This is a genomic window from Streptomyces sp. NRRL B-24484 (assembly GCF_000717715.1).
Lineage (GTDB): Bacteria > Actinomycetota > Actinomycetes > Streptomycetales > Streptomycetaceae > Kitasatospora.
The window spans coordinates 52,325-107,799 of record NZ_JOAI01000004.1 but is presented as its reverse complement, the minus strand read 5'-3'; the positions used below and the strand labels follow the sequence as shown (position 1 = coordinate 107,799).

Sequence of the window (55,475 nt, the reverse complement as noted above, 5' to 3'; positions counted from 1 at the left end):
CGTGCCGCCCGGCGCCACCGCGGCGGCGAGGCCCGCGAACACCGCCGGCCGCTCGGCGGCGGGCACGTGCAGGTACTGCGCGCTGACCAGCTCGAACCCGGCGCCGGCGGGCGGCCGTTCGCCGAGGTCGGCGCGGACCCAGGTGATCCGTTCGGCCAGCTGCGGGCTCTCGTCCGCGGCCCGGGCGGCGGCCCGGTCCAGCGCGGTCGAGGCGAGGTCGGCGGCGGTGACCCGCCAGCCCCGGTCGGCGAGCCAGAGCGCGTCGGCGCCCTCGCCGCAGCCGGCGTCCAGCGCCCGTCCGGGGGCCAGCCCGGTGGCCTCGGCCACCAGCTGCGGATTCGGCCGCCCGCTCCACAGCGCGCCCCGGGTGCGGTACCGCTCCTCCCAGGCCGCCCGGTCGAAGCCGGCGCCGGGCCCGGCGGGTCCGCCGGTGTCCCCCGTCCCGGGCAGCGGTGTTCCGGTGTCCTGCAGGGGCTGATCGATGTCGTGCACGGGTTCGTCCATGGGGCCGAGACTGGCCCCGTCGGTGCCGGACCGGCAACGATCGTTGCCGTTTCCGGGACACCCGCGGTGGAATGGGCCCATGGACCACACCCCGGCCGTCGCCGCCGCCCTCGCCGAGGTCGGCCCCCGGCTCAGACTCCTGCGCACCCGGCGCGGCATCTCCCTCGCCGCACTCGCCGAGGCCACCGGCATCTCCAAGAGCACGCTGTCCCGGCTGGAGTCCGGGCAGCGCCGCCCCAGCCTGGAACTGCTGCTGCCGATCGCCCAGGCGCACCGGGTCGCCCTCGACGAGCTCGTCGGCGCCCCGGAGACCGGCGACCCCCGGGTCCGGCTCAGCCCCCGTCAGGTCAACGGACGGACGGTCCTGCCGCTCACCCGGCAGCCCGGCTCGCTGCAGGCCTGGAAGGTGATCGTGCCCGCCGCCCAGAGCGTGCCGGAGCTGCGCGTCCACGAGGGCTACGAGTGGCTGTACGTGCTCTCCGGACGGCTGCGCCTGGTGATCGGGGACCGCGACACCGTCCTCGGCACCGGCGAGGCCGCCGAGTTCGACACCCGGCTGCCGCACTGGTTCGGCAGCACCGGCGACCACCCGGTCGAGATCCTCAGCATCCTCGGACGGCAGGGCGAGCGGATGCACGTCCGTGCGCGGCCCCACCGCGCCGGGGCGGAGGGGGCCGCGCACTGAGCCGCGGCGGGGCCGGTGCGGTCAGAGGTCGATCCGGAACATGCCCCGCCCGTGGGTCACGCAGACCAGGCTCCGGCCCATCCAGAACAGGTCGTCGACCGGGCAGCTGTTCGGGCCCTCGGTGGTCGGCGACCAGCTGGTGCCGCCGTCCTCGCTGGCGAACAGGCCGACCTCGGTGCCGCAGTACAGGAACCGGTCGTGCTGCGGGTGCACGGCGAGCGCGCGCACCGGCGCGGCCGGCAACGCCGTGCCCAGGCCGTGCCAGCGCGCACCGCCGTCCTCGGTGACCCAGAGGTTGCCGGCCTCGTAGCCGCCGAAGCAGGCGTAGACCGTCTGCGGCCGGGCGGGGTGGACGGTGAGGCGGGTGCAGTACCGCTGCGGCTGCAGCCGGTCCGGGCCGGTCGCCCCGACCCGCTGCCAGGCCGGGGTGGCCGCCGTGCCGTTCGCGGTGCGGAACACCGCGCCGTCGACGTGCCCGACCCAGACCGCGTCCGAGTTGCCCGGGGTCACCGCGATCGCGCTGATCTCCGCCCCGGTCCGCGGCTTGACGGCCCGCCAGCGCGGCCCCGAGGTGGGGGTGTTCGGGGTCTTGGCGTCGTCCGTCCGCCAGAGCGACAGACCGCCGCCGAACAGCCGGTCCGGGTCGTTCGGGTCCAGGACGAAGGGGGCGATGAACAGCGTGTCGCCGGTCTTGGCGTCCTCGATCCGGAACGGCGCCGGCTTCCAGTCCCACTCGCCCTGCGGGCCCCGGGCCGGGTTGAAGAACTGGCCGCTGATGTAACGGTCCCCCTCGGTGTCGTCGGTCGTCGCGCCGTCGGTGTTGCGGTGGATGTTGAGGAAGACGTACTCGCCGTAGAAGACGTCCGGATCCGTCGGGTCCGAGGCGCACCAGCCGCCGTCGCCGCCGAAGAACTCCGTCCACGCCTGGGCGCCGGCGGCCGGGCCGAAGCGGAGCGAGCCGTTGTCCTGGGCGCCGCCCACGATCGTGCCGGTGCCGCTGTGACCGGCGCCGCCGTAGAACTGGGTGACCCCGTAGTCGTTCACCAGCTTCTCCCAGCCCTTCTCGAACGGCGGCTCCGGCTCGCTGCCGACCAGTGCGAGGTCGGCGGCCCGGAACACCCCGCCGTCGTTGCCGAAGAGCACGGTGCGGTTGGCGACCCCGTCGTAGCCGGGGTGGGAGACGATCGCGTGGTGGTCGGCGTGCACCGAGTCCGCGGCCCACCAGGTGCTGATCTCGGTGAGGTGGTCGCCGCCGTCGGTGCTGCGCCAGAGGTTGACGCCGCCGGTGACGAGGAGGTTCTCGTCGGTGGGGTCGCCGGCCCAGATCGCGTTGCTGTACCAGCCTTGGTCGCCCAGGTACTCGGCCGGGCGCCCGTCCACGTCGAGGATCCGCCGCGCCAGGTAGGTCGCCCCGCCGTCCGTGGACCGCCAGATCTGGCCGCTGGTCATCTCCACCGAGGCGTAGACGACCGACGGGTCCCGGACGGCGTGGGCGAGTTCGACCCGCCCCGTCCAGGCGCCGGTGGTCGCGGGCGTCCAGCTCAGGCCGCCGTCTCGGCTGAACCACGCCTCGCCGGTGCGCAGCCCGCCCGCGACGGCCCGCTGGCCGTCCGTCGGGTCGAACCGCACGTCACCGACCTGGGCGCTCAGCACGGTCGTCCACTGCGCGCGCGCCGGGTCGGCGCTGCGCAGCAGGCCGGTCGAGCCGGCGACGAGCAGCACCGCGCCGTCGGGCGACACGGCGATCCGGCCCACCGAGCGGAAGTCCGGGGTGCGGGTCGCCGGGAGCGACGCCCAGGTGCTGCCGTCCGTGGTGCGGAACAGGCCGTTGCCCCGGACGGCGTCCACGTTCCTGAACGGCTCGCCGGTGCCGACGTAGAGCGTGTCCGGATCGGTCGGGTCCATCGCGAGGCAGCTGCACGCCAGGTTGTCGAGCCGGTCGTCCACCGGTGCCCAGTTGCCGCCGGCGTCACCGGTGGCCCACACCCCGCCGCCCGCGCTCGCCGCCCACATCCGCTCGGGCGTGCCCGGGTGCACGACGATGCCGCGGGTGCGGCCGCCGACGTTGCCGGGCCCCAGCCACGTCCAGGCCACCGGGGAGAGCCCGGCGGCCGGGCCGCCCGCGGGCCGGGCCGCGCGGCTGCGGCCGGTCGGCACGCCCGCGGTGGTGGCCCGGTCCGGGCCGCCCGCCAGCGCGGAGCGCAGCTGGTCGCCGGCCCGGCCGAGGGCCATCGGCGGGGGCACGGCGCCGTCGTCCCCGCGGGCCTGCCGCAGCCGGAACTCGGCGCGCAGCCGCGGCATGTCGGGGTGGTCGAGTCGGCGCAGCGCACGGCGGACGGCCGCGTCCGGCATCCCGTTCAGGGTGTCGTTGGTGGTGCCGCGGCTGCGCCGCAGCAGGCGGACCTGTTCGAGGCTGAGGTGTTTGGCCTCGGCGAGTTGTCGGTCAGAGACGGGCATGACGGCCTCCTGGGTGCGTGGGTCCGGCCGGTCCGGGCCGGCCCGGTGCGGTCACGGGCGGAGCCGGGGCGGACGGCGGCCGGCCGCCCCGTCGAGTACCACCTCCCAGCTCGGATCGTCGCTGCGGACGTCGACCGCGCGGAGCACCACGGCTCCGGTGGCCCGGGGCACCGCCAGTTCGATGCGGCGGGTGCCGATCCGGCGGGCCTCCACCACCTCCGCCCCGAGTACCTCCGCCCCGAGTACCTCCGGCGCGGCGGCCGGGCGGTCGGCTGCAGGGGCAGGGGCAGGGGCTGCGGCTTCGAGCGGTCCGGCGCCGCCGCTGCCCGGGCCGTCGGGCGACAGCCGCGGGTCGGGTCCGGTGAGGTCGAGGAGGGCCCCGCCGTCGGACTCGCGGCTCCGGCGGGCCAGGGTCGCCGGGTCGGGCGGGGCGCCCCCGCCGTACTGCGTCCGGGCCGACCACCGCAGCAGCACGCGGCCGGGGCCGGCCGGTACGGTGCGCAGTGCGAAGCCGGGGGAGTCGTCGAGTCCGGGCCGGGCCCAGTCGGGCAGCGGCAGCGGCGGCGAGGTCCACCGCTCGGTGCCGTCCGCCGCGTCGAGCACCGCCACCGCGGCGGTGCCGACCCGCAGCGCCACCACCGACCCGCCGACCAGGGCGAGCGGCCGCAGCCCGGATCCGGAGCGCCACAGCACGGTGCCGTCGGCGAGGTCCAGGGCGATCAGCGTGCCGCTGCGGTCGTGCACCACGGCGCGTCGGCCGTCCTCGTCGGCCGCCCCGCGGGGGATGTCCACCGTTCGGCCCCCGTTCGCCCGTGCCGGTCCGGCGGGCGGCCGGTCAGCCGTCGGCCAGGGTCCGGGGTCTGCGCCACTCGGCCCGGGCCAGCAGGGAGAAGCCCACGGTCGCGCAGACCGCGACCGCGACGATCAGCCACTCCAGGGCGCCGCTGTGCTCGTCCGGATCGACGCCGAAGACCGACTCGATCCAGTCGGGCCACGCCAGCGTCACCACCAGGACGATCCCGCTCACCGCGGCGAGCAGGGCCTCGATCCGGCCCCGCAGCCGCACGTTCCGTGTCATGGTCCTTACCCTTCTTGGGAGTTGCCGGCCCTGCCGGCGGCGGCCCGCGTCCGTGGCCGTCAGCCGCCGCCCGAGGAGACCAGGCCGGTGGTGAGGACGCTGTCGTCCGACAGGTCGACGATCGCGAAGGCGGAGGGCAGCCGGCGGTCGGCCTGGACGAACCGCAGGTCGACCAGCCGGTGCCGGTACCGGGGGCTGTGCAGGTCGACCTCGGCCAGCACGTGGCCGGCGCCGGAGTCGATGTCCACACCGAGGGCGGCCAGCAGCCGGCTGCCGCGGACGAGGTCCCGCGCGTGGCGCTGCTCCGCCTCCGCCAGGACCGGCGGGTGCCGGCCGGCCGAGACCTCCAGCACCCGTCCCGCGGCCAGGTCGACGGTGGCCTCCACCGTCACGCCGCTCGCGCGGTCGTGGACGACGACCAGCGGATGCGTGCGGTGCCGGCCGGTCGGCGCGGTGTACACCCCCAGCACCGCGGGGCGTCCGCCCCCGGTGCCGCGGCGCACCTCCGGGTCGGCGAGGGCGAGTTCGGCGGCCCGCCCGCGGTCGCCCGCGGTGAGGCCCGTTCCGGCCGGCTCCGTGCCGAACCGCCGCAGCGGCGCCACCGGTGCCAGCAGTCCCGGGCGGTCGCGGACCTCCCCGGGCGGCGGTGCGGCCGGGAGCGCGGGGCCGACCGGAACCGTCCGGCTCGGTCCGGGTCCGGGCACAACGGATTCCTCGCACATGGCAGCGCCCTCCGCACGTGCGCGTGCCGGCCGATGCCCTCCGGCGACCGGGCGGCAGCGCCCGGTGCGGCCGCCGTCCGGGGCGGCGGGAGGGGAGGGACGACCGGTCCTCCTTCCATCCTGAACTCCTCGGCGGGGCACGGCAACCAGGTCACCGTCAGCGACCCCGGGGCCCGTCGGCGCAGGTCACCGAGCGTCAACCCGGCTGCGGGACGGGCCTCCTGGAACGGCCGACCGGTACGGGCCGGCGCTGCCGGCGGCCGGTGCGGCGCGGCCTGCGGTCACGCGCAGTGGTGCCCGCCGTCCGCGCCGGCGCCCCCGGCGGTCGCCCTCCGTGCACCCCGCAGGGCCGCGGCCGTCACACCGTCCAGGTGCGGGTGCACAGCACGAGGCGGTAGCCGTCCGGATCGGCGACCGTCACCCCGTACTCGTCCCAGTAGGGGTTGTGCGCCGGGACGCGGGTGCCGCCGTGGGCGGTCAGCCGGTCGAGCAGGGCCTCGTCCACCGGGGCGCCGAGGTAGAGGACCAGCAGGTCGTCGGCGGTGGGCGCGGGGGCGACCGGCCGCTCGGGGTCGTGGGTGAGCTCCAGGTGCCAGTCCGCGCCGGGCAGGCCGACCATGAGCAGGTCGTGCTCGCCGGACACGTGCTCGGCGGTGCGCCACAGCACCGCCATGCCGAGCCCGTCGACCCAGAATCGTTCGGCGGCGGCGAGGTCGAGGGAGGGACGGGCGATCCGGATGCGGACGGAGGGCTCGATCACGCCGAATGCTCCAGGGCGGCGCGCCAGACCGGGCTGTCCACGTAGTGGTTGTCGTACTGCTCCGAGGAGGCAGCGATCTCGGCCGGGTCCGCCTCGCCGCGCATCACCCGCCCGAGCAGCCGCAGGTAGTCGAAGCGGCCCATGCCGGGGGTGAACACGAACAGCACGTCGGCCTCCTCGCCCGGCGCCGCCGCGAAGGCGTGCGGGGTGTGCGGCGGCACCGCGAGGAAGTCGCCCGCACCGAGGGTGCTCACCTCCTCGCCGACCAGCACCCGGAGGGACCCGCTGATCACGAAGAACAGCTCCCAGGCCTTGGTGTGGAAGTGCGCGGGCGCGCCCGCCGCCCCCTTCGCGAAGGTCGACCGGTAGCTGGTGAAGCCGCCGTCGGTGTCGGCCGAGTCGGCCAGCAGCGTCATCACGCTGCTCGGGTCCGCGCAGGTCTCGGCCTCGGCGCCCCGGGTGAGCACGGGCCCGGGCCGCAGGTCGTGGGCGGTGCCGCTGTTCTGATCCGTCGTCATGAGGATCACTCTACGGCGGCAAAGGCCCGCCGACACGGGGCATTTGCGCGCCCTGATCTTGGGCCAATGGTCGGGGCGGCGGCCCGGGCCCGGTCCACCCCGGTGCCCGGAACGCCGCCGCGCCTCAGGCCTCCGTGCCTCGGACCCCCGTCTTCGGGGACCAGCCGGGCGGGCCGAAAAGGTGGCCGGCGCGGTCGCGCCAGCGGTCCGCGCCCCTGACGTCCCGCCAGACGGCGGCGAACTCGTGGAAGGCAACCCGCAGCGGGTTGTGGGTGGCGATGTTCTTGGTCAGGCCGTACACCACCCGCTCGCCCTCGGGCCGGAAGCTGCCGAAGAGCCGGTCCCAGACGATCAGGATGCCGCCGTAGTTGCGGTCCAGGTACACCTGGTTGGAGGCGTGGTGCACCCGGTGGTGCGACGGGGTGTTGAAGACCCACTCGACGGGCCGCCAGAGCCGGTCCACCCGCTCGGTGTGCAGGAAGAACTGGTAGACCAGGCTGATCGACTGCTGCAGCAGGATCATCCACGGCTGGATGCCGAGCGCCGCGAGCGGCAGCCAGAACGGCAGCGAGGTCATCGGCGTCCAGCTCTGCCGCAGCGCCGTCGACAGGTTGTACCGGACGCTGGAGTGGTGCACCACGTGGCTCGCCCACAGCACCCGCACCCGGTGGTGCGCCCGGTGGAAGGCGTAGTACGCCAGGTCGTCGGCGAAGAAGAGGAGCAGCCAGGTCCACGCCGAGGAGGCGGACAGGTGCCAGGGCGCGAGGGTGTACAGCCCGGCGTACGCCAGCACCGCGAAGGCCTTCCACGGCAGCCCGATCACCTGGCTGCCGGCGCCCATCGACAGCGAGGTCGCGGTGTCGCGGACCTCGTAGCCGTACTCCTCGTCGTCGGGCAGGAAGCGGTACGACAGCGCCTCGACGACCACCAGCAGCACGAAGGCGGGTATCGCGTAGAACACGGCGGGGATCATGCCGTCGCCTCCCCTCGCGCGGCGGCGGACGGGACCGCGTCCTCAATGGGCGTGGGCGTGGATGCGGGCGTGGGCGCGGGCGCGGGCACGGCGCGCGAGAGCAGCGCCCGGGCCGCCCGCTCGGCGGCCGCGGCGTCACCCGCGGCGATCAGTTCGGCGAGGCGCAGGTGCGCCGTCACGTCCAGCAGCTCGTCGGCGCGGTGCGCCGGGGGGACCTCGCCCACCGGCAGGGCGCCGCCCACCAGGCTGTTGAAGGCCAGCAGGTAGGCGAGGTTGCCGGAGCCGGTGACGACCAGTCGCCACCAGGCGATGTCCGCGGCGCCCAGCGCGGCCAGGTCCGGCCCGATCCGTCCGAACGCGGCCGCCGCGGCGGTGATCTCCGCCGACTGCTCGGCCGAGCAGCGCTCGGCGCACAGCCGGGCGGCGTCCGCGCCGATGCAGGCCCGCATCTCCATGGCGTCGCGCTGCAGCCCGGCGAGTGCGGGCGGTACCTGCGCACCGGCGGACGCCCGGAGCACCAGGTCCAGTCCGGCCGAGGTGCGCCAGTCCAGCACCCGGGTGCGCCCGCCCTGGCTCACCTCCACCAGCCGCGCCTGCTGCAGGCGCTTGACCGCCTCGCGCACCGCGTGCCGATTGACCCCGAACTCCGCCGCGAGCTCGCGCTCGGCCGTCAGTGCGCCGCCGGGTGGCAGCACACCGTTCAGAATCCGCTCCTCCAGCAGCGAGAACAGCTGGTCCGAGACCGCTTCCCGCCGGATGATCCGCTCCGTCATGGCGGTCAGCATGCACCCGCCCCCACCACTGGTCAACTGGTTGGACCAGTCGATTTCCGACAGGGCGCCGGAGTGTGCCGCCGGCGGCCGGGCACGAGCCCCGCCGGGCCGTTGGGCCTGCCCTGCCCGACGGCTCCGGACTGCGGTGCCGGCGGCCGCCCGGGGACGGACCGTCAGCGGCCGGTGGCGAGCGTCGCGCCGCCGGCGCAGTCGAGGACGGTGCCGGTGGTGAAGCCGTTGCCCGCGAGGTAGGCGATGGCCTGGGCGACGTCCTCGGGGGCGCCGACCCGGCCGACCGGGAGGGCGGCGGCGACACCGGAGAAGAACGCGGCCCGGTCGGCCTCCGGCATCCCGGACCACCACGCGGTGTCGACGACGCCGGGGGAGACGGCGTTGACCCGCAGCGGTGCCAGTTCGGCGGCGAGCGGCGGGACGGCGGCCTCCAGTGCGCCGTTGACCGCGGCGAGTCCGGACGATCCGGGCAGCGCGGCCCGGGCCGAGGCGGCGGTGACGAAGGTGACCGAGCCGTCCCGCCGCAGCAGCGGCAGGGCCGCCCGCAGCACGGCGAAGTGTGCGAAGAGCTTGCCGTCGAAGGCCGTCCGCAGGTCGGCCTCGGCGAGTTCGGCGAACGGGCCGAGGCCGACGGCGCCGGAGCTCAGGGCGAGCACCAGGTGGTCGAGGCGGCCGACCGCCTCGAAGCAGGCGGCGATCGAGTCGGCCGAGGTGGCGTCGGCCTCGACGGCGGTGACCGGGTGGCCGATGCGCTCGGCGGCCGCGTCGAGCCGGGCCTTGGACCGGCCGGTGATCACCACGTCGGCCCCGGCGGCGGCGAAGGCTCGGGCGGCAGCCTCGCCGATGCCGCTGCTGCCGCCCATGACGGCGATCCGCTGGCCGGCGAAGGACGGGAACGGGGAGTAGGACACGGGAACTCCTGGGAGGTTGTTGAGACGATCCGTCTCGACAAGTATTTGCCGAGACTGATCGTCTCGTCAATGCCCTTTCCCGTGTACAGTCCCGCCCATGGAAGACCCCCGCCCCGCGGCCGCCCGCCCGCACACCGGCCGCCGCCGCAACGAGGCCGCCCGCGAGGCCGTACTGGCCGCGACCATGCAGCTGCTGCGCGAACCGGGCCAGGAGCTGACGATCGACCGGATCGCCCGGGCGGCCGGGGTCGGCAAGCAGACCGTCTACCGCTGGTGGCCCACCAAGGGCGCCGTGGTGGCCGAGGCGATGGCCGACAGCGCGACCGCCGCCGTCGGCCTGCCCGACACCGGCGATCTCCGGAACGACCTCGCCGCCTTCTTCCGGGCCAGCTTCGAGGCGCTGCAGGACCCGGGCATGGTGCGGCTGCTCGGCGAGGTCGTCTCCGGCGCGCAGCGCGAGCCGGCCGTGGCGGAGGTGCTCCGGGACTTCACCGCCCGCCGCCGCGCCGCCCTCGGCGAACTCTTCGCCCGTGCCGCCGCCCGCGGTGCGCTGCGCCCCGGCGCCGACCCGGAGGTACTGGTCGAACTCGGCTACGGCTTCCTCTGGTACCGGCTGCTGGTCGGCCACGCGCCGCTGGACGACGCCGCGGCCGACACCCTCGCCGCCCACCTGACCGCCGCCGCCACCACCGGCTGAGCCCGCCCCCCGGGCGGGCGCGCGGCGCCCGCCCGGCAGGTCGGGCTACCAGGCGACCGGCAGCTCGTGCACCCCGTACACCACCATGTCGGCGCGGTAGCGGACCGCCTCGTACGGGACGGCCAGCCGCAGGCCGGGCAGGCGGCGGAAGAGCGTCTCCAGGGCGATCTGCAGCTCCGCCCGGGCCAGCGGCTGCCCCAGGCACTGGTGCACGCCGAAGCCGAACGCGAAGTGCCGGCGGGCGTCCCGCTCCAGGTCGAGCCGGTCGCCGTCGGGGAAGACCGCCGCGTCCCGGTTGGCGGTCGAGACCATGCAGAGCACTCCCTCGCCGGCCCGGACGAGCGTGCCGCCCACCTCGACGTCCTCGACCGCCAGCCGGGGGACGCCGAGGTGGACGACGCTCAGCCAGCGCAGCAGTTCCTCGACCGCGCCCTTGACCAGGCCCGGGTCGGCCCGCAGCCGGGCCGCCTGCTCGGGGTGCTGCAGCAGGGCGAGGGTGCCCAGCGCCGTCATGTTCGCCGTGGTCTCGTGGCCGGCGACCAGCAGCAGGAGGCCGGTCGCCGCCGCCTCCTCGGGCGGGACGTCGGGCCGGGCGGCGAGCCGGCCGAGCAGGCTGTCGTCCGGCTCGCGCCGCTTGCGGGCGGTCAGTTCGGTCAGGTAGCCGGTGAGTTCGCGCTGCGCGGTGCCGACCCGCTCGGCGGGCGCGGCGATGTCCAGCAGGACGCCGCTGCGGCTCTGGAAGAAGCCGTGGTCCTCGTACGGCACGCCGAGCAGGTCGCAGATGACGAGCGAGGGCACCGGCAGCGCGAACGCGGTGACCAGGTCGGCGGGGGAGCCCCCGGCGATCATCCGGTCGAGGGTCTCGTCGACGATCCGCTGGATCCGCGGGCGCATCGCCTCGACCCGCTTCACGATGAAGTCGCCGGTGAGCATCCGGCGTTGGCGGGCGTGCTCGGCGCCGTCGAGGCGCAGGAACGACGGGGTGGCCCGGGTCACCAGCTCGCGCCGGCCGGGGGAGAGGAACGGGAAGCCCGGGTGCCGGGCGTCGGCCGAGAAGCGGTGGTCCGACAGCACCGCGCGGACCTCGGCGTGGCCGGTGACCAGCCAGCAGTCGGAGCCGTCCCACAGCCCGGCGCGGGTGACGGGGGCGGTGCGGAGGGCCTCCTCGTAGACGGGCGGCGGGGCGAACGGGCAGCCGCCGCGCGCCGCGGGCAGCGCCGGCCCGGCCGAAGGCGCGGCGGGGGCGGAACGGGCGGATTCGGTGGGGGTGGTGGTCATACCGGTCCTTCCGCGTGGGGGTGGTCGGTCACTCGTCGAGCACGGTGATGGCACTTCCGGGACAGAGCGCGGCGGCGAGCCGGACGGCGGCCCGCTGCTCCTCGGCCGGCCCGGGACCGAGCAGCCGGACGAGTCCGTCCTCGTCGGACTGGTCGAAGACCGCGGGCGCGGTCAGCACGCACTGGCCCGAGCCGCAACAGCGGTCCTGATCGACGGTCACCTGCATCGTGCGCCTCCAAGGGCAGCGGGGACGGTTGCCCCGGTCAACCGATAGCACGCCAACCAATGCCGCGAGTACGTACCCGGAGAACTTCCGCGAACGTGTCCGATTCCGTGCGCACGGTTTCGGCCGCACCCGGAGGCGTCGAAATCCGGCCATGGTTTCCGATCGGGGTTTCGGACGGTGTTTCGTCCCCGGATCGATCGCAACAGCACGGCCGACCAGCACGGATGGACGTCCGGCGTTTCGATCCCGGCCCATTCACCTGCACCGATCGACGAATGTTCGCCCGACGGTCGACGGCGCCGATCGGCCGTCGCCACGATTTTCGTCTCCGAGGGCGGCATGACGAACTTCACCGCCGACAACGGCGCCACCGACGGCCTGGAGCCCGTCCGCGGCAACCTCTGGGTCAAGCGCCTCTTCGGCCTGCTCAACTACAACGGCCCGATCCCCAACCAGTCCGGCAGCCACGACCTCTCCCGGGTCATCACCGCCGTCACCTACGTCGACCTCGACTTCCGCCACGGCTGGGACGCCGTGCCCGACGGCACCCTCGACTTCCCGCCCGACTCCACCTGGTTCGTCGACGGCCGCCTCTCCCGCTACACCGACGCCCGCACCTCCTTCTGCCAGGGCCTCGCCGCCGGCGGCTTCACCACCCGCTGCCGCTGACCGACCCGCCCCGGCGCCCCGGACGACCCCACCGTCCGGGGCGCCGCCCCGTTCGCCGGTGGCCCCGCGCGGCGGCCGTCCCATACTTGAAGGACGGATCCTCGCCCGCCGCCGCGCCCGGCGGCGGGGCCCGAAAGGACGGCACCATGTTCCAGGAACGACGGGAACGCCGGGAGGCCAACCGCGCCTTCGACCACGGCGACGGGGTGACCCGGTACCGCATGCAGCAGAAGATGGTCTCGATCGGCGACGACTACTGGATCGACGACGAGTCCGGTGACCACGTCTACAAGGTCGACGGCAAGGCGCTGCGCGCCCGCCGCACCTTCCACCTGGAGGACGGGCAGGGTCACCGGGTCGCCACCGTCCAGAGCCGGCCGATGCGGATCAAGGACTCGATGGCGATCGACGACGGCGAGGGCCACCGCGTCGCGATCGTCAAGAAGGCCGTGATCAGCCCGGTCCGCGACCGGTGGACCATCAAGCAGGAGGACGGCGACGACCTCACCGTGGACGGCAACGTGGTCGACCACGAGTACACCATCGAGCGCGACGGCTACAAGATCGCCGAAGTGTCGAAGAAGTGGTTCCGCGTCCGGGACACCTACGCGGTGGACATCGGCCCGGACGCCGACCACACCACCGTCCTCGCGGCGGCCGTGGCCATCGACTCGATGGCCCACGACTGAGACCGGGCGGTCACGGCCCGGGGACCTGCCCGGTCGTCACGGCCGCGGGTGGGAGTCCAGCAGGACGGAGAACTCCGCGAACGCGCCGCGGACGGCCGCCGGGTCCTCCACCCACGGGAAGTGGCCGGCGTGCGGGACGGTGCGGTGCAGCACGTGCGGTCCGGCGAAGGCCGGCTCGCGCTGCCACAGCCCCTGGTCGACGATGCGGTCCTCGGCGCCGCCGAGGACCAGCGCGGGCACGGCGCCCGGTGCCCAGCGGGCCCGGTACCCCTCGTCGAAACCGTCGTCCGCCCAGGCCGCGGCCGCACGGCAGTACGGCAGGCCCGCGAGCAGGGAGAGGCCCGCGGGCAGACCGGCCGGGGTGAAGCTCCACGGTGCCGCGGCCAGGGTCAGCGCACGGAGCGAGTCGTCGTCCGGGGCGGCGGCGTACCGACCGGCGGCCTCCGCGAGCCCGGGCAGCGGATGCTCCGCCGCCCACGCCTCGAAGGCGGCCCGCCAGCCGGCGTGCGGCGCACTGCCGACCAGCACCAGCCCGGCCAGGCGCTGCTCCAGCGCGGGAACGGAGAGCAGGAACATCCCGCCGGTGGAGTGGCCGACCATCACGGGCCGCTCCACCGCCTCGGCAGCCTCCACCAGGACGTCCGGCCAGTGCAGGTACGGCTCCGCCGGAACACCCGGCACCCCGCGGTTCGAGCCGTCCCCCGGCAGGTCGACCAGCCAGACCGCCCCGGGCACCCCGGCCGCCCGCGCCAACCCCTCGACCGATTCCGACCCCAGACCGGGCCCGCCGGGCACGAACAGCCAGTTCCGCCGTCCGTCGCCCGCCGACACCCGACGCAGCCGGACACCCGACGGCGTCCACCGCTCCCGCGTTCCCACCAGGGCCTCCCGCACCGCCACGACCTCGCGCGACCCACCCTACGGCGTCCCGCCGAACGGACCGGCACCCCGCGGAGGACCGGGGGAGAGAAGGGGGACGGGAGGGCATCACACGCAGTCAGGGCGCGTGTGGCGGCCGCATCGCCGTGGATCAGAGACCGTGGGCCGTGGGGTGGCGCGGCTGGTAGACCGGGAGTTCCGCGCCGCTCGGGAGGCGGATCGCGGCGAGCCGTCCCCAGCCCTGGTCACTGGGCTCGCGGGCGATCCCGACGCCACGGCTGCGGACTTCGCCGAGCAGGGCGTCGAGGTCCTCGCACATCAGGTACAGCTCGTGCGAGGCCTCGCCGCCGGTGGGGTGGACGGCCAGCTCGGCCGGCGGCAGCTTGAAGATCAGCCAGCCGCCGCCCGCGTCGACCCCGGGGAAGCCGAGGACGTCGCGGACGAAGGCCCGGTCGGCCTCGGCGTCCTGGCTGTAGAGGATGACGTGCGCCCCGCTGATGCCGCCGACCCCGCCGCCGCCCATGCGCCGCCCTCACTTCCGGATCAGGGCGCGGGACCGCACCCACCGGTATCTTCACAGCGCAGCGGGCCGGCCCGGGGCACGGACACGCCGGTCGGCGCGGGCCGAGGCGCCGTCAGACGGCCCTGCCGGACACGGTGGTGGGGCCGGACGCGGATGCGCCGTCCCCACCACCGCCCCCGGGTCCGTCCCCACCCCCGCCGTTGCAGCGCAGCGGGCCGGTCCCGGTCGGTGCCGGGAGCGGGGGTCAGTTCAGGCAGCCGAGGTGGGCCAGTGCCCGCTTGAGCAGGACCCCCTGCCCGCCGGGCATCTCCTGCAGCACGAGGTCCGAGGCCGCCTCCTGCGGGCTGAACCACACCAGGTCGAGCGCGTCCTGACGCGGCCTGCAGTCGCCCGCGACCGGCACCACGTACGCCAGTGAGACGGCGTGCTGCCGCGGGTCGTGGAAGGACGTCACCCCCTGCGTCGGGAAGTACTCGGCGACCGTGAACGGCTGCAGCGAGGCGGGGATCCGGGGGAGGGCCACCGGGCCGAGGTCCTTCTCCAGGTGCCGCAGCAGTGCGTCACGGACGCGCTCGTGGTGCAGGACGCGTCCGGAGACCAGGGTCCGGCTGACCGTGCCGTCCGGTCCGATGCGCAACAGCAGTCCGATCTCGGTGACTTCGCCGGTGTCGTCGACGCGCACGGGCACCGCCTCGACGTACAGGATCGGCAGTCGCGCGCGGGCCGTCTCCAGCTCGTCGGGCGCGAGCCACCCCGGCGTGGTTTCCGTCATGTCAGCCATTGGCCGATCGTACGTTCCGCGGCGGCCCCGCGGGATCATCCTGCCGCCGCGACCCGGAGAACTCTGCGTGTCGGGCCGCGAGGCGGCCCGTCCGACGGGTGATCAGGACGGCCGGCGGCCGCGCCGCCGGGTGCGGGCCGCGACGTAGCCGCTCAGCCCGCCGAGGGCGAGGCAGAGCGGCGAGTAGAGCGCCAGGTCCCAGTGCCGGAACTCGGCCGGCGCGTTGCCGAGGCCCAGCCCGGAGACCACCGCACCGCCGGCACCGCGCAGCGCCAGCACCCCGGAGACCGTCCACACGCCGGAGCGCACCAGCCGGGAGCTGCCGAGCGGGCTCTGCGGCCGGGCGGCGGTGACGACCAGCCAGGCCGCCACGCCCAGCAGGCCCGCGACCGCGGCCGTCGCCGGCCCGGACGGCAGTCGGGATTCGTCCGTCCCCACCACCACGGTCGCGAGCTCGGCCCGCGACCCCAGCGGCCAGGGCGAGAAGGTCCAGACGGCGTGCAGGGCCGCCGCTGCGCCCAGCCCCGCCGCCGCGAGGGCCGCGGCCGTGCGACCCCCCGCGCCGGCCGACGCCCGCTCACCCTCCACCGCACCGAACAGCCATTCCTGCGCCTTCACCGCGTCACCCCCGTACTCGTCGAAGTCAGATCCGTACACCACTGTACGGATGTTCCGTACAGTACTGTACGGAACATGGCCAAGGGGCGTGTCAGCAAGGACGACTGGACGATGGCGGCGCTGCGGGCGCTCGCCGCGGGCGGGGTCGCCGCCGTGGCGGTCGACGGGCTCGCCAAGGAGCTGGGTGTCACCCGCGGCAGCTTCTACTGGCACTTCGACAACCGGGAGGCCCTGCTCGTCGCCGCCCTGGAGACCTGGGAGCAGCGCACCACCACCGACCTGATCGCGGCCGTCCGCGCGGAGTCCGACCCCTGGGTCCGGGCCCGGGCGCTGTTCGCCGAGGCGCTCGGCAGCGAGAGGATCGCCGGACTCGAGCCCGCCCTCGTCGCCCAGACCGCCCACCCGGCGGTCGCCGCCGTGGTCAACCGGGTCACCAGCACCCGGCTCGCCTTCCTCGCCGAGGTCTTCACCGGCCTCGGACACGGCCCGCAGAGCGCCCGGCACCGCGCGCTGGCCGCCTACGCCGCCTACCTCGGCTGGCTGGAACTGCGCCGCACCGCCCCGGAGACCGCCCCCGAGACCCGGCCCGGCCACCCGGACGCCGCGGCCGCGCTCGACCACCTGGTCGCCATGATCCTGGCACCCGCCGCCCCGGCCTGAGGGGTCGCCGGACAGCTCGGCGGCGAGTCGGCGCCGCTGCACCGATGGCCGGATCGGTCCCGCCGGAACCCCGCGGCCCTGACCGCGCGTCAGAGCAGTTGCCCGCGCTGCGCTCGGGTGGGACCGCCCCGCGGGGGTCGTGGGGGCGTGATCGTGAGGGGGACGGCATGGCACCTTGGATCTTCTTCTTCGCACTGCTGCTGGCGCCGGTCGCGTTCGGACTGACGCGGGAGGTCGGCACCCTCCGGCGGGCGAAGGCCGCCGACCGGCTGATGCTGGCCCTCGGCCGCGGCGCCGGCTGGCGGACGACGGATCCCGGCGAGTCCTGGAACGCGTACGCCCCGCACTACCCCTGGCTGGACGTCCGGCGCGGCACCACCGTCACCGGCCCGGGCCCGGACGGGCGCGGGATCACCGTCGCCCGGTTCGTGCGCCTGGAGCGGCGGCGCGGCCTGCACTGGCTGCTCTTCAGCTTCGAACTCCCGGAGCGGGTGCCGATGATCAGGCTCGAACGGGCCTGGAGCGCCGCCGCCCTGGGGCTCCCGATCGTCCAGCCCGGGCTCTACGTTCCGATGTGCGCGACCGGCACGGAGGCGATCGCCGAACTCCTGGTGCGCAGCGACCTGATCGACCGCCTCGCCGCGCTGGGCGCGCCGGCGGTCAGCCTCCAGCGGAACGAGGCCTGCTTCCTGTACCACCCGCTGCCCGGCGGTCCCGGGGTCGAGCGGTACGCCGCCGGCCTCGCCGCGCTGCTCCCCGACCTGTGCCGGCTCGCCCGCGCCACCGAAGAGGTCGCGGCTGCCGAGGACGGGCACGGCCAGGACGGCGCCCGCCACTGACGTGCCCCCGTGACCCCGTGAAGCCGTGACCCCTGCGCCCGGCCGTCCGTGACCTGCGGACGGCCGGGTGCCGAGGGGCGCCCGCGATGGGCTAGGTTAGCCTTACCTAAATTCGTGTGGCGGGAGGGTGTCATGGGGCACGGCTGGGAGGGCATCGTCCTCAGGTTGATGCGGGGCAGGGACTTCGAGTTCACGGTCACCGGAGTCGAGGAGGTCACCGACCACTACCGGCGGGTGGCCTTCACCGACGGCGGGATGCTCGCCGAGACGGGCGCCCACCCGACCATGTGGGTGCGCGTCTGGTTCGACGACGCGGGGCGGCCGCACCAGCGCGCCTACACCCTCGTCGACCCCGACCCCGATGCAGGAACGTTCAGCCTGGAGTTCGCGCTGCACGACGGCTGCGCCAGCGACTGGGCGCGGAAGGCCGCACCCGGCGACACCGTCCAGGCGACCGTCCAGGGCTCCGCCTTCACCGCGCCGGACCCGCTGCCCCGGCAGCTCTTCGTCATCGGCGACTCGGCCTCCGTCCCCGCCGTCAACTCGCTGCTCGGCGCCCTGCCCGAGGTGCCGGCCACGGTCTGGCTGGAGACCCAGCACGACTCCGACGAGCACCTGCCGCTGCGCGCCGACCCCGAGCGGCACAGCGTCCGGCGGCTGCCCCGCCGCGACGCCGGCGCCCACCTCGTCGCCGAGGTCCGGGAGGCGCTGCCGGCGCTGCTCACCGACCCCGCCGGCGCCTACGTGTGGATCGCCTGCGACACCGCGACCACCCGCGCCCTCACCCAGTTCGCCCGCAAGGACCTGGCCCTGCCGAAGCAGCGCGTCAACGCCCTCGGCTACTGGCGTCCCTGACGACCCGTACCCGTTCCGTGCCGCCCCGTCCCGCCCGTCCGAGGAGAGACCATGACCACCACCGTTCCGGCCGCCGCCCGGGAGAACGCCCCCGCCGCCGTCCACGAGCAGACCGTGCCCGGTTTCGGCACCGTCGCCGTCCGCCCGCTCGACCCGTCCGGCGACGCCGCCCTGGTGCACGGCTGGGTGAACGAGGAGAGAGCGCGCTTCTGGGGCATGGTCGGCCACACCCGCGAGACGGTCCGCCGGATCTACGCCCACGTCGACTCGCTCGACACCCACCACGCCTACATCGTGGAGCGGGACGGCACGCCCGTGGCGCTCTTCCAGACCTATCAGCCCGAGCACGACCCGGTCGGCGAGTGCTACCCCGTCCGGCCGGGCGACTTCGGCGTCCACCTGCTCCTCGCGCCCGCCGACGGCGAGCCCGCCCCGGGCTTCACCGCGGGCCTGATCACCGCCCTGCTCGGCTTCGTCCTCGCCGACCCGTCCCGGCTCCGCATCATCGCCGAGCCCGACGCCCTCAACGAGAAGTCGATAGCGCGCACGCTGCGCACCGGATTCGAACTCGGCCCGCAGATCGACCTGCCCCACAAGCGCGCCCAGCTGGTCTTCCTCACCCGCGAGACCGTCGCGCAGGCCCTCGCCGCCCGGTCGTAGCGCGCCTGTGGGCGGCCCATGGAAGAGCCCCGCGGAAAAGGGGGTGCACCGACCGCGGGCCGCGTCCTAGGGTCGGCCGGGTGAGCACCCGTGACTTCCGAATCACCGTCCGCGGCGTCTTCGACGGCCTGGACGAGGCGCAGCGCGCCGAACTCCTCGCGAACGCCGCCGAGCACGACGTGCTGCGCGCGGCCTTCACGCCCGAGGGACACCTGAGCTACGACATCGCCGCCCGCACGGCCTTCACCTTCCGCTTCGCGGACTCCGGCGAGGCCGAGGAGGACATCCTCGACGCCACCGAGCGGGCCGAGACCGCGGCCGCGTCCTGGCTGACCGGGCGCGGCTACGGCTTCAAGAACCTCCGCTCGCAGGCCGAGGACCTCTCGCTGGCCGCCCTCGGCAAGCGCCGCCGCCGCGAGGCCGTCCGCGGGCTCTGACCCGCTGCCCGGAAGGGCCGGGAGCGCCGGGAGGTCCGGGAGGCCGCCGTCCCCGCTCGGGGGATGTGGGGACGGCGGCGGTACCCGGGGCCGCGGCGGCTACTTCTGCCAGCCGACCGAGGTGATGACGGTGTCGGCGAGGCTGCCCGCACCGAAGTTGGCGAGGCCCTTGCGGACGGCGACGATGCTCGGCCGCTGGTACAGCTCGACGGTGTGGCCGAGCTCCCAGATCCGGACGTCCGCCTGGTTGTACAGGTCGGCCGCCTGCGCCGGGTCGAGGGTCGCCGCGGCCCTGCGCAGCAGCGAGTCGATCTCGGGCGTGCTCAGCTTGGAGTAGTTGCCGAACACGTTGTCGCCCTGCGGCGCGCGGTAGATCGGCACCGTCCTGGAGAGCGGGAACGAGTTGGTGTTGCGCCAGCTCGCGAGGTCGAACCGGCCCTGGTCGATGTACTTCGAGAAGTACTCCTTGCTGGGCACCTTGTCGATCGACAGCTTGACCCCGACCTGCTGCAGCATGCTCTGCACCGCGGCCGCCAGGTCCGCCTGGGCCTGGGTGGAGCCGTCGCTCATCACGTAGTGCAGCTCCAGCGGGTGCCCGTCCTTGCCGCGGGTGCCGCCGGCGTCCTTCCAGCCGGCCTCGTCGAGCAGCTTGCCGGCCACCGCCGGGTCGTACGTCACCCAGTCGCCGGCGTTGGCCCGGTAGCCGCTCTGGTTGGTCATGAACAGGTGGCTGTCCAGCGGCTTGAACTCCACCGGCACGCCCTTGTTGGCGATCTTGATCAGTGAGGCGCGGTCCAGCGCCCGGCCGAGCGCCTGGCGGACCTTCTGGTCGGCGAGCGCGCCGTTCCCGCCGAAGGAGATGTGCACCTCGTCCCAGGGCGTGCCGGTGCGGATCGCCGCGTCCTTGGCGTCCTTGAGCTGGCCGTACGCGGTGGCGGTGCCGGCCGAGGCGTAGTCCACCTCGTTGTTGAGGAAGGCCTGGGTGATGGCGGCGGAGTCCATCACCCGGTAGGTGATCCGGTCCAGCTTGGGCTTCGGGCCCCACCACTTCGGGTTGGGCGCCAGGGTGATGGTCTGCGCGGTCTTGTCGGCGTTCTGCAGGACGAACGGGCCGCCGTAGACCGGGACCTTCTCGATCCAGCCCTCGTTGAACGCCTTCGGCGTGGAGATCGCCGCCGCGGGCAGCAGCGGGTTGAACAGGCTCTGCCAGTCGGCGTACGGCTGGGCGAAGGTGACCTTGACCTCGCCGGGCGCGGCGCCCTGCTCGACGGCGGAGATCTGCTCGTAGCCGGAGGAGTCCGCGAGGTTGTAGGCCGGGTCCTTGCCGTTGGAGGCCTGCCAGACGGCCTTGAAGTCCTGGTAGCCGATCGGCTTCCCGTCCGACCAGGCCGCCTTCGGGTTGAGCTCGTAGGTCACCACCTGCGGCGAGGTGGAGGTGACCCGGGCCGACACCAGGTACTCGGGCACCGGCTGGTAGACGCCCTTGGCGTCCGAGCGGAAGAGCTTCGCCTCCAGGTAGCCCATGATCTCGACCGCGTCGCCGTAGGTGCCGTCGACCTGGTACGGGTTCCACTGGGTGATCCACTGCTGGAGCGGCTCGCGCAGCTCGCCGCCGTCCTTGATCCGGTCCAGCGGCTGCGGGTTGTTGTCCTCGGCGCCCACCGTCGGCACCACCGTCTTGGCCGCGTCGTCCGCCGTGCCGTCGGCCGAGCTGCTGCAGGCCGTGGCGGCCAGCGCCACGGCGAGTGCCGCGGCGGCGGCCCGGCCGAGTCTGCGGGTGGCGAGCGATGCGTCCATCGGGAAGTCCTCGGGGGTCTCGAAGAGTCGTGGGCGGCCGCCAGGTGTGGCGGCACTTGAACGTGGGCAGCCAAGTCGGTGCCGGCAGGCAGAACGTAACAGCCCATCAGCTCCGACGACAGGGGGTCATGCGCAGAACTGATCGGAACGAAACGGGGCGCAATCCGGTGGCAACATGCTGTCCGCACCCGTCTGATCGACTGTGACCAGCGCGTTCGCCAACCCGGCCGGACAGCGCCGCGCAACCCACCCTGGACGGACCGTCCGGAGTGCCGTACAACTGCTGCGCGAAACTGCGTCAAAAACCCTCCGAACGAAGGCGAACGACCATGTTCTCCAGGTGTGCGAACCACACCGGCGGTACGCCGTGACCCGCTACCTCGCGAAACGGCTCGGCTACTACGCCGTCCTCCTGGTCGCCGCCGTCTTCCTCGCCTACGCCCTCTCCTGCGCCGCCCTCGGCCCCCGCGCCTACTTCGAGGCCAAGCAGCCCAGACCCTCCGCGGCCGCCGTCGACCGCCAGCTCACCGCGCTCAACATCAACGACCGCACCCCGGTCGTCGAACGCTTCGCCACCTGGGCCGACGGCCTGCTGCTCCACGCCGACCTCGGCCGCACCATCCACAGCACCCCGGTCAACGAGGAGTTCGGCCGCCGGATCTGGGTCTCGCTGCGCCTCCTGCTGCTCGGCAGCCTGCTCGGCATGCTGCTCGGCGTCGCCGGCGGCGCCTGGAGCGCCGTCCGCCAGTACCGGCTCTCCGACCGGGCGCTCACGCTGCTCTCCTTCGTGCTGCTCTCCACCCCCGTCTTCCTCGTCGCGCTGCTCCTCAAGAACGGCGCCATCGCCGCCAAGGACGCCGCCGGCCACGAGGTGGTCCCCTTCACCGGCTACGAGACGCCCAACCTCGCCGGCGGACTCGGCGCCCACCTCGCCGACTGGGGCCTGCACCTGCTGCTGCCCACGCTCTCGCTCGCCCTCGGCGGCCTCGCCGTCTACAGCCGCTACCAGCGCTCCACCATGCTCGACGTGCTCGGCTCCGACTACCTGCGCACCGCCGAGGCCAAGGGGCTCACCCGCAACCGCGCCCTGCTCAAGCACGGTCTGCGCACCGCCGTCATCCCGATGTCGACGATGTTCGCCTACAGCTTCCTCGGCATCTTCACCGGAGCCGCCTTCACCGAGACCATCTTCGGCTGGCACGGCATGGGCGAATGGTTCATCCAGGCCGTCAACGAACAGGACATCAACGCCGTCGTCGCGGTCAACCTGTTCGCCGTCGTCGTCGTGCTCGCCGCCGGCTTCCTCGCCGACGTGCTGCACGCCGCGCTCGACCCCCGGGTGAGGTACTGATGACCGCCACCGCCCTGCCCGAGACCGCCGCCCCCGCCCCGGCCGCCGAGCGCGCCCCCACCGGCCGGCTGCGCCTGGTCGCCGGACGCCTCGCCGCCTCCAGGGGCGTCGTCGGCGGCGGCACCGTCCTGCTGCTGCTCTTCCTGCTCGCCTTCCTCGGCCCGCACCTGACGCCCTGGGACTACGCGACCCCCAACTACGCCCAGATCCGCCGCCCGCCCTCCGCCGAGCACTGGTTCGGCACCAACGGCATCGGCCAGGACGTCTTCGCGCAGACCGTCCGCGGCCTGCAGAAGTCCCTGGTCATCGGCCTGCTCGTGGCCGTGCTCTCCACCGGCCTCGCCTCGCTGGTCGGCGCCTGCGCGGGCTACTTCGGCGGCTGGACCGACCGGCTGCTGATGTTCCTCGTCGACCTGATGCTGATCTTCCCCGGCTTCCTGGTCATCGCCATCGTCTCGCCGCGGCTGCGCGGCACCGGCTGGCTCGCCTTCGTCCTGCTGCTCGCCCTGTTCAACTGGATGATCACCGCCCGGGTGGTCCGCTCCATGACCAGGTCCCTGCGCGAGCGCGAATTCGTCGCCGCCGCGAGGTTCATGGGCGTCGGCGCGTTCCGCATCATCTGGCGGCACATGCTGCCCAACGTCTCCTCCTTCCTGATCATCGACGCCACCATCGCCGTCGGCGGCGCCGTGATGAGCGAGGCCGCACTCTCCTACTTCGGCTTCGGCGTCCGCGCCCCCGACGTCTCGCTCGGCACCCTGCTCGCCGCCGGCACCGCCGACGCCCCCGTCTTCCCCTGGCTGTTCTACTTCGCCGCCGCCCTCCTCGTGCTGTTCGTCCTCGCCGTCAACCTGGTCGGCGACGGCCTGCGCGACGCCCTCGACCCCACCGCCGAGGCCGGCCGCCGATCCGCCCGGCTCGCCCGCGCCGCCCGCACGCCCGCAGCGGACGCACCGGCCGACGCCCCGAGCACCCCCGCCGCCCGAACCCGCCGGAGCACCACGTGACCCCCGCCCTGCTCACCGTCCGGGACCTCACCGTCGACTTCGGCCCGGCCCCCGCCGTCCGCGGCGTCGACCTCGACCTGCACCGCGGCGAAACCCTCGGCATCGTCGGCGAATCCGGCTCCGGCAAGTCCGTCACCGCCCTCGCCGTGCTCGGCCTGCTGCCCGGCACCGCCCGCGTCGGCGGCTCCGTCCGGCTCGACGGACGCGAACTCGTCGGCCTGCCCGCCCGCGAACTCGCCGCCGTCCGCGGCCGCCGGATCGCCATGGTCTTCCAGGACCCGCTCTCCGCCTTCACCCCCGTCTACCGGATCGGCGACCAGATCGCCGAGGCCGTCCGCATCCACCAGGACGTCGACCGCGCCACCGCCCGAAAACGCGCCGCCGACCTGCTCGACCTCGTCGGCATCCCCGCCCCCGGCCGCGCCCTCGACAGCTTCCCGCACGAGTTCTCCGGCGGCATGCGGCAGCGCGCCATGATCGCCATGGCGATCGCCAACGACCCGGACGTGCTGCTCGCCGACGAACCCACCACCGCCCTCGACGTCACCATCCAGGCCCAGGTCCTCGACGTGCTGCGCACCGCCCAGCGGGAGACCGGCGCCGCCCTCGTGCTGGTCAGCCACGACCTCGGCGTCATCGCCGGCAGCGCCGACCGGGTCGCCGTCATGTACGCCGGACGGATCGCCGAGACCGCCCCGGTCGACGAACTCTTCGCCGCACCCCGCCACCCCTACACGCTCGGCCTGATCGGCGCGGTGCCCCGCCTCGACGGCCGCGGCGGCCCCCTGGTGCCGATCCCCGGCCGCCCGCCCGCACCCGGCGAACTCGGCCGCGGCTGCCCGTTCGCCCCCCGCTGCCCGCTCGCCGAGGACCGCTGCCGCACCGCCGAACCCGCCCTCACCGGCCTCACCCACGACGCGGCGACCGGCCACCTCGCGGCCTGCGTCCGCGCCGACGAACTCGCCGCCCGCCGACCCGCACCCGCCGAGGTCTACCCGGTGCCCGCCGTCCCCGCCCCCGCCCGTGCGCTGCCGCCGCGCGCCGAACGGGAGACCGTGCTCTCCGTCCGCGGCCTCACCAAGAGCTTCCCGCTGCTCAAGGGCGCCGTCCTCAAGCGCCGGATCGGCGACGTCCACGCCGTCGACGGCGTCGACCTCGACATCCGCCGCGGCGAGACCCTCGGCCTGGTCGGCGAGTCCGGCTCCGGCAAGTCCACCACCCTCTACGAACTGCTGCGCCTCGCCGCCCCGCAGGGCGGCCGGATCGAGGTCCTCGGCCGGGACACCGCCGCCCTCGACCGGGCCGCCGCCCAGCGGTTGCGCGCCCGGGTGCAGATCGTCTTCCAGGACCCGGCGGCGAGCCTCGACCCCCGGATGCCGATCGGCGACATCGTCGCCGAACCGCTGCAGGCGCAGCGCACCCCGCGCGAGGAGGTCCGCCGCCGGATCCCCGAGCTGCTCCGGCAGGTCGGGCTCGACCCGGAGCACGCCGACCGCTACCCGCACCAGTTCTCCGGCGGCCAGCGGCAGCGGATCTCGATCGCCCGGGCGCTCGCCGTCCGGCCCGACCTGCTCGTCCTCGACGAACCCGTCTCCGCGCTCGACGTCTCCGTCCAGGCCGGGGTGCTCAACCTCCTCCAGCGGCTCAAGGCCGAACTCGGCCTCGCCTACCTGTTCGTGTCGCACGACCTGTCCGTGGTCCGGCACCTCGCCGACCGGGTCGCCGTGATGTACCTCGGCCGCACCGTCGAGACCGGCACCGTCGCCGAGGTCTTCGAACGGCCGCGGCACCCCTACACCCGCGCCCTGCTGTCGGCCGTCCCGCTGCCCGACCCGGCGGCCGAACGCAGCCGCAGCAAACTCCTGCTGGCCGGCGACCCGCCCTCGCCGACCGTCCGGCACGAGGGCTGCCGCTTCCGCTCCCGCTGCCCGGTGTACAGCGCGCTGGACGCCGAGCGGCGCACCCGCTGCGAACGCGACACCCCGTCCGATTCCGAGGCGGCCCCCGGCGTCGACCACGTGGCGGCCTGCCACCATCCGGACGGCGGCTGAGCCCGGTGCCGTGCGGACGGGCCCCGTACGGCCGGTGACGGTCGGTCAGCCGCCGGCGCCGCGGCCGGCACGACCGGTCCGCGGGCGTGTCCGGGCGTCGTGCGCCGCTCGGGCGGGACGGGCGCGAACCGCCCTTCACCTGCGGGCTATGCTGTGGGCCGTACGCTTGGACGATCATGTGAGGTTGGGGCCCGCCGATGCTGCGTCACCCCGGGTGGCTCCCCGCCCTCCGCCGTCCGCCGGGCCGTAGACGCTGGTACGTCGCGGCCGCCGGCGCCGGCGCGCTCGTCGTGCTCATCGGCAGCCTGCCCGCGGGCCACGGCGACGGGCCGCCGCCGCCGCACGCCGCCGCCGTCCCGCCCGCCGGCCCGGTGGTCGCCACCTGGAACATGTGCGACGTGCGGCAGTGGGGCTGCGAGGAGACCGGCACCGGCGAGCAGAAGACGGCCGCGATCGTCCGGCTCGCCGCCGAGGACGGCGCCCGCGTGCTGCTGCTCCAGGAGGTCTGCTCCGAGGACCTGGAGGCGGCCCGCCGCGCGCTCGGCGCCGACAGCTGGCACGCGGCCTTCCAGGAGTACGAGGAGCTCGACGCGGAGGGCCGGCGCAGCAAGGTGCCCTGCGGGACGGAGGACGAGGGCGAGGCCGGGTTCGCGATCCTGTCCGGGTATCCGCTCGCGACCGTCACCCGGGTGCCCTCGGTGCAGCCCGCGGCCGGACTGCAGCGGGGCATCCTGTGCGCCAGCGTGACCGGCCTCGGCGTCAAGGTGTGCAACGCCCACCTCTCGCTGGCGCCGACGGACCGCCGCCGGAAGGACCTGGAGTACCGGGACGACCAGATGGCGGTGCTGGCGCAGGCGGCCGCGGAGGCGCGGACGGTGGTCGGCGGGGACTTCAACTCCGAGCCTCCCGGCACGGACAACCCGGACAGCTGGATCTGGCCCGCGACGTTCTTCACCCGCGACCGCGAGTGCGACCAGTCGGGCGACAGGGGACCGGCGGACGCCCGGCCGACCCACGAGTCCGGCCACAAGCTGGACTTCCTGTTCACCGCACTGCCGCGCGGCGAGTGCCGGGTCCGCGACACCGGGGTCTCGGACCACCGGGCGCTCGCCATGGAGCTCGCGGGAAGCGGCTGACCGGGGGCCGGATCCCCCGGTCCCGGGCTCGGGCCCGGTCTCAGCCGAAGGACGGCACCATCGACTGCGCCGGGATCCGGAACACGGCCTCGGAGCGCTCGGTCTGGTAGCCCCGGGCGTCCGCGGCGAACAGGCGGATGACGTGCCGGCCCTCGCTCCACTGCCGGTCCGGCTGCCAGACCCAGCCGCCGTCCGCGGCCACCGGCACGTTGGCCAGGAACTTGCCGTTCTCCCAGAGGCTCACCCGGACGCCGCCGTGGGCCGTACCGGAGATCCGCACCCCGTTCGCGGGCAGCACCTGCTCCGGCGCCGGCTCGTACACCACCGGTCGCGGGAAGGCGTTGTCGGCCTGGACCTGGGAGGTCGCCGCGAGGAAGCCGTTGATGGGGGAGGTGTCGGCGTCGGGCTGCTCGCCGCCGTTCACGACCGTTCCCAACCGCGGCACGATCCCGTCCACCAGGAGGTTGAGGATCCCCATGATGGTGGGCAGGTTCCGCAGTGTCACCTTGCCGTGGCCGGTGATGAGGGCGGAGTCGTTGTAGACGAGGTTGAAGTTGCCGTAGTCCTCGAAGAGTCCGAGGAACGGCTCGACCTGCCGGGGGTACTGCTCGTCCTGCGGCGAGGTGAGCAGGTAGATGTTGGCGTTCCGGTGCGGGCTGTTGCCCACCAGATGGGGGAGGACGGAGTCCAGGGCGCCCACGTTCCAGTCGGTGACGGTGCCCATCATCATCGTGGCGGCGCCGGGCATGTCCTCCCGCACGTACGTGCCGACGAGGAACTGAGGCACGCTCGCCACGATGTTCCGGTAGCCGTAGCGGAGACCGTAGAACAGCGCGGCGCTGCCGCCCTTGGAGCTGCCGAACACGGTGCATTCGTCGTGGCTCAGGCCGAGCGCCGTCCGGACCCGCTCGATCAGCCCGGCCACCGACCGCTCCAGGGCGAAGTCCATGCCCTTGCAGAGGTAGTAGCTGTTGGCGCCGTCGAACAGGTCGCGGATCCAGAGGATGTTGGCGCGGACCTTGTCGAGGACGCCGTTGGACCAGCCGTACTCGTCGGGTGCGGTGAGGTTCGCGAACACCACGACCAGGTGCCGGTTGCCGTTGCGGGCGTGGGTGAACCGGTACTCGATCGGGACCTCGCCCGAGGCGTCCACGCCGGTGAAGACGCGGCGTCCGCCGGCTGCGGGGTCAGGCATGGGTGGCGTCCAATCGTCGGCGGAGTTCTGCTTGCAGGTCGCGGGGGCGGCGCAGGCCGTCGTCCTCGGCCGGCTGCTGCGGGGCGGCTGCCGTGCCGGGGGCGAAGGGGCTGCGGGGCCGCGCCCACGACGGGCGCACCTGGTTCGGGGCGAGGTCGCCGCCGGCCACCAGCATCCGGTCGGCGAGGCGGACGGAGGCGTAGCCGTCGTCGAGGTCGCAGAACGCGGCCTGGAAGCTGCGGTAGCGGTCGGCGAAGTGGTGCCGGACGCGGTCCACGTCGCGCACGGCGGAGACCAGTTCGGCGGAGTCGAAGAGCAGCGGACCGGGGGCGCTGTTCTCGAAGTCGAAGTAGAAGCCGCGCAGGGTGTCCCGGTAGTGGTCCAGGTCGTAGGTGAAGAAGAGGATCGGGCGGCCGGTGTTGACGAAGTCGAACATCAGCGAGGAGTAGTCGGTGATCATGACGTCGGTGATCAGCGACAGCTCGGCCATGTCGGGGTAGTCGGACACGTCGAAGACGAAGCCGTCGCCGGCGCCGGGCACCGGGTCGACGACGTTCGGGTGACGGCGGACCAGCAGCACGTGGTCGGCGCCGAGCCGGGCCCGGGCGTCGTCGAGGTCGATCCGGAAGTCGAACTTGTACTTGCCGGGGGCGTAGTACTGGTCGTCGCGCCAGGTCGGGGCGTACATGACCACCCGCTTGCCCGGGGGCAGGCCGATCCGCCGGCGGACCTCCTCGGCGCGCCGCTCGGTGCCGGGGCGGCGGAGGATGTCGTTGCGCGGGTAGCCGCACTCCACCATCTCGCCGGGGAAGCGGAAGGCGCGCTGGAGGATGGGGGTGGAGAAGCTGTTCGGGGACACCAGCATGTCCCAGTTCTGCACCTCCGTGGCCACCCGCTCCAGGTAGCGCTTGTCGGCGAAGTGGACGGCCTCGATGTCGTGGCCGATCTTCTTCAGCGGGGTGCCGTGCCAGGTCTGCACGACGATCTGGTCGGACCGCTTGCGGAACCAGTCGGGCAGGTGGTTGTTGGCGACGACGTACCGGGCGGTGGCCAGCGCCTCGTACCACTCGGGCGACCACATGCGGACCGCGCGGGCGGTCGGGGGCACCTCGACCTGGTCGTCCTTGACCACCCAGAGGTGTTCGAGCGGTACCTGGCGGCGGATCAGCTCCTCGTGCAGGGCGCGCGGGCTGTCGGAGTACTGGGTGCCCTTGAAGGCGTCGAACAGCACGGTCGCGGTGACCGGCTTCTGACGGGACGCCGGGTAGTCCTTCGTCCGCAGCAGCTTCTGCCGGTAGGGGCCGCGGGCGTCGTCGGGCATCGCCGAGTGGACGAGCAGGGAGAGGCGGTCGTAGGCCTCCGCCTGGAGTTCGTAGCGGCGGCCGTCCTGCTCCAGCTCCTCGGGGAAGGCGGGCACGAGGTCCTGGGCGAGCTTGAGCATCAGGTCGGGCAGCCGCTCGGCCGGGGCCACCGAGGACGGGTCCTGTCTGCGGAGGAAGAAGTCCCACCGGCCGGCCGCCAGGGGTATCGCGCCGGCCAGCGTCGGCATCGCCGCCGGGGTCAGCAGGCACCGGAAGTAGTCCCCGCGCCACTCCAGCGGCACGGCCCGCTCGGCGCCGTGGGCGCGCGAGCGCACCACGAGGTGCGCGGCGCGGCGCTCGTGGTCGGCGAGCAGCGCGATGCACGGGTACCGGCCGACGAGTTCCACCGCGCCGTCCTCGCTGCCGGCGAACCGGGTGACGAGGGGCAGTGCGGCGCGTTCGAACAGCACCAGGTAACCGGAGCCGTTGCGGTGGACGACCACCTCGCGGTCCCACTCGGCGGTCTGCAGCGTGTCGGGCACCCGGTAGTGCCCGTCGTCGGTCTCCTCGGCCACGACCGGGTAGAGCGGGCCGTTGCGGCCCTCGACGTGCAGGGTGGTCTTCCAGCCGTTGCTGCCCATGTTCCAGGACTGCGGGACGCTGTCGCCGGTGTGCCCGGCGGAGCGGTGCGAGGGGACCAGGGTGTGCAGGGGGACGCGGGTGGAGAAGGTGCACCAGCCGTCGCCGCCGGGCGTGAAGTGCACCCAGGAGTCGTGCCGGCCGGCGCCGGCGAGGCTGGTGATCCGGAACTTGCCCCAGGCGGGGACGGCGGGGCCGAGGTAGACGCCGCGCAGCTCCAGGTGCTCGCCGATGATCCGGTGCTTGGTGATCCGGCAGCGGATCACCTCGACGCGGAGCTTCAGCTTGTTCTGGACGAACAGCGGCAGCACCCGGGTGTTCTTGTCGACGTAGCGGTAGGGCGGGTTGGCGGCGCTGCCGGCGCTGCCGCGGTCCAGGCCGCGGTAGCGGAACAGGCCGCGGCTGAGCACGCCCGCCGCGACGTCCCAGGTGCCCTCCGCCCACTTGCCCTTGCGCTTGAGGCGCGTGGTGTCGATGGTCGCCTCGAAGCCCGCCCAGTCGTAGCAGTAGCGGTTCTGGTTGGACTGCTCGGTCGCCTGCGGCGCGTACACGGTCTTCGCGCTGGCCAGCAGCATCCGGTCCTGCTTCTTGTTGCGCAGGGCGATGGCCTTCACCGACATGTGCCGCTTGTGCACGTTGATGAAGCGGATGTAGGCCGAGCCGGTGAGGACCAGCTTCTCGTCGTCCCAGCGGACCCCGCTCACCGAGCCGTGGAGCGAGAACTCCTTGTCGAGCCGGTAGGCCTTCTTGCCGATGCCCACCGTGCGGTCGCCGAGGTGCGGGTAGTTGAGGTACCGCCGGAACCGCCGCTGGACGGGGATCGGCCCGCCCTTGCGCTCGAACTCCAGGACCTCCAGCAGTTCGGGCAGCTTCCGGTTGCGGACCAGCAGCCACTTCACCCGGGCCTCGGCCGGGAGCTCGTTGATGAGCTCGTCGTCCGCCTCGTCGAGGAACTGGTTGGCCCACTCGACGAACGCGGCCCGGTACTCCTCGTCGGCGTCCGGCAGCACCTTCAGGTGCAGGTTCAGGTCGGACTTGAGGCAGGCGAGGTCGTACTGGCGCTTGCTGACCGCGTGGGCGCCCCCGTTGTCGCGCGCCAGGAAGCGGCTGACGGACTGCACGGCCAGCACGCGGTCGCGCAGGTTCGCCAGCTCGGTGTGCCGCTGGGTGATCGACGGGGCGGCGCCGCCGTCCCGCCGGCGCCAGAAGTACACCACGTCGGTGACCACGTCGACCTTCTCGGCGCGGAAGTGGGCGTACATGTTGACCCAGGAGTCCTCGTAGAGGACGCCCTCGGGGAACTCGATCTCGTGGCGGTCCCAGAACGACCGGCGGATGACCTTGTTCCACACCGTGCGGTCGTAAATGAGCTCCGGGCGCCTGGTGATGTGGGTGCCCCGGGCATTGCGCTGCATGGGCGCCTTGTGGAGCGGGGACTGCCACTTCACGGTGGAGTTCATCATCTGCACATTCCCCGACACGAAATCCGAACCGGATTCCTGCAGGGTCCGCACAAGAAGCTCGTAGGCGTGTTCCGGAACGACGTCGTCCCCGTCGGCGAAGGCGAGGAACTCGCCCTGCGCGTGCATGGCCCGCAGACCCACGTTGCGGGCCTGGCCGGGGCCGTGCGCCTCCTGGCGGATCAGCCGGAAACGGTCGTCGCGGGCGCAGAAGTCGCGCGCGATGTCGGTCGACGCGTCGGTCGAGCCGTCGTCGACCAGGATGACCTCGAAGTCGTGGAACGACTGGCGCGCGATGGACTCCAGGCATTCGGCGAGGTACGCCTCCACGTCCTGGAAGGGCACGACGACACTGAGGCGCGGCCGTTCAGCCACCACCAACTCCTCCGATGAAACGCGCGCGCGGACCGGCCCCACTGCCGACCCGCGCCTGCGCGACGCCCCTAGCCGCCCCCGCCCGCATCGCGACCCGATGATTCCCTGTGTCGGCCGACCCTACGGTGGCCCCCCCACCGGAAAAACTGAAAGTACACAGAGCGAACATATTTTCAGTCAGCGCGGACTGGCATGTCAACTCTGCATAAACAGCGCCCAAAACGGACATTCGGGGTGTCGGGTCGGCCACCGCCGCAGCGGCGGCGGCCGACCCGGCGTCCCGTCAGGCGGAGGTGCCGTGCGCCGGGGACTTCTTCGCCTCGGCCGGAATCGGCTTGTTCTCCCGCAGTGCCGCCCAGAGTTCGCCGTCCTGCGGCTGCGCCGGCACCACCCGGTTCGGGTCGACCCGGTCGTAGGCCACCGGGAGCATCAGCGTCTCCATCCGGCTGGGCTTCAGACCCTTCATGCTCTGGGCGAACGTCACCAGGTCCGGGAGCGAGCCGAGGCCGGCGTCCGTCGTCAGCGACTTGGTCGCCGCGTCCGCGACCCCGTAGAGCTTGGTCGGGCTGGAGAGGGTGTCCTGCCGCTGCAGCTGCGAGAGCACCGCGAGGATGAACTTCTGCTGCAGGCCTATCCGCCCGAGGTCGCTGCCGTCGCCCACGCCGTGCCGCGTCCGGACGAACGCCAGCGACTGGGTGCCGTCCAGCGTGTGGGTGCCGGGCGTCAGGTTCAGGCCGCTGTACTTGTCGTTGATCGGGGCGTCGACCGTCACCTGGACGCCGCCCATCGCGTCGACCAGCCCCTTGAAGCCGGCGAAGTCGATCTCGACGTAGTGGTTCATCCGCAGGCCGGTCATCGACTCCACCGTCTTCACCACGCAGGTGGGGCCACCCGCGGTGTAGATGGAGTTGAACATCACCCGCTGCGCCTCGCCCAGCTGACGGCCCTTCGAGGTCGTGCACGTCGGCCGGGTGACCAGGGTGTCGCGCGGGATGCTCACCACCGTGGCGTTGGCCCGCCCCTGCGGGATGTGCACCACCATCGCCGTGTCGGAGCGCGCCGTGCCGCCCACGTCGCCGCCGGCCAGGCTCCCGTTGTCGCCCGACCGGGAGTCCGAGCCGATCACCAGGATGTCCTGCGCGCCGGTGGGCAGCGGCGCCGGCCGGTCGTCGCCCAGCGCCTTGTCGATGTCCACCGTGTCGAGGTTGCCCTCCAGGTGACGGTACGTCCAGAAGGCGAAGCCGCCGCCGGCCAGGGCCAGGGCGACCACCGTGGCGGCGCCGGCGAGCAGGATCTTCCTGCGCCGGGTGCGCGGCTTCTTCTCGGCCGTGCGTGTGTCGCTGCGCGCCATCGTGGCTGCGTCCTCCTCGGCTTCCGGGCGCGCCGAAAGGGCCCCCCGGGAACGAACTCCGTCTGTTGCCGCCATCCCCTCCCACCGCTCCGGAAAGGAGTGGCCGGCCGGGGTCCGTGACCGTGCGGTCACGGCCGGCGTCGCGCACATGTTCTCACGCTGACTTTCAGCGCGATTCACCGGCCGTTTGGTTAGGGCAAATTGCCCCTTTGCCCCGTCTTGCCGGAAGCGGGAGGGAAGATTGGGCTCGGAGTCGGCCGTGATGGCGGAAAGCATCCGCACGGTCACGCTCGGACACCGGTGCGGGAGTCCGGTTCGACGACGATCCGGTTCGGGACGATCCGGTTCGGTCCGGTCTGGCTACGCTGGAACCATGACTGCGATGGCGACCTCCCGGACCGAGCCCGACCTCTCCTTCCTGCTGGACCGCACCAGCCACGTGCTGCGCACCCGGATGGCGGCCGCGCTCGCCCGGATCGGCCTCACCGCGCGGATGCACTGCGTCCTGGTCCACGCGCTGGAGGAGGAGCGGACGCAGATCCAGCTCGCCGAGATCGGCGACATGGACAAGACGACCATGGTGGTCACCGTGGACGAGCTGGAGAAGGCCGGCCTGGCGGAACGCCGGCCGTCCACCCGGGATCGGCGCGCCCGGATCGTCGCCGTCACCGAGAAGGGGGCGCAGGTCGCGCAGGAGAGCCAGCGGATCGTCGACGGCGTGCACCGGGAGGTGCTGGCCTCGATCGCCGGTCCGGACGGCGAGGCGCTGCTGCGCGCTCTGAAGCGGTTGGCCGAGGGGGAGTTGGCGGCACCGGTGGAGTCCGCCCGGTCGGCCCGCCGGGCCCGCCAGTAGCCCGCGGCGGGGCCTGTCGGCCGTCCGCCAAGAAATCATCCATAACCAGATAGTCTGCAACGGGATCAGTTGCTAGGGTCGTACCTGTCGCACCGCACCGACGGGAGAGACCCCATGCCTGCTGCACCCGCACCCGCCACTGCTGCACCCGCACCCGCCACTGCTGCACCCGCACCCGCCACTGCCGCCCCCGCGGCCGCCGCTCCGGCCCCGCACGGCCTGCGCTCCCGGTGGACCGCCCTCGCCGTCCTGTCCACCGGCCTGCTGATGACGATCCTCGACGGCAGCATCGTCACCGTGGCCATGCCGGCCGTCCAGGCCGACCTGGGCTTCTCCCCGGCCGGCCTGAGCTGGGTGGTGAACGCCTACCTCGTCGCGTTCGGCAGCCTGCTGCTGCTCGCCGGACGGCTCGGCGACCTGCTCGGCCGCAAACGGACCTTCCTCGCCGGCACCGCACTGTTCACCGCCGCCTCGCTGCTCGCCGCGGCCGCCGGCTCCCCGGCCGTCCTGCTCGCCGCCCGCTTCCTCCAGGGCGTCGGGTCCGCCGCCGCCTCGGCCGTCGGCCTCGGCATCCTCGTCACCCTCTTCACCGACGCCCGCGAACGCGCCCGGGCGATCGCCGTCTACTCCTTCACCGGCGCGGCCGGCGCCTCGATCGGCCAGGTCCTCGGCGGCGTCCTCACCGACGCCCTCGACTGGCACTGGATCTTCCTCATCAACCTGCCGATCGGCGCCGCCGCCCTGCTCCTCGCCGCCCCCGCCCTCCCGTCCGACCGGGGCACGGGCCTGCGCTCCGGCGCCGACGCACCCGGGGCGGTGCTGCTCACAGCCGGCCTGATGCTCGGCATCGCGACCCTCGTCGGCGCCGAACAGCACGGCTGGGCGACCGCCCGCACCCCCGGACTCGGCACACTCGCCGCTGCGCTGCTCACGGCCTTCGTCCGGCGGCAGGCGAGGACGGCAGCGCCGCTGGTGCCGCTGCGGATCTTCCGCAACCGGACGGTGGTCGCCGCCAACCTCGTCCAGATGCTGATGGTCGCCGCGCTGTTCTCCTTCCAGGTCCTGGTCGCCCTCTACCTGCAGAAGGTGCTCGGCTACGGCGCCGCCGCCACCGGCCTCGCCATGCTGCCCGCCGCCGCCGTGATCGGCGCGACCTCGCTCGGCATCGCCACCCGCCTCACCGCCCGCTTCGGCGAGCGCACCGTCCTCCTCGCCGGCCTCGCCCTGCTCGTCGCGGCCCTCGGCCGGCTCGTCCGGCTGCCGGTGCACGCCCACTACGCGACCGACCTGCTGCCCGTGATGCTGCTCGCCACCGGCTTCGGCCTCGCCCTGCCGGCCCTCACCGCTCTGGCCATGTCCGGGGCGGACGAGCACGACGCCGGGCTCGCCTCCGGCCTGTTCAACACCACCCAGCAGATCGGCATGGCCATCGGCGTCGCCGTCCTCTCCACCCTCGCCGCCGCCCGGACGACCGCCCTCGGCGCCGCCGGCCGCACCACCGCCGAGGCCCTCACCGGCGGCTACCGGCTGGCCTTCGCGGTCGGCACCGGACTCCTCCTCGCCGCCGTACTCGTCGCCGCCACCCTCCTGACCGGCCGCCGCCGCAGCACCGCCTGACGGTCGGCATCCCCCGCCCCGCCCGTGCCGGCCCTCCGGTGCGGGCGGCGGTACGGCGGCGCCGCGGAGCAGCGGACGGCCCGGTGTCGGTGCCGTGCGGTTCACTCCCCGTCGTGGACAGCGCTGCACACCCCGCCGTGGAACCCGTCCGGCCGTCGTTCGTCGAGGAGTTGGTCGCCCTGACGGCCTGGCAGGGTGAGCGGCGGCCTATCGACCGGGCACCCGCGGAGCAGGAGCCCGGACTCCGGCTGCCCCGGGACTGCGAACGCCTCGTCGAGACCTTCGGCGGCGGCAGCTTCGACGACGCCCTCGACCTCCACGTGCCGGGGTCGCCGCACGCGGCACTCGGGGAGTTCGCCACCGACGGCAGCGAGTCCGCCGACGGCGCCGTACTCGGCGGGCCCACGAGCAGGCTCCTGGAGTGGGCCTCGACCTCGGCCGGTCACTCCTTCTGCCGGCTCGTCGAGGACCCGGACCAGGATCCGGACCGGTGGGCGGTCCACGCCCGTGCCGACAGCTTCGACCCCTGGGTGCGGTTCGACTGCCCGGCGACGGAGTTCGTCCACCGGATGCTGGGCGACCCGCGCCACCCGTACTCCCTCGCCACCCGCGACGGCACCCACTGGTTCAGGTCCGCCGAAGAGGCCGCGCGGGCGTGGGAGGAGTTCCGGGACGACTACTGCCCGCGGCCGTGAGCCGCCCGGCCCGGCGGTCGGCGGGATCTGAGAGGCTGCTCCGATGTGGCGTGAACTGATCCTGGAAGCGGCGGACGACGCCGAGCTCGGCCAACCGGCGGGCGAGGACGCGCTGGCCGCGGTCGAGTCGGTGCTCGGCCAGCCGCTGCCCGCCGAGCTGGCGTCACTGCTGCGCGAGTGCGACGGGGTACGGGGACGCAACGGCGTCGACGTCGTGTGGAACGCCGAGCGGATCGCCCTGGACAACGCGGAGTTCCGCGCCGCCCCCGACTTCGCCGCGCTCTACATGCCGTTCGAGCCGCTGATGTTCTTCGGCGACAACGCGGGAGGCGACCAGTTAGCCTTCGTCCGGACGCCGCCGCGGACCGAGGTTTTCGTCTGGGACCACGAGACCGACAGCCGCCGGCTGGCCTGCTACCGCCTCGCCCAGTACCTCGGACGCGCCCTGCGCGAGACCGGCGACCGGTACCGGTAGACGGCCGGCTCAGCCGGTGCGGGGGACGGGCAGGCGGAGTTCGGCGACCGCGCCGCCCTGCGGGTGGTTGCGCAGCTCCAGATCCACCCCGATCGCCTCGGCGTGGCCCTGGGCGATGGTCAGGCCCAGCCCGTGGCCGTGGCCGCGCTCCCGGGCACCTGTGCGGAAGCGCTGCGGGCCGTCGCGCAGCACGGACTCCGGATACCCCGGACCGTGGTCGCGGACGGTGACCACCGGCCCGTCCACCTGCACCCGGACCGGCGGCTCACCGTGCCGGAGGGCATTGGCCACCAGGTTGGCCAGCACCCGGTCGAAGCGCCGCGGATCGGTGCTGACCGTCGCGTCGGCCGACACCACCAGCTCCACCGGCCGCCCGGCGGCCGCCGCCGTCCGGGCCACCAGGTGCGCCAGCGGCAGGTCGGCCAGGTCGGCGGACTCCGCGCGGGCGTCCAGCCGGGACACCTCCAGCAGGTCCTCGGTCAGGTCCCGCAGCGCCCGCACCCGGTTCTGCACCAGCTCGGTGGGCCGGCCGTCCGGCAGCAGCTCGGAGGCGGTCAGCAGACCGGTCAGCGGGGTGCGCAGCTCGTGCGCGACGTCCGCGGTGAACCGCTGCTCGCTCTCCAGCCGGCTGCGCAGCGCCGCGGCCATCGAATCGACGGCGGTGGCCAGTTCGAAGACCTCGTCGCGGCGGCGGCCGAGCGGACCGATCCGCGCGTCGAGGTCGCCGGCCGCGATGGTCCGGGCGGTGCGGGCGGCCGTCCGCAGCCGGTGGCTGATCCGGTCGGCGGCGAGCACGCCGGCCAGCACCGTGACGAGGACGGACAGCGCCGCGGCGATCTGCACCGCCCGGTCGAGGTCCGCCACCGCCTGCTCGTCGCCCGCGAAGTCCAGCCGGACGGAGACGACCCGGCCGGCGGCGCCGGCCGCCGCCCACATCGCGGTGCCGTCCGGCCCGGGGCCGAGCACGGAGCCCTGCCGCCCCCGCGCGGCCAGGGCCCGCAGCTCGGCCGGCACCGCCGGGTCGTCGACCGCCGCGTGCCAGCCGCCGACCAGCTCGCCGGTGCGGTCGTACCCTGTCAGGACGGCGTCCAGCGCGGCCTCCGCGGAGGCCCGGGCCTGGTCGGTGTGCTGGCCCACCGACGCCCGGTGGACGAGCACCGCGACGGTGCACGCGACCAGGCAGGAGACCAGTGCGATGACCGCGGCGATCTGCCGGCGGAGCGTCACCGGATGCGCCGCAGGCGGTAGCCGAAGCCGCGCACGGTCTCGATCCGGCCCGCGCCGATCTTGGCGCGGAGCCGCTGCACGTGGACGTCGACCACCCGGCTGTCGGCGTCCCAGGAGTAGTCCCACACCCGGGACAGCAGGGTCTGGCGCTCCATCACCACCCCCGGCGCGGCCGTGAACTCCAGCAGCAGCCGCAGCTCGGTCGGGGTGAGCGGGACCGGCTCGCCGGCCACCGTCACCTCCATGGCGTCGGTGTCCACCGCCAGGTCGTCGATCACCCGCAGCGCGGACGGGACGGGCTGCGGCGCCTCCGCGGCCCAGGCACCGGCGGTCCCCGAGGGCGCGGCGGAGGCGGGCGCGGCGACCGGGCCGGTGCGCCGCAGCACGGTGCGGATCCGGGCGACCAGGACGGCGATCTCGAAGGGCTTCACCACGTAGTCGTCGGCGCCGGCCTCCAGCCCGGAGACGACGTCGACCGCCTCGCCGCGGGCCGACATCATCAGGATCGGCAGGTTGCTCTCCTCCCGGACGCGCCGGCACAGGCCGACCCCGTCGAGCAGCGGCAGCATCACGTCGATCAGCAGCAGGTCCGGCCGCCGGGCACGGAACCGTTCGAGTCCCTGGAGTCCGTCGGCGGCGGTGTCGACCGGGAAGCCGTACCGTTCGAGCGCCATCTGGGTCGCCTCGCGGATCACCTCGTCGTCCTCGACGATCAGGATCCGCGGCATCGGCGGGCCGGCCGGAAGGGGCGGGAGCGGTGCGGTCATCGCTGCCTCGTCGGGAGGGTGGGGACGGGGGACGGTGCGGCCGACCGGCCGAGCGGCCGGCCGTCCGGTCCGATGACGACGCCGCCCGGGCGGGTGGGCGTGGGCGTCGGCCGGGCGGCGGGGACGGTGGGTTCGGGGGTCGGGCAGCCCGCGGCGCCGTCGGCGGGCCCGGTGTAGACGGTCTGCCGGTCGACGAAGGCCATCCGGACGGCGTTCCAGCGGTAGGTGCTGCTGGTCCGGGCGGTCGGCCCGTCCGGCTCGTGCAGGACGAGGTCCCGCCCGACCGTGTCGGCGGTGAACGCGGCGTTCGCGCCGACCGCCAGCACCGGGACGACCTTGCCGTCCCGTTCGCCGTAGACGTGCAGCACCGCGCGCCCGTCGGCCTCCGCCGTCAGCACGGCGGTGATCAGCTCGGGCCGGCCGTCGCCGCTGAGGTCGCGGTACTGCGCGGGCTGCACGGTGCAGCGGGTGCAGTCCCCGGACAGCGCGCGGTGTTCGAGGTCGGTGAGCGCGGGGTCGTGGAGCAGGACGGCCCGGGCGTCCAGTTGCACGAGTCCGCCGGCCGGGGCGGGCAGGCCGGGCAGCGGGGACGGCGGCGGCGCGTCCGACTCGGCCCGCGGGGTCGCCGGGGCCGAGGTCGCGGCCGCCGGCCACAGCGGCTGCGGGCTGGGGTGCTCCGCGATCTGCCGGGCCGGACCCGCGTCGTGCAGGGTGCCCGGGCTCTCGCACCCGGCGAGCGCCAGGACCGCCGCGACGGCGGCCACGACGGCCGCCCGTGCCCCGGCGGTCGGGCCTGTCCACTTCCTCACGTGTTGCGGTCGCCTTTCCTGACGGTCGTCCGGGGACGAGGGGAGGGCAGCCAGTCTGCCCCATGCCCGCCGAGGGCCCGCCGCCCGGACAGGTGCCCGGACGGGTGCGCGGGCCGGCGTACGGACAGGTGCGCGGGCGCTCGGCGGGCGACCGCGTCACGGGCCGTCGGCCAGGTCGGCGAGGACGACGATGTTGTCGCTGTAGTGGCCGTCGTGGCCGATGGTGCCGCCGCAGGTGACCAGCCGCAGTTGGGCATCGGCGGTGGCGCCGTACACCAGCTCGGTCGGGAAGGCGGACTTCGCGAACTGGCGGATCGCCCGGACCCGGTAGGACACCGTCCGGCCGTCCTCCCGCCGGACCTGGACGGTGTCGCCGGGGCGCAGCTTCGGCAGCTGCAGGAAGACGGCGGCGCCCTTGCGGGTGCGGTAGTGGCCGAGCAGGACGGCCGGCCCCGGCAGACCGGGTGCGGCGCTGTCGCGGTACCAGCCGACCCGGTCGGGCCGGTCCAGCGGCGGGACCTCCACCGTGCCGTCGCCGTTCAGCCCGACCGGGCCGACCGGGGCGTCCACCCCGATCCGGGGGATCAGCAGCCGCACCGGCGGCGAGGCCGTCCACCCGGCCTCCGGCGCCGAGCCGGTGCCCGTGGTGCCGGTGGTGCCGCCGGTGCCGGTGGGGTCGGCGGCCGGCGGTCCGTGCGTCGGCGGCGCCGCGTCGGGGCCGGTGTACGCGATCCGCACCGGCTCCCCGTCGGGCGTGAGGCCGTACGCCACCGTGCCGAGCCCCAGGGCGAGGACGAGCGCGCCGGCCGACGCGGCCGGCACCCACGAGGGGCGCCGGCCGCGTCGGCTGCGGCTACGCCTGTGCGCCGGCACGGCGCCGACGGACGACCGCGGTGCCGATCCCGGCCGCACCGGCCAGCGCCACCACGGAGCCGAGCACGACGGCGGTCGGCGAGGTGCCCGCATCCGCCTCACCGGTCTGGGCACCGCCCCGCGGCGTGGTGCCGACCGGACGGCCGTCCGCGCCGACCCGGGGGAGGGTGGGGACGGGGCTGGGCAGGACACCCGTCCCGGCCGGGGCGCTGGGGACGGCGCTGGGCGCGGCGCTGCGGGTGGCCGTCGGCACCGGCGACGCCCCGTCGGCGGCCGCGGCACCGGCGGACAGCACCACCGCCACACCGGCACCGGCACAGACCAGCGCGGAGCGCACCGAGCGGTGCACGGTCGAGGTACGTGACATGAGGACTCCTCCGAATGCTCACCACTCCCGTTCGGTCGAACGCGAGTTGGTGACGCACACGCTAGGAATCCCGCCTCACGGACTGCCGCCGGCCGTGTAACGGCCACCGCGCGGATCGGTAACAGACCCCGGCCGGGTGCCGCGGCCGGGCGGGCGCCCGGGTCGGGCCTACGGGACCGTCCGGGCGGCCAGCGGCAGCGGCGGGAGCCGGTGGCGGCCGATCCAGGCGTCGAGCAGGCCGTCCGCGGCGTGGCCGCCGTAGCGGGAGAGGTGCGCGGCGAAGTCGGCCGTGGTGACGACCGAGTGCCGGCGGGTGTTCGCCCAGTCGCGGACCATCCGGAAGAAGACCGGATCGCCGAGGGCGGTGCGCACCGCGTGCACGGTGAGGCCGCCGCGCTCGTACACCCGGTCGTCGAACATCAGGCTCTTGCCCGGGTCGCCGATCCGGATGTTCTGCGGCAGGGCCAGCAGCTTGCGGTACGCGGTCTCGGCCTTGCGCTGCGCGCTCGGGCCGCCGGAGTGCTCCGACCAGAGCCACTCGGCGTACTTGGCGAAGCCCTCGTTGAGCCAGATGTCCTGCCAGCGGCCGATCGTGACGCTGTTGCCGAACCACTGGTGGGCGAGCTCGTGCGCGACCAGGCGCTCGCTGCCGCGGGCGCCGTCGACGTGGTTGGTGCCGAAGGTCGCGAGGCCCTGCGCCTCGACCGGGACGTCCAGCTCCTCGTCGGCGACCACCACCGCGTACTCGGCGAACGGGTACGGGCCGAACAGCTCCTCGAAGAACTCCATCATCTGCGGCTGCCGCGCGAAGTCGTGCTCGAAGCGCTGCTGCAGCCGCGCCGGGACCCAGCCGGTCTGCGCCACGGTGCCCGGGCCCGGCCGCGCCAGCGGGACGCCGCGGTACGGGCCGACGGAGAGACCGACCAGGTAGCTGGCGGTGGGCGCCGGCTGGTCGTACACCCAGGTGGTGGCGGAGGCGCGGGTCGTCCGGGTGAGCAGCCGGCCGCCGGTGACCACGGTGTACGGCGAGGGGGTGGTGACCGAGACGTGGTAGCTCGCCTTGTCGGAGGGCCGGTCGTTGCACGGGTACCAGGACGGTGCGCCGACCGGCTGGCTGGCGACCAGCGCGCCGTCGGTGAGCTCCTCCCAGCCGAGACCGCCCCAGGGGCTGCGGACCGGCTTGGGGTTGCCCGACCAGTGCACCTCCACGGTGAAGGCGGCACCGGGCGCGGGTGCCTTGGCGGGCTTGATCCGCAGTTTGCCGCCGCGGTGGGTGTAGTGGGCCGGGCGCCCGTCGACGAGCACCCGGCCGATCCTGAACGCGGCGAGGTCGAGGGCGAACTCGCGCAGCGGGGCCCGGCCCGCTATGGCGGTGATCCGCGCCGTGCCGGCCAGCCGGTTGGGGCCCGGCCGGTAGTCCAGGGTGAGCTCGTACCGGTGGGTCCGGTACCGGTGGTCGCCGTTGTTCGGGAAGTACGGGTCGGCGGCAGCGGCCTCGGTCTGCTTGGGGCTCACCGGTCGGTTCTCTCCGTGCGCGGTCTCGGTCATGTGGTGCGGTGCCCGGGCTGCTGCCAGGCCTCGATCGGGTTGCCGAGCCAGCGGGTGTCGTCGGGGACGGACTCCGCACGCATCACCAGGGAGGCCGGGCCGAGCGTCGCCCGGGCACCGACCGTGCTGCCCGGCAGCACGATTCCGCCCGGGCCCAGGGTCGAGCCCTCGCGGAGCTCCACAGTATCGAGCCTCATGATCCGGTCGTGGAAGAGGTGGGTCTGCAGGACGCAGCCCCGGTTGACGCTGACCGCGTCGCCGAGGGCCACCAGGTCGGTCTCCGGCAGCCAGTAGCTCTCGCACCACACGCCGCGGCCGATCCGGGCACCGAGGGCCCGCAGCCACAGGTTGAGCAGCGGTGTGCCGAGCACCCGGCCGATCAGCCACGGCACGGCCAGCACCTCGACGAAGGTGTCGGCGAGCTCGTTGCGCCAGACGAAGCCGCTCCACAGCGGGTGCTCCGCCGCCCGGCAGCGGCCGACCAGCAGCCACTTCGCGGCGACGGAGACCGCGCAGGCCGCGGCCCCGGCGGCGAGCAGCAGCGGCCCGGCGAACAGCACCGCGCCGCCCGGCACCGCGGCGTCCAGGGCGCAGAGCGCGACCGCGGTCAGCACGGCCAGCGCGGCCGAGGCGAAGACCGGGACGAGCCGGCCGAGCTCGGTCAGACCACGCGCCCACAGCAGCCGGCTCGGCGGTTCGTAGGTGCGCGCGGCGTCCGCGGTGTCCGCCGAACGCGGCAGCTTCACCGGCGGCATGCCGAGGTAGGAACTGCCCCGCTTGGCCTTCTTCGGGGTGGCGGAGAGCACGCCCACCAGGCCCCGGTCCGGCACCGAACGGCCCGGCGCGGTCATCCCCGAGTTGCCGAGGAAGGCCTTGCGTCCCACCGCGGCCCGCCCGACCCGCAGCCAGCCGCCGCCCAGCTCGTACGGGGCGATCAGGGTGTCGTCCGCGAGGAAGGCGCCGTCGCCGACGGTGGTGAGGCTGGGCAGCGCCAGCACCGTGGAGACCTCGGCGCGGCGGCCGACCCGCATGCCGAGCAGCCGCAGCCACAGCGGGGTGATCAGGCCGGCGTACAGCGGGAAGAGCGTCTCCCGGGCGTGGTCCATCAGCTGGCTGACCGTCCACACCTGCCACCCCGTCCGCCCGTGCAGCGGGTGGTGGCCGGTGCGCAGCCCGAGGCTGAGCAGCCGGACGAGGACGAGCACCACGCCTGCGTACGCCAGCCCGTACACCAGCGTGGCGGGCACCACCGCGGCCAGGGCACCGCGCAGCCCGGTCGGCAGGTCGTCGCCCGGGTGGACGAACAGCCCGGCCGTGAGCAGCGCCGGGACGAGGCAGAGTGCGGGCAGCAGGGCCAGCGCGGAGCCGGTCAGACCGTAGACCGCGGTCCACCGGGCGGTGCGCGCGGGCCGCTGCTTGGGCCAGCCGCGCTCCGCCTTGCCGATCTTGACGGCAGGGGCGCCGCCCCAGCGCTGCCCGGTCGGGACGTGCCCGGCCACGCCGGAGCCGGGCGCCACCTCGGCGCGCTTGCCGACCCTGGAGCCGGGGAACAGCACCGAGCGCGTCCCGACCACCGCGCCCGCACCGACCCTCATCGCGCCGACCTCCAGCCGGTCGCCGTCCAGCCAGTACCCGGCGAGGTCGACCTCGTTCTCGATCGCGCAGCCCTTGCCGAGCCGCAGCAGGCCCGTCACCGGCGGCAGCGTGTGCAGGTCGACGTCCCCGCCGACCTGCGCACCCAGCGCCCGGGCGTAGCGCGTCAGCCACGCCCCGGAGAGCGAGGTGGCGCCGGCCGCCTCAGCCCACTGCTCCGCGGACCACAGCCGCAGGTGGACGCTGCCGCCGCGCGGGTACCGGCCCGGCCCGACGCCGCGCAGCAGCAGCCGGACGCCGCCCGCGGCGACGGCCAGCCGGCCGGGCGCGGAGAACAGCAGCACCGCGCCCGCCGCGACCGCCCACCAGGGCGCGGCGGGCACCCAGGCCCAGCCGCCGAGCACGTGCAGCACCGAGCCGAGCGCCAGCAGCGGGACGCTCCAGCGCAGCCCGGTCAGCGCCGACAGCGGCAGCAGCGCCAGCAGCTGCACGAGCCCGGCCCGCCACGGCGTCGGCTCGACCCGGCGGGACGTCGCCTCGGCCGGGGCGGCCCGTTCCAGCAGCCGGGCCAGCTTGCGCAGCGTCGGCTGCTGGTAGACGTCCAGCACCGACACCGCCGGACAGCGGGTGCGCAGCCGGGTGGTCAGCTGGGCGGCCGCCAGCGAGCCGCCGCCGATCGCGAAGAAGTCGTCGTCGGCACTGCGCACCGGCACGCCGAGGACCTCCGCCCACTGCTCGGCCAGCCACGCCTCCGTGCCGTACAGCTGCTCGCCCGGGCCGTCCTGCTCCAGGTCGGGCAGCGGCCAGGGCAGCGCGTTCCGGTCGACCTTGCCGGAGGTGCGGCACGGCAGGCCGTCGACGGTCGCGAGCAGTGGGACGAGCGCCGCGGGCAGCTCGGCGCGCAGCCGCTCGACCGCCGCGGCGCGGTCGAAGCCCTCCCGGACGACCAGGTAGCCGACCAGCAGCTGGTTGCCGCTGCGGGCGGCCCGCACGGCCGCGGCGGCACCGGCCACCCCCGGCAGCGCCTGCAGCGCCGCGTCGACCTCGCCCAGCTCGATCCGGCGGCCGCCCAGCTTCACCTGCTCGTCGCCGCGGCCGAGGAAGACCAGCCCCTCGGGGTCCGCGCGGACCAGGTCGCCGCTGCGGTAGGCGCGCGCCCAGCCCAGCGCCTCCAGCGGGGCGTACTTCTCCTCGTCCTTCACCGGGTCCAGGTACCGGGCCAGCCCGACACCGCCGATCACCAGCTGGCCGATGCCGCCCATCGGCACCGGCCGGCCCTCCTCGTCGACGACGGCGAGCTCCCAGCCGTCCAGCGGCAGTCCGATCCGCACCGGGCCCTCGCCCGTCAGCGGGCAGGCGCACGCCACCACGGTCGCCTCGGTCGGGCCGTAGGTGTTCCACACCTCGCGGCCCTCGGTGACCAGCCGCTCGGCCAGCTCCGGCGGGCAGGCCTCGCCACCGAAGATCAGCAGCCGGACCTCGTTCAGCGCCTCGGCGGGCCAGAGCGCGGCCAGCGTCGGCACGGTGGAGATCACCGTGATCTCCTGCTCGGCCAGCCACGGGCCGAGGTCCGCACCGCTGCGCACCTGCGCCCGGGGGACGGGCACCAGGCAGGCGCCGTACCGCCAGGCCAGCCACATCTCCTCGCACGAGGCGTCGAAGGCGACGGACAGCCCGGCCATCACCCGGTCGCCGGGCCCGATCGGCTCGCCCTGCAGGAAGAGCCGGGCCTCGGCGTCCACGAAGGCCGCGGCGCTGCGGTGGGAGACGGCGACGCCCTTGGGCCGACCGGTCGAACCGGAGGTGAAGATGATCCACGCGTCGTCCCCGGGGCCGGGGCTCGCGGCCTCGTTCCCGGACGGCTTGACCCGGCCGAGCGTCCGTTCCGGGCCCAGCACGGCGTTGACGTCGGCCTCGCCGAAGACCAGCTCGGCGCGCTCGTCCGGGTCGTCGGCGTCCACCGGCACGTAGGCCGCGCCGACCGCCAGCACGGCCAGGATCGACACGTACAGGTCGTTGGTGCCCGAGGGCACCCGGACGCCCACCCGGTCGCCGAGGCCGATGCCGGCCCGGGCCAGGTGCCGGCGGAGCTGCTCGACCTCGCCGAGCAGGTCGGCGTAGCCCAGCACCGTGCGGCCGTCGTCCAGCGCGGGCTCGTGCGGGTGCGCCGCGGCCGTCGCCCGCAGCACGTCCACCAGCGTGCGGGACGCTGCCGGCGGACGGCCGGGGAAGAGCGCGAGCGGTGTTTCGGGGTCGGTCGTCACAGTCATGCAGTCCCCTTCCCGGCTCCCGGGAGACCCATCGAAGGCGTCCAAAGCGCGACAACCCGGACAATCTACCGACCGGGGCATGCCGCCCCTGCCAAGCCAACCACCCGGCGCGCCGAGCCACCGCCCGGACCGTGCCGCCCGGGGCAACGGGCGACCGTCCTCGCGCTGCGCCTTCCCCCCTCGGGCGACCGGGAGCCCCGCCGCCCACGCGGCAGCCTGCCGGACCGGCCCGAGGCGTACAAGACCGCGTCGTCCGGCCGCCGGGGCCGCTTGGGGTGGACCCGTGACCGATCGAGGGCGCGCTAGTCGCGCAGGAAGGCGAGCAGGGCTGCGGACACCTCGGCCGGGTTCTCCACCTGCGGGTAGTGGCCGGTGGGGGGCGGGCCGGCGAGTTCGACCACGGTGGCGCGCGGGATCCGTTCGCGCACCCGGGCCAGCACGTGGGCGCCGCTGATCGGGTCGGCCGGGCCCCAGACGAACAGCATCGGCCCGGGGAACCCCTCCAGGGCGGTGCCCCAGCGGGCCGCGTGGCGGCGCCGCTCGTCGATGTAGCGCAGCAGCCGCGGGGCGAGCAGCCGCCCGTCCGCCCGGGCGATGCCGAGCCACATCTCGTGCAGCGCCGTGTCCGACACCGGGCGGGCCAGCACCCGCCGCATCGAGGCGGCGAACCGCCGCTCGGTCGTCGCCCGGGCCAGCAGCGGCCCGAGCGGGCCGTGCAGCAGCCGCTGGACGGGGACGGGCCGGTGCAGGTCGGCCCAGAGCCCGCCGTTCAGCCAGGCCGTGCGGGTGATCCGCGGGGCGTCCCGCGCCAGCAGCTCCTGCGCGACGCTGACCCCGTAGTCGTGCGCCACCAGCGCCGTCGCACCGATGCCCAGCTCCTGCCAGAGCGCCTGCACCAGGTCGGCCTGCTCCAGCAGCGAGTACGCGTGCCGTCGCGGCTTGTCGCTCTCGCCGAAGCCCAGCAGGTCGAGGGTGGTCACCCGGCAGCCGTCCGCGGCGAGCCGCGGCACCACGGCCGCCCAGTCGTGCGAGGAGGTCGGGAAGCCGTGCAGCAGCGTCACCGGCCGGCCGTCGGACGGACCGTCCTGGCGCACGAACAGGGTGTGCGCGCCGCGGGCGCCGCGGACGGACAGACGGCGTCCGCCCGCGCTCCACCCGGCCAGCGGCGGCAGCTCGGCGTCGGTCGGCGGGGTCACGGTGCCTCCTGGCGGGACTGCCGGTGGTCGGGCGGGCCGGTGGTCGGGCGTGCGGTCACGGCACCGGGCGGCGCAGGGCGACGCCGTCCAGCAGCGCGGTGAGCCCGAAGTCGAACTCCTGGTCGCTGTCGGGCGCGTTGAGCAGCTCGGCGTGGCGCCGGACGACCGGGTGGGTCGACTCCGGCAGGGCCGCGAACAGCTCGGCCATCGCGGCGCGCTCGGCCGCCGTCCGCGCGGCGCCACCCGCGTCCATCTGGGCGGCGCCGATCACGAAGTGCATCACCGTCAGGTAGACGTGCACGGCGGTGGCGGGCTCCCAGCCGGTCGCGATCAGCGAGCCGAGCGCGTGCTCGCGGGCGCGCAGCGCGTTCGGGCCGAGCAGCTGCCCGGCGACGAACAGCGGCGCCACCGCCGGGTGGCCGAGCAGGACGCGGCGGAACTCGTGGGCGCCCACCGCCAGGGCGGACCGCCACTCGGCCGTCGCCTCCGGCAGCCGGACCTCGGCGAGCACCTGGTCCACCAGCTCCACCAGGAGTTCCTCGCGGCTGGCGACGTGGCGGTACAGCGAGGTGTGCCGGGTGCCGAGCCGGTCGGCGAGGCGGCGCATCGTCAGGGCGTCCAGCCCCTCCTGGTCGGCGATCTCCAGCGCCGCGCCGGTGATCGCCGCCAGGCTCAGGCCGCCCGCCCGGGGCCGGCGGCGCGCCCGCTCGTCGTACCGCTGCCGCCACCAGGCGGCCGAGCCCGGCGCGGCCGGCCCGGTCACTCGAAGAGGTCCGGGTCGGAGCGGACGACGTCCTGCCACAGCGGCTGGAAGGAGAACCAGCCGGCCAGCGGGAAGCCGGTCTGCTCGCGGGTGTACCGCGCCGCCTCGGCGCTCATCACCCGGGGCGTCCCGGCGGCCTCGGCGAGCAGCTGGGCCTGGGCGCTGCGCTCCATGCTGATGAACCACCAGGCGGCCTCCTCGACGGACTCGCCGACCGTGAAGACGCCGTGGTTCTGGTGGATCGCGGCCCGGTGCGGGCCGAGGCCCGCCGCGAGCAGCGCACCCGCCTCCTCGTCGACGACGACCTCGCCGCCGCCCTCGGACACCACCACGTGGTTCTCGAACAGGGCGCAGGCGTCCTGGGTGATCGGGTCCAGCGGGCGGCCCAGGCTCGACCAGGCCTTGCCGTGCACGGCGTGCGCGTGGCAGGCGGCGACGACGTCCGGCCGGGCCGCGTGGATCGCGGAGTGGATCACGAACCCGGCCCGGTTGACCGGCCGGCGGCCGTGCCGGACCCGGCCCTCGTGGTCGACCAGGATCAGGTCGGACACCCGCACCTGACGGAACGACAGGCCGAACGGGTTGACCCAGAACATGTCCGGGAACTCCGGGTCGCGGACGGTGATGTGGCCCGCCACCCCCTCGGAGAAGCCGAGCCGCCCGAAGACCCGGCAGGCGCCGGCCAGGCGCTGCTTGCGGTGCTCGCGCTCCTCCTCGACGGTCGCGAACCGCGGTGGCAGGTCGAACTCGAGGCCCTCCTGCACCGGCATGAACGCGCTGATCGTCTCCGTCACGGTGTCCCCTCTCCCGGTCGGTGCCGCTTCGGCGCCCATCATGCGTCCACTGGACGCATTTCACAAGGGGTCGCGGGCTCGGTGCCTCCCAGCGCTCCGCGGGCGGGGATGGCGCGATCCGTGCTGGCGTGTCGCCGGGCGCCGGGTGGGATGATCGACCCGCCCGGCACCATCACGCAGAGGGAGCAGACGATGGCGATCAGTCACCGATCCGTCGGAACCGGCCCGCACAAGGTCCTCGTGCTGCACGACTGGTTCGGCACCAGCGCCGGCTGGGGCGAGTTCCCCGACCTGCTCGATCCGGACGCGTTCGGCTACGCCTTCCTCGACTACCGCGGCTACGGCGAACGGATCCACGTGGAGGGCGAGTTCACCCTCGCCGAGATCGCCGCCGACGCCCTCGCGCTCGCCGACCAGCTCGGCTGGGACACCTTCTCGCTGGTCGGGCACTCGATGGGCGCCAAGGCCGCGCAGCGGATCCTCGCCGAGGCGCCGACCCGGGTGCGCAGGCTGGCCGGCGTGGCCCCCGTCCCGGCGAGCGCCTACCCGCTGGAGGGCGAGGCCCACGACCTCTTCCACGGCGCGGTGCAGTATCCGGCCAACCGCAGGGCGATCCTCGACCTCGTCACCGGCAACCGCGCCTGCGGCCGCTGGCTCGACCGGATGACTGCCCGCTCCGTCGTGGGCTCCCGCCCGGAGGCCTTCGCCGGCTACCTGGCGGACTGGACGACGCAGGACTTCGCCGCCAAGGTCGCGGGCAGCACGCTGCCGGTCGGCGTGTTCGTCGGCGAGCACGACCCGGCGCTCTCCGCCGAGTTGATGCGGCACACCTGGCTGGAGCACTACCCGAACGCCGGACTGACCGTCCTCGCCAACTCCGGGCACTACCCGATGCACGAGGTCCCGGTGGCCTTCGCGACCGTGCTGGAGGCCTTCCTGCGGGCCTGACCCGGCGACCCGGCGGATTGTCAGTACCCCCGCCTACCATGGGATTCATCAGCGAGCGCCCCCAACCACCGCACCAGGAGGTCGTCGATGTCCGCTGCCCAGGCACTCGTCCCGTCCGTCCGCCGCACGCAGTCCGTCCACCGCACGCCGTCCGCCCGGCGGCCGCGTCCCGTCCACCGTCCCGGCCCGCCCGCCGTCCGGCCGCTGCCGGCGGGCATGCCCCGTGAGTGGTACATCGACCACAACCGCCGGCTGAAGGCCATGCGCCTCGCGGTCGTCCTGCTCGACTCCGGGGTGTACCTGCCCCAGCAGGCGACCAACCGCCGGATCCGGTCGATGGCCGTCCGCCTCGGCATCCACCGCCCGTCCGCGATCACCTGCCGCGCGGTCCGGGCCCTGCTCGCCTGACCGGCCCGCCGCCCCGGGCGGGTGCCCGCGCACCCGCCCGGGGCGGCGACCGCACAGCGGACCGCTGCTTCAGACCAGCGCCGTGCCCAGCCAGCCGGCGACCAGCGCCAGCACCAGCAGCACGAGGTTCAGCCCGATCTCCCGCACCTCGCCCCGGGACAGGTGCAGCGCCGAACCGCCGACCTGCAGCAGCGCCAGGCCCACCGCGGCCGCCACGGCCAGCCCCACGGCGATCCCCGTCAGCGGCGGCAGCAGCAGGCCGAGCGCGCCCAGCACCTCCAGCGCCCCGAGCGACCGGACCAGCGGCAGCGGCACGGCGTCCACCCAGCCCATCATCGGGCGCAGCACGTCCCGGTCCTGCAGCAGCTTCTTGCCGCCCGAGTAGAGGTAGAACAGTGCGAGGAGCGCAGCGACGAACCAGTACGCGACATGCACGAGAAGCCCCCTGGGAGCAGTGACCTGCGGTGAGGCGCCCATCATGGGACACGGCCGGAGGGCCTGCAAAAGGCACACGGATGTGCGTGAGACCCGGGGAGCAGCCATGACGCAGTACGAGCACACCTGCATGATCCGCGGCGACGGCGGCAGCACCGTCCGCGCCGTCCTCGACCGGATCTGCGACAAGTGGACGCTGCTCGTCGTCGCCACCCTCGACGAGGGGCGGCTGCGCTTCGGCGATCTGCACCGGCACATCCCCGGCATCTCGCAGCGGATGCTCACCCTCACCCTGCGCAACCTCCAACGCGACGGCCTCGTCTCGCGCACCGCCTACGCCGAGGTCCCGCCGCGCGTCGAGTACGCGCTCACCGACCTGGGCCGGAGCCTCATCCCGCCCGCGCTGGCGCTCGCCGGCTGGGCCGTCGAGCACAACGCCCGGATCCAGGCCAGCAGGGCCGCCTACGACGGGGGATGATCGGACGGACACCCGTTCGGAGAGGACCACCGGCATGGAGTTCCGTCACCTGGGCCGCAGCGGCCTGGTCATCAGCGAGATCGCCTACGGCAACTGGCTCACCCACGGCTCCCAGGTCGAGGAGGACACCGCCGCGGCCTGCATCCGCGCCGCCCTCGACGCCGGCATCACCACCTTCGACACCGCCGACGTGTACGCCGCCACCCGCGCCGAATCGGTGCTCGGCCGTGTGCTGAAGGGCCAGCGCCGCGAAGGGCTGGAGATCCTCACCAAGGTGTTCTGGCCCACCGGCCCCGGCCGCAACGACCGCGGCCTCGGCCGCAAGCACGTCATGGAGGCGATCGACGGCTCGCTGCGCCGCCTCCAGACCGACTACGTGGACGTCTACCAGGCGCACCGCTACGACCCCTCGACCCCGCTGGAGGAGACCATGGAGGCCTTCGCCGACGTGGTCCGCGCCGGCAAGGCGCTCTACATCGGCGTCTCCGAGTGGACGGCCGACCAGATCCGCGCCGGCCACGCCCTCGCCCGCGAACTGCGGGTGCCGTTCGTCTCCAGCCAGCCGCAGTACAGCGCCCTCTGGCGGGTCATCGAGGCCGAGGTCGTCCCCACCTGCGAGGAACTCGGCATCGGCCAGGTCGTCTGGTCCCCGATCGCGCAGGGCGTGCTCACCGGCAAGTACCTGCCCGGCGCCGAACCGCCCGCAGGCTCCCGGGCCACGGACGAGCGGGGCGGCGCCGAGTACGTCGCCCGGTGGCTGCGCGCCGATGTCCTCGAACGCGTCCAGCTGCTGCGCCCGCTGGCCGAGCAGGCCGGCCTCAGCATGGCCGGGCTGGCCGTGGCCTGGGTGCTGCAGAACCGGAACGTCTCCGCCGCGATCATCGGCGCCTCCCGCCCCGAACAGGTCGTGGAGAACGCCGGGGCGGCCGGCGTCCGGCTGGACGCCGACCTGCTCAAGGCGATGGACGACGTCCTCGCCCCGGTCGCCGAGACCGACCCGGCCCGGACGGCCCAGAACGCCCCGAAGGAGCGCCCGTAGCTACCGGAACGGCAGGCGGTTGGTGGCGCTCAGCACGTCCCCCGGGACGGGCGAGCCGGCGGCCCGCCGCAGCGCACCGACCGCCGGGTCGGAGACGGAGACCGTGAGCGTGTACCGCGGCTGGCCGGTGATGGTGTTCGAGCCGTCCACCGGCGGGGCGAGCCCCCGGGAGACCGTGATCGCGTCGACCCCGGGGCAGAGCGCCGCGGTCGGGAGCACCACCTCGGCGCTGCCGCCGGTGCGGAGGTCCACCGGCTTCACCCCGTCGCCGTCGTCCTGCGGGGAGTCCTCGTCGTCCGTGAGCGGCAGGCCGTAGGCGCCGCCCACCAGCCCGTCCGGGCCCTCGATCTCGACCGCGGCGGTCAGCGGGCCCGCCCCCGGCAGCAGGCCCGCGGACCCGTTCCCGCCGACCTGCGCGAGCGCCAGCCCGGCGGTGAAACCGCCGGGGTCGGCGCCGGACCGGCTGAAGAAGCCGTACGAGGCCAGGACGAGCTGCGGGCCCGGCGGCGGGTTCTGCGTACCCGCGGCCCGGTCGGCCTGCGGAGGCACCGCGTAGTGGTGGAAGCCCTTCCTGCCGCACTTGCTGCCGACGGACGTCCCGCCGCCCGGCAGCGCGGTGTCCCGCGCCGCGGTGACCACCGGCGGTGCGGAGGCCCGGCCGGTGTCCGCGAGCAGGCCGCCCGGCCAGAGCACGACGGCGGTGACCGCGCCGGCGGCGGCCAGGACGGCGAGCGCCACGGTGCGGGCCCGGCCGCCGCGGCGCGGCCGCCGAACGGCGCCCGGGGACGCCGGGGACCAGCGGCGGCCACCCGGGTCGACCGGCGGCTCGACCTGCCACCGCGCCGTCAGTTCCCTGGTCCGCGCCGTCGGTTCCTTCACGGTGGCGGCGCGGACGAACTGCTCGTCCAGCACCAGTCCGTCGAACGGGTCCGGGGCGCCGGGCTCCGGCTCCTCGGACGGGCGCGGCTGGGGGTCGTCGGCTATCGGCACCGCGCCAGTATGCCCACGCCCACCGACACCGCGGCCGCCGGGTCCCGTTCGACGGTCCGCCACCGTTGCACCTTCCACCGCTCCACCGGGCGCGGTCCGGAGGACTTGTTCCGGCGGAGCCGTCACATCCGCCGGCCGGCATCCGTCAGTGCAGTGCAAGCACATCGGAACCCGCCGGGAGGAACCCGCCGTGAACACCAGCACCACCAGCAGCACCGCCGCCGCCGAGGCCGTCGCCGAGACCGCTGCCCTCGGTTCGCGGATGTCCGACCCCGCGGAGCTCGTCCCGGAGCTGAAGGAGCTGGGCGGCTGGCTCTACCGCGCCACCGGCAACCGCTCCGTCCCGCGGACCACCATCGGACTCGTCCAGCTGCGCGCCGGACAGCTCGTCGGCAGCACCTACCTGGTCCTGATGCACACCGGGATGCTGCGCAAGGCGGGGGAGGGCGAGGAGCGTATCGCGGCCGTCGCCACCTGGCGCGACGCCCCGTACTTCAGCGCCGCGGAGCGGGCCGCACTGGCCCTGGTCGAGGCCGTGCTCACCCCCAACCCGGCCGGTGAGCGCGTTCCGGACGAGCTCTACGCCGAGGCCGCCCGGCACTACGAGCCGAAGGCGCTCACCACGCTCACCCTGGCGATCGGCCAGGTGAACTTCTTCGTCCCGCTCGCCCTGATCGGCAAGCCCGTCCCCGGCGTCGCCCCCTCCGAGCAGTGGACCTGACGGCCCGTCCGACCGGTACGCCGTTGGAGATGTGCTAGGAGTCGGTCCGGCGGACGGGGTGGCCCGAGGGGTCGGTGGTGAGCCAGGTTCCGTCGCCGAGGGGTGTGAAGTCGTACGGGTTCTCCGAGCGGGCGTCGAAGGGCGCCAGGACCCGGCCGGCGTGCGCGTCGACGCGGTAGCGGCGGAACCACTCCTCCTCGTCCTCGGTCTCGCCGATGAGTGTGACGACCAGGGTGTCGGGGGTCAGGTAGCCGCCGCTCCACTCCACGCACACCTCCTCCGGGTCGTGGCCGAAGGCGTCGACGGTGAGGGTGAATCCGACGTCGCCGCCCGGGTAGCCGTGGACGGCGACGTCGGCCTGCTCGTGGTCGACGGTCATGAAGTGGCGGCCGTCGGGCGACAGGTCCATGAGGCACCGGTCGGTCCAGGGGTAGCCGAAGAGCTCCATCCGGCCGTCGGCCACCGATGCGCGGTGGATCACCGTGCCGTCCTGCCCCTCGCCCACGTCGAGGAGCATCCGCCCGTCCGCCGGGTGCAGGAGGTGCGAACCGCCGTGCCCCACGGTCTGCAGGTCCGCCCGGGCGACGGTCGCACCCGTCCCGGCGTCCACGGCGACCCACTGGTCCGGTCGGTTGCGGCCCGCCATGGCGTCGGGACGGTAGACCCAGAGCAGTCCTCCGTCCGACGACAGCGCGCAGCCGGGCCGGTGTCCGAACCGCTCCTCGGACCGCGGCGCGAACTCCGACCGCCAGAGCTCGGCCCCCTCGGCCGTCACGCAGACGACCGCGTCGAGGGTCGCGTAGTAGGCCCGGCGGAGGTCGGCGGAGACGGCGTGGGAGACGGCCTCGTCCTCGTCGTGCGGCCGGAACACCGCGGCGGGCGTCAGGACGCCCATGGCACCGGCGGTCAGGTCGTAGGCGCAGACGGCGCCGTCCACGAGGCGCGTGACGATCCGGCGGGGGTGTGCGGGGTGAACCATGCCGAGGAGCGTAGCCCGGTGCCGGGGCCCGGAAACGGGGGCCGGCACCGGAGGTGCTCACAGGCGCCGCGGGCCGGTGCCGTCCTCGGCGAGCGCGTCGCCGGGGTTCAGCAGGGCGCAGGCCTTCATCGAGAGGCAGCCGCAGCCGATGCATCCGGTGAGTTCGGCTTCCAGCCGTTCGATGGTCCGGCGGCGCTCCTCCAGGCGGCGTTTCCAGCCGCGTGAGGCGCGCTGCCACTCGTCGTGGCTCGGCGGCCGGTCGAGCGGCACGTCGGCGAAGGCCTCCCGGAGGTCCTGCAGCGGGATGCCGATCCGCTTCGCCACCGAGATCAGGGCGACCCGGCGCAGCATGTGCCGGGGGTAGCGGCGCTGGTTCCGCTCGTCGCGCTCGGACGCGATCAGGCCGAGCTCCTCGTAGAACCGCAGGGCGGACACCGCCGCACCGGTCCGCGCGCTGACCTCGCCGATGGCCAGCCAGTCGTCCGGGGTGGCCCGGGTGCCACCGGGCTGTCGGTTCGTCATGCACCGCCTCCTGTTGACCTCAAGATTACTTGAGGTCCTACGGTCGGCCGTGCCAGAGCGGCGAGCAGCACCGAACCCGAGAGGACGGCAGCCCGATGACCTTCGTGATCGCCCTGCCCTGCGTGGACGTCAAGGACAAGGCGTGCCTGGACGACTGCCCCGTCGACTGCATCTATGAGGGGGAGCGGATGCTCTACGTCCACCCCGACGAGTGCATCGACTGCGGCGCCTGCGAGCCGGT

57 protein-coding genes (2 of these 57 running past the window's edge) are annotated in these 55,475 nt (G+C 74.5%); 23 read left to right on the top strand and 34 right to left on the bottom strand.

What is annotated here, in order from left to right:
* Window positions 1-504, bottom strand: partial view of a class I SAM-dependent methyltransferase gene (locus IE98_RS0105065; RefSeq protein ID WP_063748863.1) — the 5' portion only. 318 nt of this gene lie to the left of the window's left edge; only the first 504 of its 822 coding nucleotides appear in the window; it begins with the start codon at window positions 502-504; its stop codon lies off the left edge, out of view.
* A gap of 79 nt (window positions 505-583) precedes the next feature.
* Between IE98_RS0105065 and IE98_RS0105060 the strand changes: the two genes are divergently transcribed.
* The gene (locus IE98_RS0105060; RefSeq protein ID WP_030264768.1) at window positions 584-1,189 is read left to right on the top strand and encodes a helix-turn-helix domain-containing protein; all 606 of its coding nucleotides are present in this window, start codon (window positions 584-586) and stop codon (window positions 1,187-1,189) included.
* A gap of 21 nt (window positions 1,190-1,210) precedes the next feature.
* Here IE98_RS0105060 and IE98_RS0105055 read toward each other — a convergent pair whose 3' ends face one another.
* The 9 genes from IE98_RS0105055 to IE98_RS0105015 form a co-directional block, all read right to left on the bottom strand.
* Complete coding sequence (locus IE98_RS0105055) at window positions 1,211-3,646, bottom strand: WD40/YVTN/BNR-like repeat-containing protein (RefSeq protein ID WP_030264765.1); 2,436 nt, start codon at window positions 3,644-3,646, stop codon at window positions 1,211-1,213.
* Between the two features lie 51 nt (window positions 3,647-3,697).
* Window positions 3,698-4,438, bottom strand: a complete 741-nt coding sequence (locus IE98_RS0105050) for a PQQ-binding-like beta-propeller repeat protein (RefSeq protein ID WP_030264761.1) — start codon at window positions 4,436-4,438, stop codon at window positions 3,698-3,700.
* A gap of 43 nt (window positions 4,439-4,481) precedes the next feature.
* Complete coding sequence (locus IE98_RS0105045; protein ID WP_030264758.1) at window positions 4,482-4,724, bottom strand: hypothetical protein; 243 nt, start codon at window positions 4,722-4,724, stop codon at window positions 4,482-4,484.
* A 59-nt stretch (window positions 4,725-4,783) separates the two neighbouring features.
* Window positions 4,784-5,428 (bottom strand): hypothetical protein, encoded by a 645-nt coding sequence (locus IE98_RS0105040; protein WP_030264756.1) that lies wholly within the window; start codon window positions 5,426-5,428, stop codon window positions 4,784-4,786.
* A 376-nt stretch (window positions 5,429-5,804) separates the two neighbouring features.
* Window positions 5,805-6,206 carry a VOC family protein gene (locus IE98_RS0105035; protein WP_030264749.1) on the bottom strand — a complete coding sequence of 134 codons (402 nt, stop codon included), beginning with the start codon at window positions 6,204-6,206 and terminating at the stop codon, window positions 5,805-5,807.
* On the bottom strand, window positions 6,203-6,724 hold the full coding sequence (locus tag IE98_RS0105030) for a cupin domain-containing protein (protein WP_052390142.1): 522 nt from the start codon (window positions 6,722-6,724) through the stop codon (window positions 6,203-6,205). Before IE98_RS0105030 ends, IE98_RS0105035 begins: the two co-directional genes overlap by 4 nt.
* Window positions 6,725-6,848: 124 nt before the next feature.
* On the bottom strand, window positions 6,849-7,697 hold the full coding sequence (locus IE98_RS0105025) for a sterol desaturase family protein (protein ID WP_030264743.1): 849 nt from the start codon (window positions 7,695-7,697) through the stop codon (window positions 6,849-6,851).
* Window positions 7,694-8,470, bottom strand: coding sequence for a FadR/GntR family transcriptional regulator (locus tag IE98_RS0105020; protein ID WP_052390162.1), 777 nt, complete (start codon window positions 8,468-8,470; stop codon window positions 7,694-7,696). The genes IE98_RS0105025 and IE98_RS0105020 overlap by 4 nt, the downstream gene beginning before the upstream one ends.
* 173 nt (window positions 8,471-8,643) lie before the next feature.
* Entirely contained in the window at window positions 8,644-9,393 is a 750-nt protein-coding gene (locus IE98_RS0105015; protein ID WP_234443409.1) for an SDR family oxidoreductase, read from the bottom strand.
* A 97-nt stretch (window positions 9,394-9,490) separates the two neighbouring features.
* Between IE98_RS0105015 and IE98_RS0105010 the strand changes: the two genes are divergently transcribed.
* A complete protein-coding gene (locus IE98_RS0105010; RefSeq protein WP_030264733.1) occupies window positions 9,491-10,090 on the top strand; it encodes a TetR/AcrR family transcriptional regulator in 600 nt (199 codons plus the stop codon).
* 45 nt (window positions 10,091-10,135) lie between these two features.
* Here IE98_RS0105010 and IE98_RS0105005 read toward each other — a convergent pair whose 3' ends face one another.
* Both IE98_RS0105005 and IE98_RS0105000 read right to left on the bottom strand, forming a co-directional pair.
* Window positions 10,136-11,368 (bottom strand): cytochrome P450, encoded by a 1,233-nt coding sequence (locus tag IE98_RS0105005; RefSeq protein ID WP_030264731.1) that lies wholly within the window; start codon window positions 11,366-11,368, stop codon window positions 10,136-10,138.
* A 28-nt stretch (window positions 11,369-11,396) separates the two neighbouring features.
* The gene (locus tag IE98_RS0105000; protein ID WP_030264728.1) at window positions 11,397-11,594 is read right to left on the bottom strand and encodes a ferredoxin; all 198 of its coding nucleotides are present in this window, start codon (window positions 11,592-11,594) and stop codon (window positions 11,397-11,399) included.
* Between the two features lie 339 nt (window positions 11,595-11,933).
* Here IE98_RS0105000 and IE98_RS0104995 point away from each other — a divergent pair, with 339 nt between their 5' ends.
* Complete coding sequence (locus IE98_RS0104995) at window positions 11,934-12,263, top strand: hypothetical protein (RefSeq protein WP_030264725.1); 330 nt, start codon at window positions 11,934-11,936, stop codon at window positions 12,261-12,263.
* A 146-nt stretch (window positions 12,264-12,409) separates the two neighbouring features.
* Window positions 12,410-12,952 (top strand): LURP-one-related/scramblase family protein, encoded by a 543-nt coding sequence (locus tag IE98_RS0104990; RefSeq protein ID WP_030264719.1) that lies wholly within the window; start codon window positions 12,410-12,412, stop codon window positions 12,950-12,952.
* A gap of 36 nt (window positions 12,953-12,988) precedes the next feature.
* Here IE98_RS0104990 and IE98_RS0104985 read toward each other — a convergent pair whose 3' ends face one another.
* From IE98_RS0104985 to IE98_RS44250, 4 genes are all read right to left on the bottom strand, one after another.
* Window positions 12,989-13,831 carry an alpha/beta fold hydrolase gene (locus tag IE98_RS0104985; RefSeq protein ID WP_030264717.1) on the bottom strand — a complete coding sequence of 281 codons (843 nt, stop codon included), beginning with the start codon at window positions 13,829-13,831 and terminating at the stop codon, window positions 12,989-12,991.
* Window positions 13,832-13,982: 151 nt separating this feature from the next.
* On the bottom strand, window positions 13,983-14,354 hold the full coding sequence (locus IE98_RS0104980; RefSeq protein WP_030264716.1) for a VOC family protein: 372 nt from the start codon (window positions 14,352-14,354) through the stop codon (window positions 13,983-13,985).
* A 244-nt stretch (window positions 14,355-14,598) separates the two neighbouring features.
* Window positions 14,599-15,126, bottom strand: coding sequence for an NUDIX hydrolase family protein (locus tag IE98_RS0104975; protein ID WP_030264713.1), 528 nt, complete (start codon window positions 15,124-15,126; stop codon window positions 14,599-14,601).
* Window positions 15,127-15,237: 111 nt separating this feature from the next.
* Window positions 15,238-15,795, bottom strand: a complete 558-nt coding sequence (locus IE98_RS44250) for a DUF3995 domain-containing protein (RefSeq protein WP_052390141.1) — start codon at window positions 15,793-15,795, stop codon at window positions 15,238-15,240.
* Window positions 15,796-15,828: 33 nt separating this feature from the next.
* On the opposite strand from IE98_RS44250, the gene IE98_RS0104965 reads away from it, so the two are divergent.
* From IE98_RS0104965 to IE98_RS0104945, 5 genes are all read left to right on the top strand, one after another.
* Window positions 15,829-16,413 carry a TetR/AcrR family transcriptional regulator gene (locus IE98_RS0104965; RefSeq protein ID WP_043173458.1) on the top strand — a complete coding sequence of 195 codons (585 nt, stop codon included), beginning with the start codon at window positions 15,829-15,831 and terminating at the stop codon, window positions 16,411-16,413.
* Between the two features lie 167 nt (window positions 16,414-16,580).
* Window positions 16,581-17,252, top strand: coding sequence for a hypothetical protein (locus IE98_RS0104960; protein ID WP_030264703.1), 672 nt, complete (start codon window positions 16,581-16,583; stop codon window positions 17,250-17,252).
* Window positions 17,253-17,384: 132 nt separating this feature from the next.
* Window positions 17,385-18,107, top strand: a complete 723-nt coding sequence (locus IE98_RS0104955) for a siderophore-interacting protein (RefSeq protein ID WP_030264700.1) — start codon at window positions 17,385-17,387, stop codon at window positions 18,105-18,107.
* Between the two features lie 51 nt (window positions 18,108-18,158).
* On the top strand, window positions 18,159-18,767 hold the full coding sequence (locus IE98_RS0104950; protein ID WP_030264699.1) for a GNAT family N-acetyltransferase: 609 nt from the start codon (window positions 18,159-18,161) through the stop codon (window positions 18,765-18,767).
* Between the two features lie 80 nt (window positions 18,768-18,847).
* A complete protein-coding gene (locus IE98_RS0104945; protein ID WP_030264698.1) occupies window positions 18,848-19,204 on the top strand; it encodes a DUF6204 family protein in 357 nt (118 codons plus the stop codon).
* A gap of 99 nt (window positions 19,205-19,303) precedes the next feature.
* Here IE98_RS0104945 and IE98_RS0104940 read toward each other — a convergent pair whose 3' ends face one another.
* Window positions 19,304-21,001 carry an ABC transporter family substrate-binding protein gene (locus IE98_RS0104940; RefSeq protein ID WP_030264696.1) on the bottom strand — a complete coding sequence of 566 codons (1,698 nt, stop codon included), beginning with the start codon at window positions 20,999-21,001 and terminating at the stop codon, window positions 19,304-19,306.
* A 367-nt stretch (window positions 21,002-21,368) separates the two neighbouring features.
* Here IE98_RS0104940 and IE98_RS0104935 point away from each other — a divergent pair, with 367 nt between their 5' ends.
* From IE98_RS0104935 to IE98_RS0104920, 4 genes are all read left to right on the top strand, one after another.
* Window positions 21,369-22,352 (top strand): ABC transporter permease, encoded by a 984-nt coding sequence (locus IE98_RS0104935; RefSeq protein ID WP_030264690.1) that lies wholly within the window; start codon window positions 21,369-21,371, stop codon window positions 22,350-22,352.
* On the top strand, window positions 22,352-23,359 hold the full coding sequence (locus IE98_RS0104930) for an ABC transporter permease (RefSeq protein ID WP_078660780.1): 1,008 nt from the start codon (window positions 22,352-22,354) through the stop codon (window positions 23,357-23,359). The genes IE98_RS0104935 and IE98_RS0104930 overlap by 1 nt, the downstream gene beginning before the upstream one ends.
* Window positions 23,356-25,410 carry an ABC transporter ATP-binding protein gene (locus tag IE98_RS0104925; RefSeq protein WP_030264686.1) on the top strand — a complete coding sequence of 685 codons (2,055 nt, stop codon included), beginning with the start codon at window positions 23,356-23,358 and terminating at the stop codon, window positions 25,408-25,410. The genes IE98_RS0104930 and IE98_RS0104925 overlap by 4 nt, the downstream gene beginning before the upstream one ends.
* Window positions 25,411-25,607: 197 nt before the next feature.
* Window positions 25,608-26,546, top strand: coding sequence for an endonuclease/exonuclease/phosphatase family protein (locus IE98_RS0104920; protein WP_052390140.1), 939 nt, complete (start codon window positions 25,608-25,610; stop codon window positions 26,544-26,546).
* Window positions 26,547-26,586: 40 nt separating this feature from the next.
* On the opposite strand, the gene IE98_RS48905 is transcribed toward IE98_RS0104920, so the two are convergent.
* The 3 genes from IE98_RS48905 to IE98_RS0104905 all read right to left on the bottom strand — a co-directional run bounded on the left by IE98_RS48905 (window position 26,587) and on the right by IE98_RS0104905 (window position 32,867).
* Window positions 26,587-27,741: a hypothetical protein gene (locus IE98_RS48905; RefSeq protein ID WP_159400831.1), complete on the bottom strand. Its 1,155-nt coding sequence runs from the start codon at window positions 27,739-27,741 to the stop codon at window positions 26,587-26,589.
* Entirely contained in the window at window positions 27,734-31,516 is a 3,783-nt protein-coding gene (locus IE98_RS0104910) for a bifunctional glycosyltransferase/CDP-glycerol:glycerophosphate glycerophosphotransferase (RefSeq protein WP_234443408.1), read from the bottom strand. Before IE98_RS0104910 ends, IE98_RS48905 begins: the two co-directional genes overlap by 8 nt.
* A gap of 283 nt (window positions 31,517-31,799) precedes the next feature.
* Window positions 31,800-32,867: an LCP family protein gene (locus tag IE98_RS0104905; protein WP_030264670.1), complete on the bottom strand. Its 1,068-nt coding sequence runs from the start codon at window positions 32,865-32,867 to the stop codon at window positions 31,800-31,802.
* A 373-nt stretch (window positions 32,868-33,240) separates the two neighbouring features.
* On the opposite strand from IE98_RS0104905, the gene IE98_RS0104900 reads away from it, so the two are divergent.
* The 4 genes from IE98_RS0104900 to IE98_RS0104885 all read left to right on the top strand — a co-directional run bounded on the left by IE98_RS0104900 (window position 33,241) and on the right by IE98_RS0104885 (window position 36,507).
* The gene (locus IE98_RS0104900; protein ID WP_030264667.1) at window positions 33,241-33,720 is read left to right on the top strand and encodes a MarR family winged helix-turn-helix transcriptional regulator; all 480 of its coding nucleotides are present in this window, start codon (window positions 33,241-33,243) and stop codon (window positions 33,718-33,720) included.
* Window positions 33,721-33,834: 114 nt separating this feature from the next.
* Window positions 33,835-35,337 (top strand): MFS transporter, encoded by a 1,503-nt coding sequence (locus tag IE98_RS0104895; protein WP_030264664.1) that lies wholly within the window; start codon window positions 33,835-33,837, stop codon window positions 35,335-35,337.
* A 113-nt stretch (window positions 35,338-35,450) separates the two neighbouring features.
* Window positions 35,451-36,032, top strand: coding sequence for a hypothetical protein (locus IE98_RS47725; RefSeq protein ID WP_159400830.1), 582 nt, complete (start codon window positions 35,451-35,453; stop codon window positions 36,030-36,032).
* A 43-nt stretch (window positions 36,033-36,075) separates the two neighbouring features.
* A complete protein-coding gene (locus tag IE98_RS0104885) occupies window positions 36,076-36,507 on the top strand; it encodes an SMI1/KNR4 family protein (protein ID WP_030264650.1) in 432 nt (143 codons plus the stop codon).
* A gap of 9 nt (window positions 36,508-36,516) precedes the next feature.
* On the opposite strand, the gene IE98_RS0104880 is transcribed toward IE98_RS0104885, so the two are convergent.
* From IE98_RS0104880 to IE98_RS0104835, 10 genes are all read right to left on the bottom strand, one after another.
* Window positions 36,517-37,734: a sensor histidine kinase gene (locus IE98_RS0104880; protein WP_030264648.1), complete on the bottom strand. Its 1,218-nt coding sequence runs from the start codon at window positions 37,732-37,734 to the stop codon at window positions 36,517-36,519.
* On the bottom strand, window positions 37,731-38,501 hold the full coding sequence (cseB, locus tag IE98_RS0104875) for a two-component system response regulator CseB (RefSeq protein ID WP_030264646.1): 771 nt from the start codon (window positions 38,499-38,501) through the stop codon (window positions 37,731-37,733). Before cseB ends, IE98_RS0104880 begins: the two co-directional genes overlap by 4 nt.
* On the bottom strand, window positions 38,498-39,310 hold the full coding sequence (locus IE98_RS0104870) for a hypothetical protein (protein WP_159400829.1): 813 nt from the start codon (window positions 39,308-39,310) through the stop codon (window positions 38,498-38,500). The genes cseB and IE98_RS0104870 overlap by 4 nt, the downstream gene beginning before the upstream one ends.
* Window positions 39,311-39,466: 156 nt before the next feature.
* Window positions 39,467-40,132, bottom strand: coding sequence for a class F sortase (locus IE98_RS0104865; protein WP_052390137.1), 666 nt, complete (start codon window positions 40,130-40,132; stop codon window positions 39,467-39,469).
* Between the two features lie 31 nt (window positions 40,133-40,163).
* Window positions 40,164-40,550, bottom strand: coding sequence for a hypothetical protein (locus IE98_RS0104860; protein WP_052390136.1), 387 nt, complete (start codon window positions 40,548-40,550; stop codon window positions 40,164-40,166).
* 168 nt (window positions 40,551-40,718) lie between these two features.
* Window positions 40,719-42,065, bottom strand: coding sequence for a M1 family aminopeptidase (locus tag IE98_RS0104855; protein WP_030264623.1), 1,347 nt, complete (start codon window positions 42,063-42,065; stop codon window positions 40,719-40,721).
* Between the two features lie 29 nt (window positions 42,066-42,094).
* Entirely contained in the window at window positions 42,095-45,961 is a 3,867-nt protein-coding gene (locus tag IE98_RS0104850) for a Pls/PosA family non-ribosomal peptide synthetase (protein WP_052390134.1), read from the bottom strand.
* A gap of 302 nt (window positions 45,962-46,263) precedes the next feature.
* Window positions 46,264-47,157, bottom strand: a complete 894-nt coding sequence (locus tag IE98_RS0104845; RefSeq protein ID WP_234443407.1) for an alpha/beta fold hydrolase — start codon at window positions 47,155-47,157, stop codon at window positions 46,264-46,266.
* Window positions 47,158-47,212: 55 nt separating this feature from the next.
* Window positions 47,213-47,920 carry a TetR/AcrR family transcriptional regulator C-terminal domain-containing protein gene (locus IE98_RS48900; protein ID WP_052390133.1) on the bottom strand — a complete coding sequence of 236 codons (708 nt, stop codon included), beginning with the start codon at window positions 47,918-47,920 and terminating at the stop codon, window positions 47,213-47,215.
* Window positions 47,917-48,690 (bottom strand): class II aldolase/adducin family protein, encoded by a 774-nt coding sequence (locus IE98_RS0104835; RefSeq protein WP_043173486.1) that lies wholly within the window; start codon window positions 48,688-48,690, stop codon window positions 47,917-47,919. The genes IE98_RS48900 and IE98_RS0104835 overlap by 4 nt, the downstream gene beginning before the upstream one ends.
* Window positions 48,691-48,906: 216 nt before the next feature.
* Here IE98_RS0104835 and IE98_RS0104830 point away from each other — a divergent pair, with 216 nt between their 5' ends.
* Both IE98_RS0104830 and IE98_RS52200 read left to right on the top strand, forming a co-directional pair.
* On the top strand, window positions 48,907-49,662 hold the full coding sequence (locus tag IE98_RS0104830; RefSeq protein WP_030264610.1) for an alpha/beta fold hydrolase: 756 nt from the start codon (window positions 48,907-48,909) through the stop codon (window positions 49,660-49,662).
* 87 nt (window positions 49,663-49,749) lie between these two features.
* Window positions 49,750-50,070, top strand: a complete 321-nt coding sequence (locus tag IE98_RS52200; protein ID WP_030264608.1) for a hypothetical protein — start codon at window positions 49,750-49,752, stop codon at window positions 50,068-50,070.
* A gap of 69 nt (window positions 50,071-50,139) precedes the next feature.
* Here IE98_RS52200 and IE98_RS0104820 read toward each other — a convergent pair whose 3' ends face one another.
* Complete coding sequence (locus IE98_RS0104820) at window positions 50,140-50,505, bottom strand: DoxX family protein (RefSeq protein ID WP_030264604.1); 366 nt, start codon at window positions 50,503-50,505, stop codon at window positions 50,140-50,142.
* Window positions 50,506-50,611: 106 nt separating this feature from the next.
* On the opposite strand from IE98_RS0104820, the gene IE98_RS0104815 reads away from it, so the two are divergent.
* Window positions 50,612-50,983 carry a winged helix-turn-helix transcriptional regulator gene (locus tag IE98_RS0104815; RefSeq protein WP_030264601.1) on the top strand — a complete coding sequence of 124 codons (372 nt, stop codon included), beginning with the start codon at window positions 50,612-50,614 and terminating at the stop codon, window positions 50,981-50,983.
* 34 nt (window positions 50,984-51,017) lie between these two features.
* Window positions 51,018-52,022, top strand: coding sequence for an aldo/keto reductase family protein (locus IE98_RS0104810; RefSeq protein WP_030264598.1), 1,005 nt, complete (start codon window positions 51,018-51,020; stop codon window positions 52,020-52,022).
* On the opposite strand, the gene IE98_RS0104805 is transcribed toward IE98_RS0104810, so the two are convergent.
* A complete protein-coding gene (locus IE98_RS0104805) occupies window positions 52,023-53,012 on the bottom strand; it encodes a hypothetical protein (protein WP_052390131.1) in 990 nt (329 codons plus the stop codon).
* A 262-nt stretch (window positions 53,013-53,274) separates the two neighbouring features.
* Here IE98_RS0104805 and IE98_RS0104795 point away from each other — a divergent pair, with 262 nt between their 5' ends.
* On the top strand, window positions 53,275-53,733 hold the full coding sequence (locus IE98_RS0104795) for a carboxymuconolactone decarboxylase family protein (RefSeq protein WP_052390160.1): 459 nt from the start codon (window positions 53,275-53,277) through the stop codon (window positions 53,731-53,733).
* 34 nt (window positions 53,734-53,767) lie between these two features.
* Here IE98_RS0104795 and IE98_RS0104790 read toward each other — a convergent pair whose 3' ends face one another.
* Window positions 53,768-54,712: a hypothetical protein gene (locus tag IE98_RS0104790; RefSeq protein WP_030264589.1), complete on the bottom strand. Its 945-nt coding sequence runs from the start codon at window positions 54,710-54,712 to the stop codon at window positions 53,768-53,770.
* 57 nt (window positions 54,713-54,769) lie between these two features.
* Window positions 54,770-55,234 carry a redox-sensitive transcriptional activator SoxR gene (soxR, locus tag IE98_RS0104785; protein WP_030264586.1) on the bottom strand — a complete coding sequence of 155 codons (465 nt, stop codon included), beginning with the start codon at window positions 55,232-55,234 and terminating at the stop codon, window positions 54,770-54,772.
* A gap of 95 nt (window positions 55,235-55,329) precedes the next feature.
* Here soxR and fdxA point away from each other — a divergent pair, with 95 nt between their 5' ends.
* Window positions 55,330-55,475 carry the 5' end (the start) of a ferredoxin gene (gene fdxA / locus IE98_RS0104780; protein ID WP_030264582.1) on the top strand. It continues 178 nt past the right edge of the window, so 146 of the gene's 324 nt are visible here — the first part of the coding sequence; its start codon is at window positions 55,330-55,332; its stop codon lies off the right edge, out of view.

Coding starts and splice junctions, on each gene's coding strand:
- IE98_RS0105060 (WP_030264768.1), top strand. CDS start 584: ATGGACCACACCCCGGCCGTCGCCGCCGCCCTCGCCGAGGTCGGCCCC.
- IE98_RS0105055 (WP_030264765.1), bottom strand. CDS start 3,646: ATGCCCGTCTCTGACCGACAACTCGCCGAGGCCAAACACCTCAGCCTC.
- IE98_RS0105045 (WP_030264758.1), bottom strand. CDS start 4,724: ATGACACGGAACGTGCGGCTGCGGGGCCGGATCGAGGCCCTGCTCGCC.
- IE98_RS0105030 (WP_052390142.1), bottom strand. CDS start 6,724: ATGACGACGGATCAGAACAGCGGCACCGCCCACGACCTGCGGCCCGGG.
- IE98_RS0105025 (WP_030264743.1), bottom strand. CDS start 7,697: ATGATCCCCGCCGTGTTCTACGCGATACCCGCCTTCGTGCTGCTGGTG.
- IE98_RS0105020 (WP_052390162.1), bottom strand. CDS start 8,470: ATGACGGAGCGGATCATCCGGCGGGAAGCGGTCTCGGACCAGCTGTTC.
- IE98_RS0105010 (WP_030264733.1), top strand. CDS start 9,491: ATGGAAGACCCCCGCCCCGCGGCCGCCCGCCCGCACACCGGCCGCCGC.
- IE98_RS0105005 (WP_030264731.1), bottom strand. CDS start 11,368: ATGACCACCACCCCCACCGAATCCGCCCGTTCCGCCCCCGCCGCGCCT.
- IE98_RS0105000 (WP_030264728.1), bottom strand. CDS start 11,594: ATGCAGGTGACCGTCGATCAGGACCGCTGTTGCGGCTCGGGCCAGTGC.
- IE98_RS0104995 (WP_030264725.1), top strand. CDS start 11,934: ATGACGAACTTCACCGCCGACAACGGCGCCACCGACGGCCTGGAGCCC.
- IE98_RS0104990 (WP_030264719.1), top strand. CDS start 12,410: ATGTTCCAGGAACGACGGGAACGCCGGGAGGCCAACCGCGCCTTCGAC.
- IE98_RS0104980 (WP_030264716.1), bottom strand. CDS start 14,354: ATGGGCGGCGGCGGGGTCGGCGGCATCAGCGGGGCGCACGTCATCCTC.
- IE98_RS0104975 (WP_030264713.1), bottom strand. CDS start 15,126: ATGACGGAAACCACGCCGGGGTGGCTCGCGCCCGACGAGCTGGAGACG.
- IE98_RS0104965 (WP_043173458.1), top strand. CDS start 15,829: ATGGCCAAGGGGCGTGTCAGCAAGGACGACTGGACGATGGCGGCGCTG.
- IE98_RS0104960 (WP_030264703.1), top strand. CDS start 16,581: ATGGCACCTTGGATCTTCTTCTTCGCACTGCTGCTGGCGCCGGTCGCG.
- IE98_RS0104955 (WP_030264700.1), top strand. CDS start 17,385: ATGGGGCACGGCTGGGAGGGCATCGTCCTCAGGTTGATGCGGGGCAGG.
- IE98_RS0104950 (WP_030264699.1), top strand. CDS start 18,159: ATGACCACCACCGTTCCGGCCGCCGCCCGGGAGAACGCCCCCGCCGCC.
- IE98_RS0104940 (WP_030264696.1), bottom strand. CDS start 21,001: ATGGACGCATCGCTCGCCACCCGCAGACTCGGCCGGGCCGCCGCCGCG.
- IE98_RS0104930 (WP_078660780.1), top strand. CDS start 22,352: ATGACCGCCACCGCCCTGCCCGAGACCGCCGCCCCCGCCCCGGCCGCC.
- IE98_RS0104920 (WP_052390140.1), top strand. CDS start 25,608: ATGCTGCGTCACCCCGGGTGGCTCCCCGCCCTCCGCCGTCCGCCGGGC.
- IE98_RS48905 (WP_159400831.1), bottom strand. CDS start 27,741: ATGCCTGACCCCGCAGCCGGCGGACGCCGCGTCTTCACCGGCGTGGAC.
- IE98_RS0104905 (WP_030264670.1), bottom strand. CDS start 32,867: ATGGCGCGCAGCGACACACGCACGGCCGAGAAGAAGCCGCGCACCCGG.
- IE98_RS0104900 (WP_030264667.1), top strand. CDS start 33,241: ATGACTGCGATGGCGACCTCCCGGACCGAGCCCGACCTCTCCTTCCTG.
- IE98_RS0104895 (WP_030264664.1), top strand. CDS start 33,835: ATGCCTGCTGCACCCGCACCCGCCACTGCTGCACCCGCACCCGCCACT.
- IE98_RS0104885 (WP_030264650.1), top strand. CDS start 36,076: ATGTGGCGTGAACTGATCCTGGAAGCGGCGGACGACGCCGAGCTCGGC.
- cseB (WP_030264646.1), bottom strand. CDS start 38,501: ATGACCGCACCGCTCCCGCCCCTTCCGGCCGGCCCGCCGATGCCGCGG.
- IE98_RS0104860 (WP_052390136.1), bottom strand. CDS start 40,550: ATGTCACGTACCTCGACCGTGCACCGCTCGGTGCGCTCCGCGCTGGTC.
- IE98_RS0104850 (WP_052390134.1), bottom strand. CDS start 45,961: ATGACTGTGACGACCGACCCCGAAACACCGCTCGCGCTCTTCCCCGGC.
- IE98_RS0104835 (WP_043173486.1), bottom strand. CDS start 48,690: ATGCCGGTGCAGGAGGGCCTCGAGTTCGACCTGCCACCGCGGTTCGCG.
- IE98_RS0104830 (WP_030264610.1), top strand. CDS start 48,907: ATGGCGATCAGTCACCGATCCGTCGGAACCGGCCCGCACAAGGTCCTC.
- IE98_RS52200 (WP_030264608.1), top strand. CDS start 49,750: ATGTCCGCTGCCCAGGCACTCGTCCCGTCCGTCCGCCGCACGCAGTCC.
- IE98_RS0104815 (WP_030264601.1), top strand. CDS start 50,612: ATGACGCAGTACGAGCACACCTGCATGATCCGCGGCGACGGCGGCAGC.
- IE98_RS0104810 (WP_030264598.1), top strand. CDS start 51,018: ATGGAGTTCCGTCACCTGGGCCGCAGCGGCCTGGTCATCAGCGAGATC.
- IE98_RS0104795 (WP_052390160.1), top strand. CDS start 53,275: ATGTCCGACCCCGCGGAGCTCGTCCCGGAGCTGAAGGAGCTGGGCGGC.
- IE98_RS0104790 (WP_030264589.1), bottom strand. CDS start 54,712: ATGGTTCACCCCGCACACCCCCGCCGGATCGTCACGCGCCTCGTGGAC.
- soxR (WP_030264586.1), bottom strand. CDS start 55,234: ATGACGAACCGACAGCCCGGTGGCACCCGGGCCACCCCGGACGACTGG.